Source organism: Streptomyces sp. NPDC028722, from assembly GCF_040637655.1.
Lineage (GTDB): Bacteria > Actinomycetota > Actinomycetes > Streptomycetales > Streptomycetaceae > Streptomyces.
The window spans coordinates 1-55,243 of the sequence record NZ_JBEZWU010000014.1 but is presented as its reverse complement, the minus strand read 5'-3'; the positions used below and the strand labels follow the sequence as shown (position 1 = coordinate 55,243).

Genomic DNA, 55,243 nt, shown 5'->3' with positions numbered 1-55,243 from the left:
CGGTGAGCGCCCGGACCAGCGCGGACTTGCCGTGGTCGACATGGCCGGCGGTGGCGAGGACCCGCATCACCGCCCTCCTTCCACGGCGGCCCGGGCCGCCCGTACGGCCTCCGCCAGGCGTGCGTCGTCCTGCGGGGGCACCGCCCGTAGGTCCAGCAGGCAGCGGCCGCCCTCCAGGCGCCCGACGACCGGGTCCCGGCCGGTGCGCAGTACGGCGGCGTACGGCGCGGGCAGGGACAGTGCCGCGCTGGGCAGGGTGACGCCGGGGGCGCCTCCGCCGCCGACCGTGGCGGCGCTGTCGACGGGTCGCGCGTCGATTCCGCCGGCGGACAGGTCCGCGGCGAGGCGGGCGGCGCGGGCCCCGAGGAGGGCCGGGTCGGCTGTGAGGGCGAGGGCGGTCGGGGTGGGCGGTCCGGTGAGGGTGGCCTCCAGGGCGGCCAGGGTCAGTTTGTCGACGCGGAGCGCGCGGGCCAGGGGATGCCGGGCCAGCGCGCCGACCAGGTCCTCCCGGCCCAGCAGGAGCCCGCACTGGGGGCCGCCTAGCAGTTTGTCGCCGCTGGCGGTGACGAGGGCGGCACCCGCGCGCAGCTGGGTGTCGGCGTCGGGTTCCGCGGGCAGGGCGGGGTGCGGCGCGAGCAGGCCGGAGCCGATGTCGACGACGACGGGAACCCCGAGCCCTGTCAGGTCGGTGACCTCGGCGGACCGGGTGAACCCGGTGATGCGGAAGTTGGACGGGTGCACCTTGAGCACGAAGCCCGTGTCGGGGCCCACGGCGGCGGCGTAGTCGGCGGGGGCCGTGCGGTTGGTCGTACCCACCTCGCGGAGCCGGGCCCCGGTCGAGACGAGCAGGTCGGGCAGGCGGAATCCGTCGCCGATCTCCACCATCTCGCCCCGGCTGACGATGATCTCCTTGCCGGCCGCGAGGGCGGTGGCGGCCAGCACGAGCGCGGCGGCTCCGTTGTTGACGACGTGCGCGGCTGCGGCGGCCGGCACGCCCGCCCGCAGCGCGGCGAGCGTGGAACGCCCCCGGCGGGCACGCACCCCGGTGGCCAGGTCGAGTTCGACGTCCGTGGGCCCGGCGGCCTCCGCGACCGCCTGCCGGGCCGCGGCCGACAGCGGGGCGCGCCCCAGGTTGGTGTGGAGCAGCACCCCGGTGGCGTTGATCACCGGCCGCAGACCGCCCGCGCTCCCCGGCAGCAGGCCCAGGGCCGTCTCCGGCACCAGCTCCACCGGCACGTTCCCCTCCCGGGCGCGCTGCTGCGCCTGCCGGACAGCGGCCTTCACCAGCCCGACACCGAGCCGCTCCACGGCCGCGGCCAGCCGGGGCTCCCGCAGCAGTACATCGGTACGGGGAACCCGGCGCCGCACGTCTTCGGCGCCGGGACGGGAGGCGGGAGCGGTACGCCTGGTGGGGGCGGGCGGTGGCGAGGGCCGGCTCGCGGGTGCGGGGGTCGGCGGGGGCGGGCCGGCCGGGGTGGGCGAGGGCCTCGTGCCGGCCTCGTCCGGCCTTTCCGTCACCGGCCGTTGTTCCATGCCGCCTCTGTTCCTCCCGGCCGGGCCCCGTGCCCGTGCCGGCTCTCTCCATCGTCTCCCAGTGCCCCCGGGCGGCCGGTCGACACGCCGGGGACGGACGTTGGCGGCGGCCGTCCCACGGGTACTCGGCGCCGTATGAGGAACGACGACCGTGACCGACAGGACGAGAAGGCGACGGCGGCCGAGCGGGCCGCGCGCCGGCAGCTCGAGGCGGACCGCGAGCGCGCCTCCGCCGAACCGTTCGACTACCCGTATCCGGAGCGCAGGGCGGGGGTAAGGGCGCGGCGCCACATCAGCGAGGCGGCGGCCGCCGCGGACACCCCGCCGGGGATCCCCGGGGGCTACGGCACGACCAGTGGCGGCCGGCCCGGCGCCACCGGCGCCGCGCACCCGCCGGTCCGCTCCCGCCAGGACCCCGGGGCGGCGGAGCCGGCCGTGGAGCCGGACAGTGGGGACGAAGGGCCGGTGCACCGCTCGGAGGACTGAGGCCGGCCGGCAGGCGCCGGACCGCGCTCACGGTGCCTCGGACCGGCGGTCCCGGTCGTCGACGGTACCGCTCGGCCCGTTCTGCGGCTTCGGTGGCGGGGCCTCGCCCGCGGTGAGGTGTTCCAGTACCTCGACCAGCTCCTGGCAGGCCCGCTCGACCGAGCGCCGCGTGTTGCGCTGCTCGATGATCAAGGCGGACAGCAGCAGCGCGGTGAGGGCCGTGGCACCGTTGAACGCCTGGAGCTTGACCAGGACCTCGATCCGGCTCAGCCCCGCGAACGCCCCCGCCTCGTCGGTCGCGGCGAGGGTGGCCACCACGGAGGTCAGCAGCGCGCACATGACGCTGCCCGCCAGCTGGAACCGCAGGGCGGCCCAGATGATGAGCGGGTAGACGAGGAAGAGCAGGCTGTTCGAGCTGTAGGCCGCCAGCGGTACGAGCGCGCAGGCGGCGAGGAGCAGCGCGGTCGCCTCCTTCCACCGGCCGAGCGGCAACCGCCGGCGGCCGCCGTGCAGCAGGAGCAGCAGGAGCGGGGTGACGATCAGGACACCCATCGCGTCGCCCACCCACCACGCGAGCCAGACGATCCAGAAGCTGTGACCGGCCAGGCTGCCCGCCAGCACGAGGAGGCCGACGCCGATGGTCGCGCTGATCAGCATGGCGGTCAGCGCGCCGAGGAACACCAGGGCGAGTCCGTCGCGCAAGCGGCTGAGGTCGGTGCGGAAGCCGGCCCGGCGCAGCAGGAGCGCCGCGCACACGGGTGCGGCGGTGTTGCCGAGGAGCACGCCGAGCACCGCGGGGCCGGGCGTGGTGAGGGACAGGACCGCGAAGAAGGCGCCGAGTGTGACGCCGGGCCAGCAGCCCGGTCCGAGGAGCAGCAGGGCCGCGACGGCGACGCCGGTCGGCGGCCAGATGGGGGTGACGACGGCTCCTTCGACCGTGAGATCGCGCAGCAGGCCCAGCTGTGCCGCCGCGTAGTAGCAGCCGGCGACGCCCAGAATCCGGACGGCCCGGCCGGCCGGCCAGCGCGGCTCCTCGATACCCACCACACCAGCCATCTCACACCGGCGGTCCCGGCTCGGCGAGGCGGGAGCGGGCCCGGTCCGCCTCTATGGCTGACAGAGGACCGGCTCAGTCGCCGCGCCCGTGAGCCGCCGGGCCGCGGCGCCCTCGCAGGCGACGGCATGCCGGGCCCGCCCCCTCACCACGTCACGGCATGCCCGGCCGGCCTCCGTCCCGGGGTGGTGCTCGGGGCCTCCAGGCCCACGACGAGGACGGCGGCGTCGTCCTCGTGGCCGACGCTCTCGGCGCCCTTGATCACGGCCGCGGCGAGCGCGCGGGCCTCCAGGCCGGCGACAGCGGCGATGCCCGCAAGGCGTACCACCTGGTGGAGACCGTCCTCCAGGTCCAGCGACGGCCCTTCCACGACCCCGTCGGTGACCAGGACGAACACTCCGCCGGTAGTGAGCCGGTGCCTGGTCACCGGGTACTCGACGCCCCGCTCGATGCCGAGCGGCGGGCCGCCCCGGTCGTCGACGACGCCGGACTTGCCGTCGGCCGTGGCCCAGACGAAGGGGATGTGCCCGGCCCGAGCGCTCTCCAGCACGCCGGTGGCCGGGTCGAGCCGCATGAAGGTGCAGGTGGCGAACAGGTCGCCGCCCAGGGAGAGCAGCAGGTCGTTGGTGCGGGCCAGGAGTTCGCCCGGCTCGCCGGTGACGGAGGCGAGGGCCCGCAGTCCGGCCCTGACCTGGCCCATGAAGGCGGCGGCCTCGATGTTGTGTCCCTGGACGTCGCCGATCGACAGGCCGATCCGGCCGTCGGGCAGGGTGAAGGCGTCGTACCAGTCGCCGCCCACGTGGAGGCCGATGTTGGCCGGCGCGTACCGCACCGCCAGGTGGAGACCGGGTGCGGTGGGCAGGTCCCGGGGCAGCATGCCGCGCTGGAGGGCGATGGCCAGCTCGACCTGGGTGCGCTGGAGCTCCGCGCGCCGACGCGCCTGGGCGGTGAGCGAACCGAGTCTGGCCAGCAGCTCGTCGCCTTCGTCCGTGGAGCGTTTGCGGGGCATCGATCACTTCCGCCGGGGCGGTGGCGCGCGGCCGACCGGCCGGCCGCCTGGATGTTCGACGAACCCCTAGATTTTACCCGTACGGGCTCATCGTGCCCCGGCGACGGCCCTCGGACCGGCACCGCGCTACCGCCCCCGCCCCCCGCCCCCACTCCCGGTCCTCGTCAGCGGACCTCGGAGTCGATACCGGTGATGATCGCCGGCCCGAGCGGCGCGTTCCCCTCGTCCAGGCCGGCGTCCCGGAGCGCGGAGTCCGCGAGCCGGCGCGCCTCCTCCTCGGCGTGCGGGCCGGTGTCCGCCTCGACGGTCAGGCGGAGGGTGAAGGTGTTGTCCTCGTTGAGGCTGAGCACGTCGAGGTCCTCGGCGTTGCCCATCCGTGTGCCGTGCGGGTCGGCGGGCCGCAGCGCCCGGGCCAGCCGGGTACGGGCATCGTCACCGATCCCGCTGGTGAAGGTGCCGGGCACGCTGATCACGTAGGTCGTCATGAGACGGTCCTTTCCTTCCTCGGGCGTCTCGCCTACCCCGATCCACGGCCTTCGCACAGCCGGTCCCCCGAAAGGAGGCCGGTCCGGCCGCGTTCACCCGGGCGTGGCCGGGCCAGCGGGCGTACCGCGGTGGGGGCGCGGATTCCGGTCCGCCGTCACCCGGACGGTGGACGTGCCCGTGTCGGCTGCTGCGCCGCGTGGGTACGAAGTGGCAGATTACGGGTGCGTCCCCGGTCCGCTCCCTCATCCCTCGTCGAAGGACACCACCATGCGCCTGTGCCGTCCGCTCGCCGCCGTGCTCGGCGGTCTCACCCTCGCCCTCACCGCCGCCGGTCCGGCGCTCGCCGTCGACGGCACGTTCACCTGGGTCGGTCCGCACGGCAAGGCGTACGCCATCAGCGACCCGCCGGGCCACCGGTGTTTCGACATGGCCCAGGAAGCGCGCGGCGCGCACAACGGGACGAAGAAGCCGCTGGTCGTCTACACCCGGAAGAAGTGCAAGGGGACGGCGCTGCGGCTCGCCCCCGGCCGGTCGGCGCGCGCCGGCGCACACTTCGCCAGCGTCGTCTTCGACCCGCGCTGACCCCGCCGCCCTGACCGCGCCGCGCCGGTGCCCTGACCCCTCTGCCGGCCCGGGGCGCGCCGCCGTCCCGGGGCGCGCCGCCGTCCCGAGCGGCGCCGCCTTCCTGGCCCGCGCCGCGACGGTTCTCCGGGGCTGTTCAGATCCAGCCGTCGAGCGCCCCCATGAAGCCCTCGAAGTCGTCCCGGTACAGCGTGTGGCCGGCGCCTTCGACGGTCCGGATCTCGAAGCCCCGCCGGACCAGCTCGGCGTCCAGGCCGGCGCGGTGGAGTTCGCCCGCGCCGGCCAGCAGCACCAGCGAGGGCACCACCGGGCGGGCCGGTGTCCGGCCGACCGCGTAGATGCCGGGCAGGACGGCCGCCGTGGCGGGGTCCCAGGCGGCCAGTGCGGCCAGCTCGACGTCCACGTCCACGTCGTCCCAGCGCGGATTGAGGTTCCGGATCATGGAACGGCCGGCGGTCTTGAACGCCGCGAAGTAGGCCGAGGCCGCGACCAGTTTCTCGCGCACCTCCCAGGCGGGGTCGCAGTAGACGGCCCGGGCGGGCGCCAGCCGTTCCACGGCGCCGGCCAGGACCATGGCCCCTAGCGAGTGGCCCATCGCCAGCTCCGCTCCCGCGGGGAGGGTCTCCACGAGGTCGTCGGCCCAGTGCTCGGGGCTGTACGTACCCCGGCCGCTCGCACCGTGGCCGCGCAGGTCCACGGCGATGACGCGGTACCCCTTGTCCGCCAGGACGGGTGCGACCCGGTGCCAGGTGCGGTGGTCGGACATGATCCCGTGCACCAGCACGGCGATCCGGTCGCCGGTCCCCCACTCGTGCGTGTGCAGCCTCATCGGCGGCCCCTTCCCCGTCGGACCTCATCGGACCCGGTCGGATCATGTCATCGCGGGCCGGGCCGTATCCACCCCCGCAGAGACCCCGAAAAGGGTGTGGTTATCATATGAGCGCTGCCTAGCTCGAAAGATGGATCTGTGACTGTCAACGACGACTCGTTCACCAACTGGAAGATCCGCGAGGAGATCGCGGAGTCGATGATCCCGCTCATCGGGAAGCTGCACCGCGAGCGGGACGTGACCGTCCTGCTGCACAGCCGCTCCCTGGTGAACAAGTCGGTGGTCAGCATCCTCAAGACTCACCGCTTCGCCCGCCAGATCGCCGGCGCGGAGCTGTCGGTCACCGAGACGATGCCGTTCCTCCAGGCACTGACCGCCCTCGACCTCGGGCCGTCACAGATCGACCTCGGCATGCTGGCCACCCTGTACCAGGCCGACGAGCGCGGCCTGAGCGTGGCGGAGTTCACCGCCGAGGCCGTCGCCGGTGCCACCGGCGCCGACCGGGTCGAGCGCCGCGAGCCGCGCGACGTCGTCCTGTACGGTTTCGGCCGCATCGGCCGGCTCGTCGCCCGTCTGCTGATCGAGAAGTCGGGCTCCGGCAACGGCCTGCGACTGCGCGCCATCGTCGTGCGCGGCGGCGGGCGGGGCACCGGGGACCTCGTCAAGCGCGCCTCGCTGCTGCGCCGGGACTCCATCCACGGCCAGTTCCAGGGCACGATCACGGTGGACGAGGACAGCAGCACGATCGTCGCCAACGGCAACGAGATCAAGGTGATCTACGCCGACGATCCGTCACACCTGGACTACACCGAGTACGGCATCCGCGACGCCATCCTCATCGACAACACCGGCAACTGGCGCGACCGCGAGGGCCTGTCCAAGCATCTGCGCCCCGGCATCGAGAAGGTCGTGCTGACCGCGCCGGGCAAGGGCGACGTCCCGAACATCGTGCACGGCGTCAACCACGACACGATCAAGCCCGACGAGCAGATCCTGTCCTGCGCCTCCTGCACCACCAACGCGATCGTGCCGCCGCTGAAGGCGATGGACGACGAGTACGGAGTGCTGCGCGGGCACGTGGAGACCGTCCACTCGTTCACCAACGACCAGAACCTGCTGGACAATTACCACAAGTCCGAGCGCCGTGGCCGCTCCGCGCCGCTCAACATGGTGATCACCGAGACGGGTGCCGCCTCCGCCGTCGCCAAGGCGCTGCCGGACCTGAAGGCGAAGATCAGCGGCAGCTCGATCCGGGTGCCGGTGCCGGACGTCTCCATCGCGATCCTCAACCTCCAGCTGGCCCGCGAGGCCACCCGTGAGGAGGTCCATGACTACCTGCGCGAGGTGTCGCTGACCTCGCCGCTGAAGCGGCAGATCGACTTCATCACGGCGCCCGACGCGGTCTCCAGCGACTTCATCGGCTCGCGCCACGCCTCGATCGTGGACGCCGGCGCCCTGAAGGTCGACGGCGACAACGCGATCCTCTACCTCTGGTACGACAACGAGTTCGGCTACTCCTGCCAGGTCGTCCGCGTCGTCCAGCACGTGTCGGGCGTGGAGTACCCGACGTACCCGGCCACGGCGGTCTGATCCCCCGCGCCCCGCGTACGCGTACCGCCCCCGGCCGGGATCCCCGGCCGGGGGCGGTCGTGTGCGTGCGGTCAGGCCACGGCCGGCCGCGCGCAGGCGCCCGCGGCGCACGCGGTGAGCCACTGGTCGAAGTCGGCGTCGTAGCGGGTGCCGATGCCGTCGTGGTAGACCGCGTAGCCGCCGGCGTAGTCACCGACGCGGAAGCGGGCGAGCATGCGCTGGACGTCGTCGGGGTGCCTCTCGAGCATGTAGCGCACGGCGAGGTAGCCCCACGGGTAGGTGCGGGTGACGTCGCTGTTGTTGTAGGTGCTGCCGAACAGGGTGCTCAGCCGGTACGTGTGCTTGCCGGCCTCCTGGACCGCCTGGTCGTCGGCCAGGCCCCGGTAGCTGTACGAGACGTACTCGGCGAGGCCCTCGATCCACCACACGTCCGGCACCGAGATCTGCCGGCCGAAGTCGCCCAGCATGTCGTCGCGGGCGTCCAGGAAGTGCGTGTACTCGTGGTTGAGGTTCCAGATCCGGGCCGCGAAGCCGTCGTCCTGGTCCTTCTGGTACATGATCGACATCGGCTGGTTCGCCGGGTCCGACGGGTCGCCGCCCAGCGTCATGCCGCCGTTGTCGGTGCTGATGCCGTACATGGGCCCGGCGTACGTCTGGTAGTCGGCGCGGCTGGCGAAGACGACGAGCTGGAGCGTGGAGGCGTACTGGCCGGGTATCGCGCCGTCGGCCCGGACGATGCCGCGGAAGTAGGCGTCCTGGTGCAGCACCGCGGCGCAGGCCGCGTCGAGGTCGGCGGCGGTGAGCGCCTGGGCGTGGACGGTGACGTTCGCGTCGCAGTGACGGGTGACGGGCAGGACGGCGCGGGCGAGCTTGTCCGGCAGGCCGCACACGTCGTAGTAGCCGCAGTCGGCGCCGTCGTAGGAGGCGGCCTGCGCGGCCACCGCCACCCACAGTCCGGCCGTCGGGCCGGTGATCGCGGTCCGGTCCAGCAGGTCCTTCACCAACGGCCGTACGGCATTCCGCAGTTCGGGGTGCTCGGTGTAACGGGCCAGGTTCATCCCGGCGTTGGAGTCCAGGAAGGCCAGGGGCGTGCCGAGCCGGTCGGTGTGGGCCAGCGCGAAGTCGTAAAGGGTGCCGGTGATCCGCGGGTCGGCCGCGACCGCCCGTACGTACTCCGGGTTCCAGTTGCCGCGCCACAGCGGCGTGTAGACGTCGTTGACGGCTCTGACCATGCTGTCGACCGGGTCGTACGTGCTGTCGTAGGCGGTCAGCAGCCGCCGGTAGACGGAGAGGTAGCGGCCCTGCTGGTCGGCGCTGTCGGTGAGGATGACGGTCTCGCCGAGGATGTCGCCGTTGGCCGCGGAGACGTCACGGGAGTGGGGGCGGGCGAAGAAGGTGTCCATGCCGGCGGTGACGGCGGTGGTGAGCCGCGGGGTGTACGGGCCCACGTCCCCGGGGTGGTTGAACTGCGCGTAGTAGCCGGCGCGCAGGAAGAGGACCAGCTGGAGCAGGCCGGCGGAGTTGTCGCCGCGGTAGCGCCCGGCGGTGCGCGTGAACGCGTTCGCGACGCTCAGCATCTGGGACTGGCGGAAGACGTCGTACGCGTCCTTGCCCGTCACCGGGAAGAGGGTGTTGACGCAGTCGGCGGTCGCGGCCTTGACGTAGGACACGAGCGCGGTGCCGGTGCGGCTGCCGAAGTCGGCCGGGGTGCAGGAGACGGCCTTCGCCGTGCTCGCGGCCGGCCGGGTGAACGCGGGCTGCTGGGGCCGGAGCCGGGCCGGGCTGAGGCGCCGGGCCTGGACCGCGGGACGCTCGGTGGGGAGGGTGGTCGCGGCGGCGGGTGACGGCACGGTGAGGTGCGCGCGGGCCGGGGGGGCCGTGCCGGGGCGGCCCGGGGGTGCCGCGAGCGCCGGGGTGGACAGCAGGCCGGCCAGGGTCACACAGACGGCGGCCGCGCCGGCCAGCCGCGTGGCCGGACGGCCGGCTCCGCGGCCGGGCAGCGCGAATCGATAGCGCATCGGGATTCCTCCACGAAGGGATGCGCCCCGGTGGGGTGTCGAGGCGTGTGACGCACTGTCTCAGCGCGCCTGTGCCCCAACAATGGCGTGTGACATAGCACATGGCACCGCTCGCTCATAACATCGCGCCGCGCCCCGCCCGTTCACGCCGGGGCCCGTACCGCGAACAGCCGCCCCGGCGTGCTCGCCGCTGTCCGCGAAGGACGACAAGAAGTACACGCGGCGCTCCAGCCTCTGCTGCGCGTGTGTGATGCCCCCTGCCCCCTACGGCGCGCGGTCCCCGTGCGTCTACGCTCCGACGCTCCAGGTGCGGGAGGCCCAGGTGCGCAGGTGCGGGGCCTGGGCGACGAGGTCGCGGTACGCGGCCGTGGCGGACCCCAGCAGCGTCTCCGCCACGGCGTCGCCGACGGTGTCCGGCCGCCACGCGAGGACGTAACGGCACCACAGCGGGGAGCCGGCCAGCGGTTTCACCAGGATGTGCGGGACGGGCCGCAGCGTCGGCTGGACGAGGGAGACGCCGAGTCCGTCGGCGATCATGCTCTGCAACTGGGTCTGGTCGCCGAGGAACTCGTGGACGGTGAGCGGCGTGAAGCCGGCCGCCGTACAGGCGTCGTAGAACACGCCGGGCCAGCCCGCGCCGTCGTCCGGGGTGACGAACCAGGCGTCCTCGGCCAGGTCGGCGAGCTGTACTTGCGCGCACTGCCGGAGCCGGTGCCGGGCGGGCAGGGCGACGAACGTCGGTTCGGTGACGATGCCGCGGTGCCGGACACCGGCCGAGTGCCGCAGTTCCATGCCGGGGTAGTCGGCGGCGATGGCGGCGTCCACCGCACCCTCCTCCAGTAGCTCCACGATCCGCGAGGAGGCGTAGACGCTGGTGACGGCGAGGGACAGTTCCGGCAGCCGGGCGCGGACGCGGGAGACCGTGCCGGACAGCATGGGTGAGTTGGTGGCGGCCACCCGCAGGGTCCGGCGCGGAGGGCCGGCGGCGGTGCGGTGTCCTATCGCGGCGGCCCGGGTGAGCACGTCCCGGGCCTGCTCGACGACCTCGGCGCCGTACCGTGTCGGCCGTACCCCGCTCGGTCCGCGCTCGAAGAGCGGCTCGCCGAGGTGGCGTTCGATGCGCCGCAGCTGGGTGCTCACGGCGGGCTGCGAGTACCCCAGCTGTGCGGCGGCGCGGCCCACGCTGCCCGCGTCCGCTATCGCGCACAGCACGCGCAGGTGCCGCAGCTCCAGCTCCATCGGTCCACTCCCCGTTCGTTCCCGCGGCCGGTCGCACGCCCCGGCCCGCGCCCCGTGCGCGCGGGCGGCGGACCGAAGCGTTCCATGGCGTCCTCCGCGACACAAGCCGCAGGTCCGCCAGGGTGCGCGGGGTCACGCCGGCCGGAGCCGCCCGCTGCGCGGGCGTGCGGGGCTCGGCGTCCTCGGACCGCCTGACCGCACGCCGCACGCCGCACGCCGCACGCCGCACGCCGCACGCCGCTCCGATGATCAGCGCCGTCTTCCTCCGGGAGGCCGGCTTGCCCGGCGGCCCGGCACCCGCGCGCCCCCTGTGACCGCGATCCGTGGTCGTGGGGCCGGAGTCCACCAGGCGGGCCATGGCCGCCCCGGCGCACGGGACGCCGGTGCCGGTGCCGGACGCCCCTCCGGCTCAGACCAGGTGGGCGAAGACGACCAGGTTCTCGGTGTAGTCCCGCACCGAGTGGTCGTACGCCCCGGAACAGGTGATCAGCCGGACCTCGGGGCGGCTGGCGTCCGCGTACACGCGTGAGCTGGGGAAGTCGTCCTTCGGGAAGGACTCGGCGTCGTCCACGACGAAGTCGGCGGTACTCCCGTCGGCCCGCTCCACGGAGAACCGGTCGCCGCGCGTCAGCCGGTCGAGGCCGGCGAAGACCGCCGCGGAGACCGCCGTGTCGACGTGCCCGGCGATGACCGCGGTGCCCTTCTCACCGGGCGAGGCTCCCTTGGCGTACCAGCCGACCAGATTGGTGTCCGCGGCGGGTGGCGGCTCGAGCTGGCCCGAGGCGGCGAGGGACAAGGTGGTGAAGGGGGCGTCGACGGAGATCTTCGGGATGAGCAGGCGGGTCGGCTCGGACCGGGGCAGCGCCTCGCCGACCCGGTGCGGGTCGGCCGGCGCGGCGACCGTCACGCTCGGGGGACGGGGCAGTGCCCCCGGCGTGGGGACCGGCCGCTGGTGACCGCCGAACATGCTGACGGCGAGGACGGCCACCGCCACACCCCACAGCGTCAGCCGCCCGCCGTGGCCGGAACCGTGTTCGTCCGGCGCGGAGGTCGGGGAGGACGAATCTGCTGCCATCGGACACCACCTCACTCGGGCACGGCGGCAAGGGACGCGGGGCTGGGAAGGCACGCGCCGCCGGGACGGCGCCCGGGACCGGGCACGGGCCGCCGGCACGAACGTGCGCCGGCGGCGTCCGCAGCCCCTGGGACGTGCCGTCCCTCAGGACGCCGGCTGGACGGCCTTCTTGCGGCGCAGCGCGTACGCGCCGGCGGCGCCTACGGCCAGGACGGCGATGCCGCCCGCGGTGGCGCCGGGAGCGGCGAGCGCACCGCCGCCGGTGTGCATGCCGCCGCGCGGCTTCTCGTGGTCGTCGCCCCATCCACCCTTGTCGTGACCGCCGCCGCCACCCTTCTCACCGCCGCCTTTCTCTCCCTTGTTTCCCTTGTCTTCCTTGTCGCCCTTGTCTTCCTTGTCGCGGTAGGTCTCGGGGTCGAACCGGCTGTCGTCGCGGTCCGAACCCCAGTCGTCGCCGCGCACCGCGGCGAGTGCTCCGCCACCCGTGTGCATTCCGCCGCGCGGCTCGTCGTGCTCCCGGCCGCCCCCGTGCTTGTTGCCGTAATCCTTGTCCTGATCCCTCCCGGAGTCCTTGTCGTGATCCCCGCCGGAGCCCTTGTCGTGGTCGCTGTCGGAGTCCTTGTCGTGGTCACGGCCGGAGTCGCTGTCGTGCTCCTTGCTGTACGAGGAGTCGTCGTGATCGCCGGCGGGGACGGCGAACGCGGCTCCTGGAGTGGCGAAGGAGAGGGCGGCGGTGGCAGCCGCGGTCGCCAGGAGCATGCGGGCAGAGCGCATAGTGATGTCCTTCCGCCATGGCCGGTCAGCGGATACCACATCAGCTGGGTGGACCCGGCCCTGACATGAACCACCGTCAGCGAGGCCGTCACCTTCCACCATCCGAGCCGTCCAGCCGGGTCACCACGCCACCCGTCTGCCCCAGTACGGCTGCCCCGGGGCCCCCGTACGGGCCAACCGGGGAGGCGGACGCCGCATGCCGTGCAGCACTCCGGGGGCGGGGAGGGTCCCGCGACGGCTGCCGGCCGTGTCGGCCGCCGCCCTGGTGGCCCTGGCCGGCGTCGCGGCCCCGCCCGGGCCGGGCCGCAGCAGGGGATCACCACCGGCCCGGACCGCGCGCTGTGGTTCGCGGAGCAGGGCGCCGGTCGGATCGGGCGGATGGCGGCCGACGGCACGGTCACCGACTTCCCGACCTCCGGCCCGGACGCCGGTCCGGCCGAGATCACCCCGGGGCCGGACGGCGCCATGTGGTTCACCGAGCTGGTTCGCGTGCCGGTCCGGTGACACCCCGCCTCTTGTTATGACAGCCGTCATAACGCAGGCTGGTGCCCGACAGCACGGCAGGCCGACGCGGTGGGAGGAAGCAGTGGCGGACGGAATGGCGCGGGCACTGTGGGAACGGTACGAACCGGTGCACGACCTCGTGTACTTCGCCCCGGAGGCGCACCGGGCGGCGGACGGGCTCGGTCTGCGTGGCTACTGGATGGGCTATTTCGCCCTGCGCGCCGCCCCCCTCGGTGCAGCGCCCCCGTCCGTGGTGACGAGCTGTTTCTACGTCTTCCATCCCGCCCGCGTGGCCCGGGCACTGCCGGACGCCTGGCGGTACGCGGCCCCGGCGGACGTGCTGGCGGCCCGGGAAGAGGCGATGAACGCGGTGATGACCCGCCTGTTCGGGGCGGACACCGTCGGCTCGGCCGACTTCGCCGAGGCCGCGGATCTGGCCTGGGAAGCCGCGACGGCGGCGGACACCACGGGCCGGGTGCTGGCCGCCGCCAACCAGGCGCTGGAGCGCCCGGAGCGGCCCGCCGCCCGCCTGTGGCAGGCTCTGACGACCCTCCGCGAGCACCGGGGCGACTCGCATGTCGCGGTGCTGGTGAGCCTGGGGCTCGGACCGGTCGAGGCCATGGTGCTCAAGGCGGCGGCCGGCGAGTCCGACGGGTCGTTCCTGCGTACGACACGCAAGTGGGAGGAGTCCGACTGGGACGCGGCCGTGGCCCGGCTGCGCGCGTCCGGCCGGCTCGCGGCGGACGGCTCGCTCACGCCCGCGGGGGCCGCGGTACGCGCGGAGACGGAGGCACGCACCGACGCGGCGGCCGAGGGGCCGTGGTCCGCGCTGGGAGCCGAGCGCGCAGGGCGCCTGGCCCGCCTGCTGGAACCGCTGACCGCCACCGTCCTCGGCTCGGGCCTGCTGCCCCCCGGCAATCCGGTGGGGCTGCCCCGCTCGTCGCACCCCGTCGCCGGCTGAGTCCGGCGCGGGCGCGCCCGGTGCCGCACGGGGGCCGGCCGACCGCCCGACACCGTACGGGGGCGGCGAACCGAGCGTCAGGCTCCGTACGGGGGTGGCAGGCCGAGTGTCCGGCGCCGTACAAGGGGCGGGTTGTCAGCCGCCGCTCGGAGCCCCGCCGCACGGAAGTGCGCCTCGGCGGGGCCGGCACCGCCGGGGTGACGTCCCCCGGGCGCGGAGCGGAACCCGCCAGGCCGGGACGTACGGTGGCACCGGTCGGCGGCGCCACCCTCGTCTCACGCTCCCGTCCGCCGGGCGGGAACAGGCGCCGGGCGACGACCGCCCGCGCCCCGGCGGAGCCGATGTCGCCGAGCCGGCGTCCCCCCGGGGCGCCGTCCCCGCCACCCTCGCCTCACGTTCCCCCCGGGTGCGGCCGGGCGGGGACGAGGCCGAAGTGACGCGCGCGTGCGCCCGATTGGGGCCGTACGCTGGGGCCGTGGTCAATCGGGACGAGGGTCCGGGGCAGGTGGCGGCCCGGCTCACCGGGCGCCCGGCCGGCCGGGTGCGCACGACGCCGGGGTCACCGGCCGAGGTGCTGCTGGACGGCGGGACACCGGTGATGGTCAAACGCGGCGACGGCCCGGGGGCCGTGCGCGCCGAGGTGGCGGGACTGCGCTGGCTGGCCGCGGCGGACGCGGTCCGGGTGCCGGCGGTGCTCGGGCACGACGAGGACTGGATGGTGACCGAGCGGGTGGCGACCGGCAGCCCCGGCCCCGAGGCGGCGCTCCGTCTCGGCCGGGCCCTCGCCGCCCTGCACGCGGCCGGCGCGCCCCACCTCGGGGCGCCTCCGCCCGGCGGCCCCGAGGACGCCTACATCGGGGCCGCGCCCCTGCGCAACGCGCCGGGCACCGACTGGCCCCGCTGGTACGCCGAACACCGCGTGCTGCCGTATGTGCGCGGCGCGGTCGACCGGGGCACGCTCCGCCCCGGTGAGGCGGCCCTGTTCGAGCGGGTCTGCGAGCGGCTGCCGGAACTGGCGGGTCCCCCGGAGCCGCCGGCCCGGCTGCACGGCGACCTGTGGAACGGCAACGTGCTGTGGGGCGCGGACGGCGAGGTCCGGCTCATCGACCCGGCCGCGCACGGCGGACACCGGGAGACCGACCTGGCGATGCTCCGGCTGTTCGGCTGCCCCCAGCTGGACCGCATCCTCGCCGGCTACCAGGAGGCGGCCCCACTGGCGGACGGCTGGCGCCAGCGGGTGGGTCTGCACCAGCTCTTCCCGCTCCTCGTGCATGTCGTGCTGTTCGGGCGGTCGTACGCGGAGCGAGCCCTGGAGGTCGCGAGGGAGGCACTCGCGCGCTGACCCGGGCCCCCGTCCGCCCGGTCACGGCCGGCCTCCCCTGCCCGGATGCCGGGTACCCGTACGCCGAGGGGTCACGGGCGTGGGCGAGCCACGGGGGCCGCGGCCACCCGGTCGCGTCGACGGAACAGCACGGTGCCGTCTCCTTGTTCGGGCACGGTCCCGGGCCGCTTCCGGCGCGTGATCACGGAGCGTAAGGAAACCAATCACCCGTTCGACTCGTATAAGGACGTGAAAGCCTAATCAGGGAGAGACGATGCAACCGTTCACGCTCAACTACGCGCGGCCCGCAGTGCAGTTGGACGTCACCACTCCGTACGCGTACGACTCCGGACTGCAATTGAACGTCTTTCCGGACGGGCGCGCGGCTGCCACCGATCACGCCACGTTGAGAGCACTCGGCACCACGACCTCGACCGCCGGTTCCAAGACGCACTTCGACGACTGAACCGCGGGCGTCGAGACGATGACCGTGCTGATCCTGACCAGTGAAGAGGACGTGACGGCGGACATGGTGGTCCTCCGGCTGGGCGAGGCGGGCGTGCCCGTCGTCCGGCTCGACCCCGCCGATCTGACCAACGGCGTGGCGCTGTCGGGCGAGTTCGTCCACGGCGCCTGCCGGGGACACCTGTCCGTCGGCGGGCGGCTGGTCGGCATCGGCGGTCTGCGCTCCGTGTGGGTGCGCAGACCGGGGATTCCCGCGGCCCGCGCCGCCCAGCCGTCGGCCTGGCTGACGGAGGAGTCGTCGCAGGCGCTGTACGGCATGCTGCGCGCCAGTGAGGCCCGCTGGATGAACCACCCGGACGCGGCCCGCCGGGCCCGCCACAAGCCCTGGCAGCTGCGCCTCGCCCAGGGCAGCGGCCTGCCGGTGCCGGCCACGCTGATCACGACGTTCCCGCAGGCGGCGCGGGCGTTCGCGGAGCGCTTCCCGGACCTGGTGGTCAAACCGGTCTCGGGCGCGCATCCGCAGGAGCCGCCGCGGGCGGTGCCGACCAGCCGGGTCGCACCGGACGCCGACTTCACCGCGGTCGCCTTCGGGCCGACGCTGCTGCAACGGCGGATCGCCAAGCGGGCCGACATCAGGCTCACCGCTGTCGGCGGCACGCTGCTGGCCGCGCGCAAGCCCACCGACCCGGACGCCGGGCCCGACGACGTGGACGTCCGCTTCGCCCCGTCGGTCTCCCCCTGGCTGCCCGCCGAGGTGCCGCCGCGCGTCGCCGAGGGCGTGCTGCGCTACCTGCGGGACGCGGAACTGGCCTACGGAGCCTTCGACTTCGCGGAGGACGCGGACGGGATCTGGTGGTTCCTGGAGTGCAACCAGTCCGGCCAGTTCGGGTTCGTGGAGCTGGACACCGGGCAGCCGATCGCCGCCACCATCGCCGCATGGCTCGCTCAGGAGACGGATCCGGGCCGCGGGTGTACGGAGGGCGAACGGAGTACGGCATCTTGAGTTCGCGGGGGACGGCTCGGAGAGAGGAACGCGACATGCGCATCGGACTGCTGGGAACGGGCCCGTGGGCACGGGCGGCCCACGCCCCCGCCCTGGCCGGGCACACCGGCCTGGAGTTCGCCGGGGTGTGGGGGCGCCGGCCGGAGGCGGCCACGGAGCTGGCGGAGCGGTACGACGTGCCCGCCTACGCCGACGTGGACGCCCTGCTGGCCGACGTGGACGCGGTGGCGGTGGCCCTGCCGCCGTCCGTGCAGGCCGGGTTCGCGGTGCGGGCGGCAGCGGCGGGCCGGCATCTGCTGCTCGACAAGCCGCTGGCGCTGTCGGTCGCCGAGGCACGGGCGGTCGCGGACGCGGTGGAGCGGGCCGGGGTGGCTTCGGTGGTGTTCTTCACCGCGCGCTTCCAGAAGGAGCCGGAGGCCTGGATCGAGGAACAGGCGTCGGTGGCGGGCTGGTTCACGGCGCGGGCGCAGTGGCTCGGGGCGGTGTTCACGTCCGACAGCCCGTTCGCGGCGTCGCCGTGGCGGCGGGAGAAGGGCGCCCTGTGGGACGTCGGCCCGCACGCCCTGTCGGTGCTGCTGCCGGTCCTCGGCGACGTACGGCAGGTCGTGGCGGCGGCACACGGTCCGGCGGACACCGTCCATCTGGTCCTCGACCACGCCACGGGCGCGTCGAGCACGCTCACCCTGAGCCTGACGGCCCCGCCCGCGGCGGCCGGGGCCGACGTGGAACTGCGGGGCGAGGCGGGGGTCACCGCTCTGCCGGGGAGTTCCGAGGGGGCGGTTCCCGCGCTGGCCCGGGCCGCCGACGCTCTGGTGCGGGCGGCCCGCACCGGCCGCCCGCACCCGTGCGACGCCGGTTTCGGCCTCCGCGTCACCGAGATCCTGGCGGCGGCGCAGACCCGCCTGTCGCAGGCCCACCCCTCGGAGGGCACCGACCCGGTGTATTGATCACGAGCGTCGTCCGGGTGGACACCTAGGCGGCACCCGGCCGGCCGGGACGGGGACCGGCCGGCGCCTGGGGCACCGTCTCGCGGACGGGCCCCGGCGCGGTCACCGGGCGGCCGGCGGGGTCACCCGGCGCCGGTGGCGTCGTCGGCCCAGTAGTTGACGCGTTCCCGTACGACGGGGTAGCCGGCCGCGGCGAAGTGCGCGGCCATCGGGAGGTTGCCCTGGTCGGTGGCGGCGGCGATGAAGGCGCCCCGTGCGGCGAGGAAGTGGGTGCACTCGGCGAGCAGGTCGTAGGCGTAGCCGTGGCCGCGGTGTTCGGGCACCACTCCGACGAAGCCGACGCACGGCCCGGAAGGGTTGGCCGCCGGGATGTGGATGCCGACCGGATCGCCGCCCGGGGTGCGGGCGACCTGCCACCAGGCGCGCGGGGACGGGAGCCGGCGCAGGCCGTCCAGTTCCTCCTGGGCCGCGTGGTCCACGCCGCCCTCCGCGACGGCCCGGAGGGCGTGCGCGTCGAGGGTCACGGAGTGGATGCGGCGCAGGAGGCCGTGGAAGACGGCGTCGTCGGGTTCGGGGGCGAACCGGAGCCGGCCGGGCCGCTCGGGCAGGCCCAGGTCCGGGGTCCAGCGGTAGAGGAAGCGGTCCACCAGGGGGGTGTAGCCGGCTCGGCGCGCGGCGGTGGCACGCGTGTCGGCAGCGGCCCGTAGGCGTGGGTCGTCGCGCCAGCCGACGGGCAGGTCGAGTTCCAGTTCGGGGGTCTGCCAGGGCGCGGTCCGCAGCAGTTCGGCGCCCGCCGCCTCCTCGCCCTCGGCGACGTCGAACCAGTTGATGACCAGCGGTTCGAGGTCCTCGGGGCGGCCCCACCAGGCGGCGCGGGCCACGGTGCGGCCGTCACGCAGCGCGACGCGCTGCCAGTCGGGGCGGTAGCGGGTGCTCCGGTGCTTCTCGGCCAGAGCGAGCGGGTCGGGCATGGTACGGAACAGGGCGGCACTGCTCGCGTCGAGCGTGCGGATGACCAGGTCGGTCAAGGATTCCTCCGGGATGCGTGCGGGTGCGGCGCTCCCGGTCGGATCAGGCGTGGCACGCCGGCGGCACGGGGAGGGGGGAGCGCTCGATGCTGGTGACCTGCATGATGCTCGCCTCCTTGGTCTGTCCGCCTCGGGCGTGGTGCCCCACAGGCTAGGCGGCCCGCGGGGCGGGCGTCCACGGGTTTTCGGCGCGGTCCGGTGTGCCCGGCGGCGGGCTGCGCCGGCGGGGGCGGCGTAGCGTGGGGATGTGGGAACGGTGCGCGGCTGGCCCTCGCACGGGGACCGGGAGAAGCGCGGCTGGCTGCGGGGCGCGCCACCGCCGTGGTGGGTACGGGTGCTGCCCGTGCTCCTGCTCTCGGCGGTCACCTTCGCCACGCTGGTGACGCCCACCGCGCGTGATGTCGGCTTCCTGCTGGGCGCCATCCCGCCGTTGGCCGTCCTGTCGTACGGCCCGGTGATGACCGGTGTGCTGGGCGTGGGCGTGATCGTCGTGCTGAACGTGCCGGCCACGCATCTGAACCGGCCCGGCAGCACCGACCTGCTCACCATCGTGTTCGTGGCCGCGCTGAGCGTGTTCGTGTCCTTCGTGCGCAGCCACCGGGACGCCCAGCTGGACACGGAGCGGGCCATCGGGGAGGCGGTGCAGCAGGCGGTGCTGCCGCCGCTGCCGGAGCGGGTCGGGCGCGTCGGCTGCGCGGCCTTCTACCGGGCCGCGGAGAACGGCACGCTGGTGGGCGGCGACTTCTTCGACGTCCGGGAGGGGCCGTGCGGTGTGCGCGCGGTGATGGGGGACGTACGGGGGCACGGGCTGGCGGCGGTCGCGACGGTGGTGTCGCTGCTGGGGGCGTTCCGGGAGGCGGCCCTGGACCAGCCGGACCTGGAGTCGGTGGCGGCCCGCATGGACCGCCGGCTGGCGGTGGACTCGGCGGACGTACGGCACGGGGAGCTGTTCGCGACGGCGCTGCTGCTGGAGTTCGCCGGGGGTACGGCCGCGGTGCGGCTGGTGGCGTGCGGTCATCCGGCGCCCGTCCTGCTGCGCGCGGGGCAGGCCCGGGAGGTGGCCGTCGCGCCCGGTCCGCCGCTGGGGATCGGGCTGGTGGGCGTCGGCCCGCCGAAGGAGGTCACGGTGGCGCTCGGTCCGGGTGACCGGCTGTTCCTGGCCTCGGACGGGGTGTGGGAGGCGCGCGACGCCACCGGCACCTTCTATCCGCTGCCCGAGCGGCTGGCCGCGCTGGCCGGTACCCCGTCGGCCGGGCTGCCGGAGGCGGTGTGGGCGGATCTGGCCCGGCGGCACTACGAGGTCCGCGACGACGTCACCATGCTGGTGCTGTCACCCGAGCCGCCGGCGGCGGCCTGACCCGCTCGCGGGCGTCCCGGACTCCCCCGGTGGTCAGCCCACGTCCCACAGGAAGCGGTGCGTGTGGATGCCGAAGTACGGGAAGGACCGGATCTCGCGGACGCCCTCGACGGGGCGCACCACGTCGTTGACGAAGTCCAGCAGTTCCTTGGGGCCGGGGGCGACCACCTCGGCGAAGAGGTCGAAGCCGCCCGAGGTGAGGACGGAGTAGACGACCTCGGGGCGTTCGGCCAGGGCGTCGGCGACGGTGCGGGGGTCGCCGTCGACACCGATGCCGAGCAGGGCCATGGCCTGTCCGCCCATGGCCATCGGGTCGGTGACGCCGACCACCTGGACGGCCCTGGAGTCCAGCAGGCGCTGCAGGCGCTGCCGGGCCGCCGAGGCGGACAGGCCGACCCTGGGACCGAGGTCGGCGTAGGCGATGCGGCCGTCGGTCTGGAGTTCCCGCAGGATGGCGCGGTCGATGTCGTCCATGTCCTTCATGCCCCTCATGCCCCCCATATCCCTCGTGTCCCGGCTCTCTCCCGGCCTCGCTCAGCCGGCCAGTTCGGCGAGCGCGGCGGCGAAGACCTCGGTGTGGATGTCGACGTCCTGCTCGGTGGTGTCGGGGCACATCAGGGCCATGTTGTGGAACGGGGTGAGCAGGATGCCCCGGTTGGCGAGGTAGAGGTGCAGGAAGTCCTCCAGCTCCGGGTCGGCGGCCGTCGCGGACTCGGTGCCGGTGCGCGGGGCCGGGGAGGTGAAGCGGTACTCGGTACGGGCTCCGAGGCGGCTGACCGACCAGGGCAGTCCGTGTGCCTGGACGGCGGCCCGGACACCCGCCTCGAAACGCTCGGCGAGGGTGGCCATCCGGGCGAACGCGTCGTCCGTGAGCACGTGTTCCAGAGTGGCCCTGGTAGCCGCGACCGACAGGGCGTTGCCGGCGAGGGTGCCGCCGACGCCGCCCATGTCGACGAGGTCCAGGTCGGCGCGGGCCAGCAGCCGGTCGGCCAGTTCGGCGGACAGGCCGTAGGCGCCGGCCGGGATGCCGCCGCCGATCGCCTTTCCGATGGTGAGCAGATCGGGCTCCAGGTCCCAGGCGGCCGTGCAGCCGCCGGGTCCGGCGGAGAACGTGTGCGTCTCGTCGTTGACGAGCAGGGTGCCGTAGCGCCGGGTCAGTTCGCGGACGCCGGCGAGGTAGCCGGGTTCGGGCAGCACGATGCCGATGTTGGTGAGGGCGGGCTCCATGAGGACGGCAGCGACGTCGCCGTGAGCCAGCTCCCGTTCCAGCCCGGCGAGGTCGTTGAATTCGGCAACTCTGCTGGTCAGCGTCACGTCACAGGGCGCGCCGACGTTTCCGGGGCGGGCGGTGCCGGTGCCGTCCGGGCCGGTGACGATCAGTGACTCGTCCACGCTGCCGTGGTAGCAGTAGCTGTTGACCAGGATCTTCGGGCGGCCGGTGACGGCACGGGCCAGCCGGATCGCCCAGCGGTTGGCGTCCGTCGCGGTGAGGGAGAAACTCCAGCGCGCCAGGCCGAACCGGCGGGTCAGTTCGGCTCCGGTCCACTCGGCGTCCTCGGTGGGCAGCATGGCGGTGGCTCCGCCGAGGTCGGCGTACCGCCGCTGGACCGCCTCGGTGACCGGAGCGGGTGAGTGGCCGGCCATCGCACCGGTGTCACCGAGGCAGAAGTCGACGTACTCGTGCCCGTCGATGTCGGTGACCCGCGCGCCGCGCGCCGCGGCGAGATAGCGCGGGAAGGCGCCCGCGGTCTTGTTCATCCACGTCATCGGCACCCGGCCGAAGAGGTGGTCGGCGCGCGCGTAGGCCGCTCGCGAGCGAGGGTTGCGGCGTTCGGCCTCGGCGCTCTCGCGCGACAGGAGGGCGGGCAGACGCGTGCGGTCCATGGAGTACCTCGCGAAGACGGCGACGGAATGCCGTGACCATACGATGGAAGAGGCGGCCGATTCAACAGGTCGCAATCGATTCGAGTGCGAGGACGAACGAAACGTGCGCCCGGCTGACGGTCGGTCGCCGTGCGGGTGACGCGTCCCCCCTCGTCCGGCTGACGAACCGGCAAGCGGAGTTCGAACGTCCCGGCTCAAACGCCACGGTTCGCCACCCCTTCCGCGCCGTAGAAGTATCTACAACCATGCATGTGCCGGGTGGGCGTACGGACATACGCGGGGCCCGGTCACGGTTGCTCCCTGCGCTCAGGCAGGCGGGCGAGGAGACCCGGAGCAGCGCATGACGAACATGATGTGGACGCGGGGCGTGGAGTGGCTGGCCGCGGCGGCGGCCGACCCGCGCGGCTGCAAATGGGAGTGGGATCACGGCGAGGGCATCGCCCTTCTGGAGGCGGGCCGCTTCTGGGACATGCTGAGCGTCCCCGACCGGCTGGGACTGCTCACCCTGGACCTGCTGTGGCGGCCCGCGCTGCCGGTGCCGGGGCCGACCCTGGTGGACACCGCGGCCGGGCGGGTCGGCTTCCTGCTGCCGCCGGACCCGAACGGGGGCTGGGTGGGCGCCGGACTGCGGTACGCGAGCAAGGGGACGTGGGTGGCCGTGCCGCCGCCGTACCGGCCCGCCCGCTACCTGGAGTGGCTCGTACCGCCCGACGGCACCGGCACCCTCCACGCGCCCGGTGCCCTGGAGGACGCGCTGCGGCAGGCCAACGGCGCCCTCGCCGTCCTTGCGCCGCTGTGCGGACGGTAACGGATCACCCCCGGCCGGACTCGCGCCGGGAGGGGACGGCGGGGCCGGAGAGGGCCGTCCACAGTCCCTCGGGCTCGGCGGGGACGGTCCGCCCCTGCGCCCGCCACTCCGCGACGAGCCCGGCGTAGACCGGCTCCCGGCCGTTGTCCACCCGGCCCAGCAGGCGCATCCGGTCCACGCGGTCCCTCCGGTCCATCCAGTCCAAGCGGTCCATGCCGGGGCAACGCCCCCGGCCCGCCGCCGGTGCGCTCCGCGCCGGCCGCTCACCGGGTCGGGTGAGGCCATCGCCCGAACGGCCCTGCCGCCCCCCGGACAAGCGTTCCCGCCCGTCCGGCCCGGTCCCGCCGGGTGCGTACGGGACGGGGGCCGGCCGACCGGCGGTCCCACCCGTCCGCTCCGGTCCCGCCGGGTGCGTACGGGAGGGGGCCCGGCCGTCGCGCGCGGTGGGCCGGGCGCTCCTATGCTGAGGAGATCCGGGCTCGGCGTCTCGCTCAGGTCGCCTCTCACGCGTCTGTCACGTGGTTGGAGTCAGCCCATGTCGCCTTCGTCCGCGCGCCTGCGCAGGGGGGCCACCGCCGCCGCGCTCGCGGGAACGCTGTTCGTACCGCTCGCCGCGGGGACGGCACCGGCCGCCGTACCGGCCGCACCCGCCTCGGACACGCCCGGTCCCTCGAGTTCGGATGTCCGCGCCCTGTCCCCCGGCGTGGCACGCCAGGTCGACGCGGCCGTACGGCGGGTGCGGCGCGAGACCGGCACCCCCGGCGTGAGCGTGGGCATCTGGACACCGGGACAGCCCGGTTACGTCCGCTCGTTCGGCGTCGCCGACAAGTCGACCGGTCGCCGGATGACCCCGGACATGTACACGCGCATCGGCAGCGAGACGAAGACGTTCACGGTGACCGCCCTGCTCCAGCTCGTGGACCGGGGCAAGCTCGGTCTGGACGACCCCATCGGCAAGTACGTCGACGGCGTACCCAACGGTGACAAGATCACGTTGCGTCAGCTGGCCGGCATGCGCAGCGGGCTGTTCAACTACTCGGAGGACGACGCCTTCTTCAAGGCGCTCACCTCCGACCCCCGGCGCCCCTTCACGCCCCAGCAGTTGCTCGCCTACTCCTTCAAGCACCCGGTGCTCTTCCAGCCGGGCGAGAAGTTCTACTACAGCAACACCAACCTGATCCTGCTCGGCCTGGTCGTGGAGCAGAAGAGCGGGCAGCGCCTCGGGGACTACATCCAGCGGCACATCCTCGATCCGGCCGGCATGAAGCACACGCTCTTCCCCGCGGGCAACGAGTTCCCCGCGCCGCACCCGCAGGGCTACACCGACCAGACGGCGGACGGGAAGACCGCGGACACCGCCGACTGGGACCCGTCCTGGGGCTGGGCGGCCGGGGCGATGATCTCGACCCTGGACGATCTGCGCATCTGGGCGCGCACCGTGGCCACCGGCCAACTGCCCGACGGCAAGCGGATGGTCAGCGCCGCCGCGCAGAGGCAGCGCCTCATCACCCCGGCGACGCCGATCCCGGGCGCCGGGTACGGGCTGGGGATCTTCGACGTGCAGGGCTGGATCGGCCACAACGGCTCCCTGCCCGGCTACGAGTCGCTGACCGTCTACCTCCCGTCGACGCGCACGACGCTGGTGATCGTCCTCAACACCGACATCGACCACGGCAAGAACGAACCCAGCACGCTGTTCGGTCAGGCGGTCACACAGATCGTCTCGCCCCGGCACGTGTTCGACCTGCCGGCCGAGCCGGCGGCCAGGTGAGACGCGCAGCCGCCGAGTGACCAGGGGCCGGGCGGCACACCGGACATGGCTCCGCCGGCGGCCTGGGGGGGGGGATCGGCCGCCGGCGGAGACGCCACGCCCGGGGCGGGGGGACGTCCCCGGGCGGCTCCTCCCTCGTTTGCCCCGGCTCCCGGAAAGTACGCCCATCAATTTCGGACGATCGGAACGGCGGGCGGAACGAGAAGGAACGGCCCGGTCCGTTCCGCACGGTCGCTCCATCAGCAGGGCGTCGGCGGCCCCCCGCACGGTGGCGCCCTGGTGCTCCGCGAGGTGACGCAGCAGGTTCAGCGGGCCCTCGGGCGGCTCGGGACGGGCGTAGTCGCGGGCGACCAGCCCGTCCAGGGCCCGGTGCAGCGCGGGCAGGGCGTCGGCGAGCGCCGAGGCGACACTGTCGACGTCCCGCTGGGGAGCGTTGGATCCGGGCACGCCGCCACGACAGGTGTGACGTCATACCTATGTCAGACGCGTCCGTGGCCCCCGGCGGGTGCCACGGGGCACCGCCCCTGCGCGCGGGGCGTCCACCGACGGAATAAGCTCGTCGAATGGCGAAGTACTTCGACGTGCACCCCGACAATCCGCAGGCACGCAGCATCGGCCAGGTCGCCGACGCGGTCCGCTCGGGGGCGCTCATCGCATATCCGACCGACTCCTGCTACGCGCTCGGCTGCCAACTCGGCAGCCGGGACGGCATGGACCGGATCCGCTCCATCCGCCGGCTGGACGACCGGCACCATTTCACGCTGATGTGCCGGGACTTCGCGCAGCTCGGCCAGTTCGTCCGGGTGGACAACGACGTGTTCCGGGCCGTGAAGGCGTCGACGCCCGGCAGCTACACGTTCATCCTGCCGGCCACCCGCGAGGTGCCGCGCAAGCTGCTGCACCCGAAGAAGAAGACCGTGGGTGTGCGCATCCCCGACCATGTGGTCACCCAGGCGCTGCTGGCGGAGCTGGGCGAGCCGCTGCTGTCCAGCACCCTGCTGCTGCCGGACGAGGAGGAGCCGCTGACCCAGGGCTGGGAGATCAAGGACCGGCTCGACCACGTGGTGGACGCGGTGGTCGACTCCGGAGAGTGCGGCACCGAGCCGACGACGGTGGTCGACTTCTCGGGCGGGGAGGCGGAGATCGTCCGCCGGGGAGCGGGCGACCCGAGCCGTTTCGAGTGAACGCGCGGGAGGCCGCGTACGCGGCCGTCGCCCCGCCTCCCACCGCCGAAGAGATCACGACCGCCGAGCCGCACGCGCCCCGGTAGCCGGTCCGCGTGGCCGCGGCCGGACGCCGCTGCCGCGGCACCGCTCGTGGATCTTGCGTGGCAGCATGGGGCCAGTCGTGGCGCCGGGCAGGGAACCGCCCGCGTCCGTCCCCGAGGGAAGGCCTTCTCACCATGACCGATGTCCGGGCGACCAGCGTCGACATCACCACCGAGGACGGTGTCGCCGATGCCTGCCTCGTCCAGCCGGCCGACGGGCGCCCCCGCCCGGCCGTACTCCTCTACCAGGACGCCTACGGGCTGCGCCCGCACTTGCGGTCGATGGCCGAACGGCTCGCCGCCGCCGGCTACACGGTGCTCGTGCCGAACGTGTTCTACCGTCTCGGCCGGGCCCCGGTGCTGGACCTGCCGGCGTTCATCGACCCGGCCGCCGACCCCACCATCTGGGAGCGGCTCGGACCGGTACTGGCCGGCCTGACGCCCGACCTGGTCAAGCGGGACGCGGACGCCTACCTGCGGTGGCTGGCCGACAGTCCGGCGGTGGCAGACGGCCCGGTCGCGCTGACCGGCTACTGCATGGGCGCACGGCTCGCCCTGTGGACCGCGGGTGCCCACCCGGACCGGGTCGCGGCGGTGGCCGGCTTCCACGGTGGCCGCCTGGCCACCGACGACCCCGGCAGCCCGCACCTGGAGGCGCCGGGCATCACCGCGGAGCTGTACTTCGGGCACGCCGACGACGACCCGTCGCTGCCCCCGGAGCAGGTGGCGCGCTTCGAGGAGGCCCTGACGGCCGCCGGGGTACGGCACACCTGCGAGGTCTACGCAGGCGCGCACCACGGCTTCACGCAGGCCGACACCCCCGCCTACGACCGGGAGGCCGACGAACGGCACTGGGCGGCCCTGCTCGGCCTGCTCGAGCGCACCTTCTGACGGCGGGTCCGGCGCCCGCGGACCGGCGGGCGCCGGACCGATTCGGTCCGGAACATTGACATGCACGTGTCCTGGCATGAATCTGAGAGCGCTCTCAGAACAGGTACGGACCAGACCGTACGACCCCGACCCCACACGGAGGTGGAGAGTGCCTCACAGGCTCACCCGTCCCGCCCTGCCCCTGGCCGCCGCCGCGGCGCTGATCGGCGGAGCCCTCACGCTCGGCGCACCGGTCCGCGCCGACGCCGCCGTCCCGGACACCATCCCGCTGAAGATCACCAACAACTCGGGCCGTTCCGACCAGGTCTACGTCTACGACCTCGGCACCCAGCTGTCCTCCGGGCGGCAGGGCTGGGCCGACGCGAACGGCACGTTCCACCCCTGGCCGGCGGGCGGCAATCCGCCGACCCCCGCACCGGACGCGGCCATACCCGGCCCGGCCGCCGGACAGTCCACGACGATCCGCGTCCCGAAGTTCTCCGGCCGGATCTACTTCTCGTACGGCCAGAAGCTCGACTTCCGGCTCACCACCGGCGGGTTGGTGCAGCCGGCCGTGCAGAATCCCTCCGACCCCAACCGGAACATCCTCTTCAACTGGTCGGAGTACACGCTCAACGACTCCGGTCTGTGGCTCAACAGCACCCAGGTGGACATGTTCTCGGCGCCGTACGCGGTCGGGGTGCAGCGGGCCGACGGCGGTGTGAGCACCACCGGGCACCTGAAGTCCGGTGGCTGGAACGGCTTCTTCAACGCGCTGCGCGGACAGCCTGGCGGCTGGGCCAACCTGATCCAGACACGGCCCGACGGCACCGTGCTGCGCGCGCTGTCCCCGCTGTACGGCGTGGAGACCGGCGCACTGCCGGCGAACGTGATGGACGACTACGTCAACCGGGTCTGGCAGAAGTACACGACGTCGACCCTGACGGTGACGCCGTTCGCCAACGACCCGAACACCAAGTACTACGGCCGGGTCTCGGGCGGCGTCATGAACTTCACCAACACCGCCGGCGCGGTGGTCACCAGCTTCCAGAAGCCGGACGCCTCCAGCATCTTCGGCTGCCACAAGCTGCTGGACGCACCGAACGACAACGTGCGCGGCCCCATCTCCCGTACGCTGTGCGCCGGTTTCAACCGGTCGACCCTGCTGGTGAACCCCAACCAGCCGGACACGACGACGGCGAACTTCTACCAGGACACGGTGACCAACCACTACGCGCGCAAGATCCACGCGCAGATGGCCGACGGCAAGGCCTACGCCTTCGCCTTCGACGACGTCGGCAACCAGGAGTCACTGGTGCACGACGGCAGCCCTCAGCAGGCGTATCTCACGCTGGACCCGCTGAGCTGACATGACGACGGTCCCGCACCCGGGGAACGGGTGCGGGACCGCGGTCAGGTGCGGGATCAGCCGGTCGTCAGGGCCGTGTCGTCCACGACGAAGCTGGTCTGGAGGGACGCGTCCTCCACGCCGTTGAACTTCAGCGTGACGGTCGAGCCCGCCAGCGAGGACAGGTCGAAGGACTTCTGACTGTAGCCGGAGGCCGCGTTGGCGTTCGAGTAGGTCGCGAGGGTCTTCGAACCGGCGGTCACCGTCAGCTTGTCGTAGGCGGTGGTGCCGGTCTCCGCGGTGTCGATGTGCAGGTAGAAGGTCAGGGTCGCCTTGCAGCCCGCGGGGATCGTCACCGACTGGGACAGCGAGTCGGTGTGCGTGGAGCCGTAGCCGTTCAGCCAGGCCTTGTAGGAGCCGCCGTGGGCCGCCTCACCGCTGTCGGTGGTGATGACACCGCTGGACGCGGTCCAGCCGGTGCTGCCGGACTCGAAACCGGGGTTGCTCAGCAGCTGGGCCGAGCCGCAGCCGCCGCCGGTCGAGCTGACCGTCCAGCCGAAGGTGGTGGTGCCGGTCGCGCCGGTGGAGTCGGTCACCGTGACGGTGGTGCTGTACGTCCCCGCCGTGGTGGGCGTGCCGGAGATCAGACCGGTCGAGCTGTTGACCGACAGGCCGGCCGGCAGGCCGGAGGCGCTGTAGGACAGCGCGCCGCTGTTGGTGCTGCTCGCCTGGATCTGGAGGCTGACGGCCGTGCCGACGGTGGTCGACTGGCTGCCCGGGTTGGTGACCGTCACCCCGCTGCTCGGCGGGTTGATGTGGCTGCCGACGTTGATGCCGGCGAAGGCGTTGCCCACTCCCGCGTACTGCGTGGAGTTGGTGCCGTACAGCGCGGCGGCGGCGTTCAGGGCGGCGGTGCGGGCGGCGGCGTAGTTGGTGCTGGACGTCATGTACGTCGTCAGCGCCTTGTACCAGATCTTCAGGGCGGCGTCGCGGCCGATGCCGGTGACGGCGACCCCGTCGGAGGTCGGGCTGTTGTAGGTCACGCCGTTGATGACCTTGGTGCCGCTGCCCTCGGACAGCAGGTAGAACATGTGGTTCGCCGGGCCCGAGGAGTAGTGCACGTCCAGGTTGCCGACGCCGGAGTACCAGCTGTCGGCCGAGCCGCCGTCCTTGCTGGGCTTGTCCATGTAACGCAGCGGCGAGCCGTCGCCGTTGATGTCGATCTTCTCGCCGATGAGGTAGTCACCGGGATCGGACGTGTTGTTCGCGTAGAACTCCACGCCGGTGCCGAAGATGTCCGAGGTGGCCTCGTTCAGGCCGCCCGACTCACCGCTGTACTCCAGACCGGCGGTGTTGGAGGTGACGCCGTGGCTCATCTCGTGGCCGGCCACGTCCAGCGAGGTCAGCGGGTCGTTGTTGCCCGTGCCGTCGCCGTAGGTCATGCAGAAGCAGCCGTCGTCCCAGAACGCGTTGACGTACGCGTTGCCGTAGTGGACGCGGGAGTACGCGCCGACGCCGTCGTTCTTGATGCCGCTGCGGCCGAAGGTGTTCTTGTAGAAGTCCCAGGTCTCCTGCGCCCCGTAGTGCGCGTCGGCGCCCGCGGTGGCGGCGTTGGAGTTGGTGCCGTCGCCCCAGGTGTCGCTGGTCTGCGAGAACAGCGTTCCGGTGCCCGAGGTGCCGTGGTTCAGGTTGTACGTCTTGTGACCCCCGCGGGTCCCGTCGGTCAACGTGTAGTTCGAGCCCGACTGGGTCGTCGTCAGCGTCACCTGGCCGCTGTACCGGGTCTTGCCGACGCCGGTGTCGACGGCCTGGAACCGGTGCAGCTCCTTGCCGGTGGTGGCGTCGGTGATGACGTGCAGCCGGCTGGGCGTGCCGTCGTCCTGGAAGCCGCCGATCACCGTCTCCCAGGCGAGCTTCGGGGTGCCGGTGCCCGCCCAGATCACCTTGCGGGCGCTGTCGGCGGCGGGCTTCTTGGCGTCCAGGGCCTTCGCGGCCTTCAGCGCCTTGGTCTCCGCGGCGGCCTTGGTGTAGGTCGCGGTGGTGGAGCGCACCCGTATCGTGCGCTTGTTGTTGAAGGTGGTGCTCACGGTTCCCGCGGCCTTCGAGGCGGGCGGGGTGTGCACGACGAGGTCGCCGCCGAGGACGGGGAGTCCGGCGTACGTGCGCTCGTACCGCGTGTGCACGGTGCCGTCGTTGTCCTTGACGACGTCCCGGACGACCAGCTTCTCCTGGGCGCCGAGCCCGAGGGTGCGGGCGATCGTGCCGGTGCTCTGCCGGGCGCTCTTGATCAGCGCCTGGTGCTGGGCCGGGCTGAGGCCGGCTGCCAGGCCGCCGCCGCGCAGGGGGCTGGGGTGGGGAGCGGCCGGTGCGGCGGTGGCCGGTACGGCCTGGAGACCGACGGCGAGGAAGGCCGCGGTGGAGACCAGGGCGGCTCCGACCGTGGCCCGCTTGTGGGGAAGGGCTCTGTGGGGTCTCACTCGTACTCCTACTGCTGCGGCCGCAGGTGTGCGGCCGATGACAGACCGGGCGGACGGGTCTGCCGCCCGGGCGAGCTGAGCTGTGCGGGACCGTGATCCGTGTACGGGTGGGGTGGATCAGCGTTCGCAGGGAGAATGACAGCCCTGACCGGACCATGTCATCCAACGGCGGGTCAATCGAGGGTTTTCCCCCTGTCCGCCCGCCACCGCTTCGCCGCCGGAGAACACAGACACCCCGCACCGGCCGGCGCCCCCTGCCCCGGCTGGGGGGAGGGGGCGCCGGCCGGTGCGTGCAGGGGAGTTATGGCTTGCGGGCCAGTCCGCCGTGTTCGGCGACGACCTCCGGCGTGGGCCCGCCGGGCTCCGGGCGCCACTGCGTGACCGGGACGACGCCGGGCTCGATCAGTTCCAGGCCGTCGAAGTACGCGGTGATCTCGTCGACGGTGCGCAGGTTGTACGGGACGGCACCGCTGTCGTTGTAGGCGTCCTGCGCCTCCTCGAAGACCGGGTCGATGCCGCGCGAGCCGTCGTTGACGGCGAGGTGACTCCCCGGCGGCAGGGCGTCCATGAGCCGGGTCACGATGGAGCGGGCCCGGTCGTGGTCGGCGACGTGTCCCAGGATGTTGCTGAGGATGAGCGCGGTGGGCCGGCCGAGGTCCAGCGTCCGGGCGGCGGCCTCCAGGATGCGGTCCGGGTCCGTCACGTCCGCGTCGATGTAGGCCGTCGCGCCCTCGCGGGAGGAGTACAGCAGCGCGCGGGCGTGGGCGAGGACCATCGGGTCGTTGTCGACGTAGACGATCCGCGCCTCGGGGGCGAGGCCCTGCGCGACCTCGTGGGTGTTCTGGGCGGTCGGCAGACCGGTGCCGACGTCCAGGAACTGCCGGATGCCCGCCTCGGACACCAGATACGTGATGGTACGGCGCAGGAAGGCACGGCTGCCGCGGGCGATGGTGACGATGCCCGGGAAGACGGCCGTGTACGCGTCGCCGGCCTCTTCGTCGACGGGATAGTTGTCCTTGCCGCCGAGCCAGTAGTTCCAGATGCGGGCCGAGTGCGGCACCGACGTGTCGATCTTCTGGCGCATCGATTCTTCGGGCGTCGTCACAGGGTCGGTCATGGGTCGGGTCCGTCTTTCAGCCGAGGCGTGGATCATTCACGGCACAACTTACGTGCTCCTGCCGGTTCCTGACCCGTCCGTCCGGGTTTCCGGGGACGCCGGTTGTTACCGTGCACCGCGTGTCTGACTCCTCACGCGATACCGCACAGGGCGCCGGCTGGGGCGCCGCCGAACGCGGCACGTACCAGCGGCTGATGCCGGCCCGCACCGAGAAACTGTCGTGGCTGGACCCCCGGACCCTGTGGGCCGCGCGCAACGGCGTGCTGGCGTCCTGGTTCGGTGACCCCACGGGCCGTACCCGCAGCCGCTGGGTGGCCCTGCGGGCGGCGGCCGGCGCGCCCGCCGACAAGCCGATCCGGCGGGACGTGCCGGACCGGTTCTCCTTCATGGTGATCGGGGACACCGGGGAGGGCGGCGACTCCCAGTACGCGGTGGTGCCGGGCTTCCTGAAGGTGGCGCGGGACACGGAGTTCGCCGTCATCGCCAGTGACGTCGTCTACCCCGTCGGCAGCGCCGACGACTACGGCCGCAAGTTCTTCCGGCCGTACCGGGACTATCCCGCGCCGATCTACGCGATACCGGGGAACCACGACTGGTACGAGGACCTCGGCGCCTTCATGCGCGTCTTCTGCGCCGACCCCCCGCCGCTCGCCCCGGAGCCCCGGCCCCGCCCCCTGACCCGTGCCTGGTGGCGTTCCCTGCTGTGGCACCGGGCACGCCCCGCCGACGAGCAACGGCTCGCCGAGGCGCGGCGGTTGCGGTCGGCGCCGGGGCAACAGGCCGTACAGCCGGGGCCGTACTGGGCGATCGACGCGGGACCGGTGCGGATCGTCGGCATCGACACCGGGCTGCTGGGCACCATCGACGCCGAACAGGGCGCCTGGCTGCGGGAGATGTCCCGGGGGACCCGGCCGAAGATCCTCGTCACCGGCTCGCCGCTGTACGTCGACGGCGAGCACCACCCGTGCCCCATCGAGGGCGGCGGCACGGTGGACGACATCGTCCGGGACCCGGAGCACCACTACGTGGCGGCGATCGGCGGTGACATCCACAACTACCAGCGGTACCCGGTCGAGGTGGACGGCCGCACCGTCCAGTACGTGGTCGCGGGCGGCGGCGGGGCGTTCATGCACGCCACGCACACCATCCCGCGGGTGTCGGTCGGCGGTGTCACCGAGCGCGACTTCCGCTGCTATCCGCTGCGCGGCGACTCGCTGGCCTTCTACAGCCGGCTGTACGGCCACCGGCTGCGGCTGCCCCGCTTCTTCGGGCTGACGGCGGCCGAGGCGACGGCCGTGATCGCCGAACGGCTGGGCATCGAGCCGGGCCGTACGCAGGAACCCGGCGCCCGGATCACCCGCCGCACCCGGCTGGTCGCGAGCCTGCTCGGCGCCGGCCGCCGGCCGGAGCGGACCGCCCGGTTCCGGCTGCCGGTGCGGAAGATCTACACCCAGCTGTTCTCACCGTCCTCCACCACCTACAGCCCCCCGTTCTTCAAGTGCTTCCTGCGGCTGGACGTCGGCCCGCGTGAGGTCCGGCTGCGCTGTTTCGCCGCGACCGGCAACCGCCTCCAGGAACTCGACCCGCCCGTCGAGGACGAGGTCGTGATCCCGCTCCCCGGCCCGCCGAACTGATCACACGGCTATCACATTCGCCTGCCAGAATCAGGTCCGTAGCGACGTACGACCGCTGGAGGAGCCCGTGCCGTCCACCCCTCGCCCCCTGCGCAGGCTGGGCTTCCTCACCATCGGCCTGTTCGACGCGGCGGACCCCGGCCGGGGCCACGAGTCCACCCTGGAGATCATCGAACTGGGCGAGCGGCTCGGCTTCGACAGCGCCTGGGTGCGCCACCGCCATCTCCAGTACGGCATCTCGTCCCCGGTCGCCGTCCTCGCCGCCGCTTCACAGCGCACCCGCCGCATCGAACTCGGCACGGCGGTGACACCGCTCGGCTGGGAGAACCCGCTGCGGCTCGCCGAGGACCTCGCGACCGTCGACGTGCTGTCCGGCGGCCGGCTCAACCCGGGGGTCAGCGTGGGTCCTCCCCAGCACTTCGACGAGGTCAGGGACGCCCTCTATCCGGACACCGCCGACGCGGAGGACTTCGGGCACGAGCGCGTACGCCGGCTGCTGGACCTGGTGCGCGGCGAGCCCGCCACCGGCTTCCGCGGGGAGGAGGGCTTCGAGGTGTTCTCCTCCGTGGTCCAGCCGCACTCCCCCGGCCTCGGTCGGCGGCTGTGGTACGGCGCCGGCAGCCTCGGCTCGGCCCGCTGGGCGGGCGAGCACGGCATGAACCTGCTGACCAGCAGCGTCGTCAAGGCCGAGGACGGCGCGGGCGGCGCACCGGACTTCGCCGGGACACAGCTGTCCCACATCCGGGAGTTCCGGGCCCATCACCCGGACGGGGACGCGGCCCGCGTCTCCCAGGGGCTGGTGGTGATCCCGACCGACTCCGCGAGCCCCGGGCAGCGTGCCCGGTACGCCGAGTACGCGGCCCGGCGGCTGCCCCGTACGGCCTCCCCGCAGGGCCCGGCGCGGCTGCTGTTCGCGCCGGACCTGGTCGGCACCTCGGCGGAGCTGGCCGAACGGCTGCACGCCCACGCCGCGTTCCGCGAGGTCGACGAGGTGGCGTTCGCACTGCCGTTCACCTTCGAGCACGAGGACTATGTGCAGATCCTGACGGACATGGCGACGAAGCTGGGTCCGGCGCTGGGGTGGCGGCCCGCCGGCCGACTCACCACTGCCCCGCCGCCGGTCCGGTGACCGGCTGCGACGGCGTGCCGTCCACGCCCACCGGCACGTCTCCGGCGAGCATCACCCGGTGCATGATCCGGGGGGCGCCGAGGTGGGCGTTGTCACTCGGGGCGAGGTGGATCGTGGCCCGGTTGTCCCAGAAGGCAACGCTGCCGGGCTCCCAGCGGAAGCGGACGGTGTACTCGGGGCGCACCGCCTGCTCCAGCAGCATCTCCAGCAGTGCGGCGCTCTCCGGCCGGGAGACGCCGGCGATCTGCTCCACGTAGTAGCCGTTGACGAACAGCACCCGCTCCCCCGTCTCCGGGTGCACCCGCACGAGCGGGTGCACGGAGGCCACCTGGTGGTCCAGGAGGTGCCGGACGTACGCGTCGTCGCCCGGCCGGGGCTGGTAGCCGACGCCGAGCCGGTGCTCGGCGCGCAGCCCGTCGACGAAGGCGCGGACCGGCGCGGACAGTCCGGAGTAGGCGGCGGCCAGACTGGCCCAGGTGGTGTCGCCGCCGTAGGGCGGGACGGTCTCGGCGCGCAGGACGGTCGCGGCCGGCGGGTCGATCCGGGCGCCGTGGTCGCAGTGCCAGCCGCGCAGCAGGGTGTGCCGGCGGCGCCGCAGCCACTCCTCGTGCTCCATGCCGAAGCGGCCGCCCAGTTCCAGCCGGTCGGCCGTGGTCTCCACCTCGGGGAAGCCGGCCGGTGAGGCACCGCCCCGCCGGGCGGGGACGACGGGTTCGCCGAAGCGGCGGGCGAAGGCGACATGGCCGGCGTGGTCCAGGTGCTGGTCCCGGAAGAACACCACCTTCCAGCGCAGCAGGGCCTGCCGGACCAGGGTCACCACGGCGTCGTCGAGCGGCCCGGTGAGGTCGACACCGGTGATCTCGGCACCGATGTGCCCGGCCACGGGCCGGACCTCCACCCCGGAGACCGTGAGGTCCCCGCCGGGGGCCGTCGCCCCGGCACGGGCATCCGCCGCCGTCCCGCGAGCGGGCGGCCGTCCCTGCACGTCCGTGTCCCGCTCCGGCTGCCCCGCTGTGACCCTGTGCGTCGTCATGCGCGCTCCGATGCTCGTCCGGTACCGGCTCCGCTCAGATCGTGACACCGAGGCCCCCGCACCGCGAACTCCCCCCGCGTCACGCTCCCGCCGGACGGCGCCGCCGGCTGAACCGGCCGTCTGGGGGGTACCCGGGCGCGTGAGGCGGACGCACGGAAGGAGCCGCAGGTGGCAGCGGAGGACCGGCTGCGGACGTACCGCGGCAGGCGTGACTTCGAGCGGACCCGCGAGCCGTCGGGCCGGGCGGCCCCCGCCGGTGACGCCGGGCCGCGGTTCGTGGTGCAGATCCACGACGCCCGCCGGATGCACTTCGACTTCCGGCTCCAGGTCGGCGACGTCCTGAAGTCCTGGTCCGTGCCCAAGGGCCCGTCGGACGACCCCGGGGACAAGCGGCTCGCGGTGCCCACGGAGGACCATCCGCCGGCGTACGAGGACTTCGAGGGCGTCATCCCGAAGGGCGAGTACGGCGGCGGGACCGTGATCGTGTGGGACCGGGGGACGTACGAGCCGCTGAGCCATGACCGCCGGGGCCGCCCGGTGGACTTCGCCGAGTCCCTGGAGCGGGGGCACGCCACCTTCCGGCTCCGCGGCGCCAAGCTGCACGGAGATTACGCCCTGACCCGCTTCCGCGACGGCACGGACGGGGAGGAGGCGTGGCTGCTGGTCCGCAAGGGCCCGGCCCGCCCGGACGCGCACGGCACGCCGGATCCCCGCCGGGCCCGCTCGGTGCGCACGGGACGGACGCTGGCCCAGGTCGCGGCGGCCGGCGGCGAGCGGTGACGGCCGGGTTCCCGGGAGGCCCGGTCACCCGGTGGCGGTGGGCCCGTCGTGCCCGGTCCGCCGGTCCACGCGGTGGATGTCGGGGACGCAGAGGTTGAGGACGGCCGCCGCGGCGATCATGCCGGCGCAGGCCAGGAGCACGCCCCTGCTGTCCCAGGCCTGCGCGGCGAGGGCGGTGACGAGGTAGCCCAGGGGGACGGCGAGGCGCTCACCGACTCCGTTGAGGGCGCTCATGCGTCCCTGCTCGGCCGGTGGCACGTGCCGCTGGAAGGCGGTGGTCCAGGCGACGATCGCGATGTCGAGCCCGATCCCGGCGAGCGCGGCGGCCGACAGGACGAGGGTCAGCGGTGCGCCCGCGCCCATGGCGGCGAGCGGGAGGGCGAGGGCGCCGCTCGCCGCGACCGCCACGGTGAGCAGCCGGGCCGGTGTCCAGCGCAGGCAGACCAGGGTGCCGGCCAGCAGCCCGCAGGCGAAGGCGGCCTGGACGAGACCCCAGTCGCGGGCTCCGCCGTAGTCCCGGGCGGCGACGAGGGGACCGAGGAGCTGGAAACCGGCGAGCCAGGCCGCGACGAGGACGGTGCCGGCGGCCGTGTAGGTCCACAGCCAGGTGCGCGAGCGGAAACCGGACCAGCCCGCGCGCAGGTCGGCCAGGACGCCGCCGCGGGGGGTCGCGGGAGCGCCCAGGCGCAGACCGAGGAGCAGGAAGGCCGCGACGGCGTAGGTGGCCGCGTCCCAGGCCAGCGCCCAGGCAGCGCCCGTGGCCGCCACGACGAGACCGCCGGCGACCGGGCCCAGCACCCTGACCGCGTTGCCCGGCAGCCGGAGCAGCGCGTTGGCGCGCTGGAGGTGTTCCGGGGCCACGATCTGGGCGACGGCGCCCTGGGCGGCGGGGACGGTGAAGGACGCCGCGGTGCCGGAGAGGAAGCCGCACGCGGCGATCGACGTCGTCGTCGCGTGTCCGGTGGCCACCGTGACGGCCAGTGCGCCCTGGGCGCCCGCCGCCAGCAGATTGCCGAGGAAGAGGATGCGGCTGCGGGACAGGCGGTCCGCGAAGAGGCCTCCCGCGAGGAGGAAGACGATGGTCGGGACGGTGTTCGTGGCGAGCACCAGCCCGAGGGAGCCCGCTCCGCCGCCCTGCTCGATGACGGAGTACGCCAGGGCGAGCGGGGCCATCGCGGTCCCGGTGGCGGAGACGAGCTGGGCCGACGCGAACCGCCGGAAGGGCGCGGTCCGCCACGGCGTGCCGGGGATCGTCGGTGCGTCGGCGGCGGTTTTCATGGTCTCCCTCGGGCGGAGCGGCGGCCGGGGCGGCGGACCGGTGCCGGATCGACGGCTGCGGCCCCAACTGGCTTACCGTAAGCCTATGTTCACGCCGCCAGCAGCTTCCCGCCCCCCGCCCCGGGAGGCTACCCGGCGTACCGCGCGGCGCGGTGGCCGACGGCACCGCTCACGCCATGTCCGCCGGCCGGGTGTCACCGCCCGGCTGATCAGCCCACCGGAGCGGCGCGGTACCGCCCGGCCCGGGGCCGGACGTCCCCGGAGGGGGCGCGGGGAACTGCGCGTCCGGCCCGGCGCACCCGCGCCCGGAAGGCGGCCGGTGGGCACCGCTCCTCCTCCGGCGCACCTCCGCGGGAGCCGGTTCAGCCCTTGCGGGCGTGCAGGGCCGCGAGGGCCCGGTCGGCGTGGGTGTTCATGCGCAGTTCGCTGCGGACGACGTCGAGGACGGTACGGTCCGCGTCGATGACGAAGGTGACGCGCTTGGTCGGGGCCAGGGAGAAGCCGCGCCGGACGCCGAACCGCTCACGGACCGTGCCGTCGGTGTCGGAGAGCAGCGGCATGCCGAGGCGGTGCCGGCCGGTGAAATCCCGCTGTCTGTCCACGTCGTCCCCGCTGATGCCGACGGGACGGGCGCCGACGGCGGCGAACTCGGCGGCGAGGTCGCGGAAGTGGCAGGCCTCGGCGGTGCAGCCGGGGGTGAGGGCGGCGGGATAGAAGAAGAGGACGACCGGTCCGCCGGCCAGCAGCTCGGTGAGCCGGCGGACGGTCCCGGTCTCGTCGGGCAGGGCGAAGTCCTCGGCCCTGTCCCCGGCCGCCAGGGGGCGCCGGGTCACCGCTGCCCCTCCCCGGTGCGTCCGTTCCCGTCCGCCGCGCCGCGGGCCACCTCGCGGGCCCACAGCACCAGAGGCACCTGGAGCGGTAGCCGGGCGAGGGCGGCGGTCCGCTGGGGGGTGGGCCGCTCGCGCGAGTCGACGGCCAGCTGGACGTTGGCCGGGAACACACCGACGAAGAAGGCCGCTGCCGCCCTGGCCGCCGCGGCGCGCGTCCTGGGTGCCGCGATGCCGGCCGCCAGGGCCAGCTCTACGGCTCCGCTGCCGTACGTCCACGTCCGGGGCGAGCCCGGCAGCCGGCGGGGAATCGTCGCGTCGAACCGCCGCGGGGCGGCGAAATGGGCGACCCCGGACACGGCCAGGAGGCCGGCGAGCAGCAGGGGCGAGCGTTCGGACCGGGACACGGATTCTCCTCTGGTGGCCTGCCGCCGGATATTACTGGACGGTAGGTACCACGTCGCGCACCGCGGCCGGGCCGTGCCGGCCCCGGTCCTGGCCTTGCCCGCACCAGGCCCGCGGCGCAACCTGGTGCTATGGGCGCTCAGGACGGCCCCACCCTCATCACGTCCGTGCAGCGTGCCCTCCGTCTGCTGGAGGCGGTGAGCGCGCACGAGAACGGCGCGCCGGCCAAACAGCTGGCACGCGAGACGAGGCTGCCCCTGGGCACCGCCTACCACCTGCTGCGCACCCTGGTCCACGACGGCTACGTACGGAAACTGGACGACGGCGGCTTCGTCCTGGGCGACCGGCTGGGCTCCCTGCACGCGGCCGGCAACGCGCAGACGCTGCTCAGCCGCGTACGCCCCGCGCTGGCCGCCCTGCGGGACGAGCTGCCCGGCGCCGTCTACCTCACGCTCTACGAGGAGGGCGAGATCAGGGTCGCCGATATCGTCGACGGTCCCCGTACGCCGCGGGTGGACCTGTGGGTGGGGTTCGAGGACGCCGGACACGCCACCGCGCTGGGCAAGTCCGTGTTGCGCGAGCTGGACGAGGAAGGGCGCCGGGAGTACCTGTCACGGCACCACCTCGCCGATCTCACGCCACGGACGATCACCAGTCTCCCGGAGCTGCTCCGCAGGATCGAGTCACCGCCCCTCGCGCCGGCCGTCACGGACCTGGAGGAGTACGCGCTCGGCACCGTGTGCGTCGCCGTGCCCGTCTACCGCGGGGACACCCTCGGCTCCCTCGGCGTCTCCCTGCCGGTGGAGCGGCGGACCGAGCTCCAGGAGATCCGGGCCCGCCTGGTTCCGCTGGCGGTCCGGGTGAGCCGGAGCCTGTCGCTCACCATCTGAAAAGCCGCCCCTTGCGGTGCCCCCCGCCCGGCCCGTTCCCTGGAGGAAACGGACACATCCGGGTGTGCGCACCCCTACCGGCGAGGACTGCGGACGCGACATGAGCCAGGCCCGACACCAAGGCGGCGGTCACGCGCTGACACGGCCGTCCGGCGACCGTACGACCGACGCCCGGAGGCAGGTCCGGCGGCGTGCTGCCGGACAGCTGGCCGCGGGGGCGCCCGCGCTGCCGGTACTGGTGGTCGCCGTCGTCGTGCTCGTCGACCTCGCCGGCGGGGCGGGCATGATCTGGCTTCCACTGCTGGCGGCCGGACCCGCGCTGGCGGCCACCACCAACGGGCCGCGCGGTGTGCTCTGCGCCGGTCTCCTCGCCGCGGCGACGGGCGCGGCGCTGGGCGTCGGACACGGGGCTCCGGCACGCGAGCTGGCGGCCGTGCCGTGCGCGCTGCTGGCCGTCACCGCGGCGAGCGTGCTGGCCAGCGCGTCGCGGGGCCGTCGGGAACGGGTCCTCGCGGCGGTCCGCTCGGTCGCGGAGGCCGCCCAGCAGGCACTGCTCCAGCCCGTCCCGGAGACCGTCGGCCCGTTCCAGGTGGCCGTCCGCTACAGCGCCGCGGCGGCGGAGGCGCGGATCGGCGGCGACCTCTACGCCCTGCTGCCCACTCCGTACGGCATCCGGCTGATCGTCGGTGACGTGCGCGGCAAGGGCCTGCCGGCCGTGGGAACCGCCGCGCTGGTGCTCGGAGTGTTCCGTGAGGCCGCTCAGGACGAGCCGGACCTGCTCGCCGTCGTCGGCCGGATCGAGCGGAGTCTGGCGCGCAACCTCGGCCCGGACGACTTCGTCACCGCGGTGGTCGCCGGATGTCCCCGGTCGGGGCACCTGGAGGTCGTCAACTGCGGCCACGCGCCCCCGCTGCTGATATCCGCGTCCGGCGAGGTCCGCGCGGTGGAGTCGGCCCCGCCCGCTCCACCCCTCGGGCTGCGCGCCCTCTCGGGCCAGGCGCCCGGTCTCCAGCGGCTGCCCCTGGCGGTGGGGGACCAATTGCTGCTCTACACCGACGGTGTCACCGAGGCCCGCGATCACACCCGCGCGTTCTATCCGCTGGCCGAAGGCGTGACCCGGCACGTGTCCGAGGAACCGGCACGCACGCTCACCGCGCTCCACGACGAACTGCTCGCGCATGTGGGCGGGCGGCTGCACGACGACGCGGCCCTGCTCCTGCTCCGCAAACGAACCGCGGACGAGCCGGTCTCCGTACGGCCGGGGTAGGGGCGGCATCTCGGGCCGCGACGTTCTGCGCACAGCCGGGAACGGCGGCGTCTCGGGCCGCGATCCTCTCCGTAGCACCCATGCAGCGGCGTCTCGGGCCGCGACCGTCTCCGTACCGTCTGTGCGGCGGCGGCATCCCAGACCGCGGCGCTCTCCGTACAGCCGGGACAGCGGCGGCGTCTCGGGCCGCGATCCTGTCCGTAGCACCCATGCAGCGGCGTCTCGGGCCGCGACCGTCTCCGTACCGTCTGTGCAGCGGCGGCATCTCAGGCCGCGACGAGTTCGGCCCAGCGGGTGATCCCGGCGGGGTGGACCCGTATGCCGTGCCGGGTGGCCAGAGCGTGGACGATGGCCTCGCCCCGGCCGTGCTCGTCCGGGTCGGTCCCGGGGAGGGAGCAGCCCGCCGGCAGCGCGGGCCCCGCGTCGGTGACCTCGACCCGCAGGGTGCGGCCGGCGTCGCCCCAGTGCCAGGACAGCCGCAGCTCGGCCGGGGGCCGGGCGTGGATGACCGCGTTGGTGACGAGCTCGGACACCACGAGCAGCGAGTCCTCGACGATGTCCGGGCAGACGCTCCACTCGGCGAGGACCGCCGCCGCCCGCCGGCGTACGGCCGAGACCGCGCCGGCGACGGGCGGCAGCGGACACACGTGTTCGCATGCCGCCCGAAGCAGCGTGTTGAGCTGTGCCGCCATATTTCCTCCGGTGATCTGCTGCCGGTCCCGCGCCGTCCGGCGCGTTCCGTGCTCCAAGGCACGTTATGGAGACAAATCGGGCGCGTCAATGAACGGCGGTCGGCATTACCGAACAGCCCTCCTGCCCGGCGTCCCGCCGCCCGCGCGGCGAAGCGCCCGTGGCGGTAATAGGCTCGCCTCATGGCCGGCCCAGTCCAGTCGATCGAACGGGCGGCGGCGATCCTGCGCCTGCTCGCCGGTGGGCCCCGCCGACTCGGGCTCGGCGAGGTGGCGGCCTCGCTCGGCCTGGCGAAGGGCACCGCGCACGGCATCCTGCGCACACTCCAGCACGTGGACTTCGTGGAGCAGGACGCCGCGACCGGGAAGTACCAGCTGGGAGCCGCCCTGCTGCACCTGGGCACCAGCTACCTGGACGTCAACGAGCTGCGCTCGCGCTCCCTCAACTGGGCCGACGCCCTGGCCGCCCGCAGCGGCGAGGCGGTGCGCCTGGGGACGCCCCTGGAGGGCAGGGTCCTCGTCGTCCACCACGTGTTCCGGCCGGACGACACCTTCCAGACGCTCGACGTGGGGTCGCTGCTGCCCCTGCACGCCTCCTCGCTCGGCAAGGTGCTGCTGGCCTACGGGGCCGCCGCCGTCGAACCGGGCCTGGAGGCCTACACCCGGCACACCCTCGTCGACCCCGAGCAGCTGGCCCGGGCGCTGGCCGCGGTCCGGGAGGCGGGCTGGGCCGCCGAGATCCAGGAGATGAGCATGGGCGACGCCGGGCTGGCCGCGCCGATCCGGGGGCACGGCGGGCTCGTCGTCGGCGCCGTCGGGCTCTCCGGACCGGTCGAGCGGATCTGCGACGGCCAGGGACACCCCCGACCGGGCCTGGTCACCCTGATCCGCGAAGCCGCGCGGGCGATCTCCAGGGACCTGGGAGCCGCCCGCTGGTGACCCAGGACAGCCGCCCCTCGATGACGTCGGAAGGCAGACCCGATCATGGCTGAACGGTACGTGATGTCCATCGATCAGGGCACGAACTCGACCCGGTGCATCCTGTTCGACCACCGTGGGCGCCTGGTCTCGGTCGCGCAGCGGGAGCACCAGCAGCATTTCCCCCGGCCGGGCTGGGTGGAGCACGACGCCGTGGAGATATGGCAGAACCTGCGCCGCGTCGTGCCCGAGGCCCTGTCCGACGCGGGTGTCGAGGCGGACCAGGTCGCCGCGCTGGGGGTGGCCAACCAGCGCGAGACGACGGTGCTCTGGGACCGGCGGACCGGCGCCCCGCTGGGCCGGGCGATCGTCTGGCAGGACACCCGCACGGGGCCGCTCGTCGAGGACCTCAGGAAGCATCCCGGAGAGGCGTTCTTCCTGGACCGCTGCGGCGTACCGCCCTCGACGTACTTCTCGGCGCTGCGGATCCGCTGGCTGTTCGACCACGTCAAGGGCGTCGAGCAGCGCGCCAGGGACGGCGAGGTGCTGTTCGGGACGATGGAGAGCTGGCTGATCTGGAACCTCACCGGAGGCGCCGGCAGCGGCCTGCACCTCACGGACGCGACCAACGCCAGCCGCACGATGCTGATGAACATCAGCACCCTCGCCTGGGACGAGGACCTGCTGGACTTCTTCGGGGTGCCCCGCCCGATGCTGCCCGAGATCAGGTCGTCGGTGGAGGCGTACGGCGAGGCCCGCTCGGTGCTGCCGGGCATCCGCATCACGGCCGCCCTCGGCGACCAGCAGGCCGCCCTGTTCGGGCAGACCTGCTTCTCGCCGGGCGAGGCCAAGTGCACCTACGGAACGGGCGGCTTCCTGCTGCTCAACACCGGCGGCGACCCCGTGCGCTCCCGGCACGGCCTGCTCACCACCGTCGCCTACCGGATCGGGGCCCAGCCGCCCGTGTACGCCCTGGAGGGGTCGATAGCCGTCACCGGCGCACTCGTGCAGTGGTTCCGTGACCGCCTGGGCCTGATCAGCAGCGCCGCGGAGATCGAGACCCTCGCGCGGACGGTCGAGGACAACGGCGGCTGCTACATCGTCCCCGCCTTCTCGGGCCTGTTCGCACCCCGCTGGCGCAGCGACGCGCGCGGGGTCGTCGTCGGGCTCACCTCGTACATCACCAAGGGGCATCTGGCGCGCGCCGTCCTGGAGGCCACCGGGTGGCAGACACGGGAGGTCGTCGACGCCATGAACGCCGACTCCGCTCTGCCCCTGCGGGAGCTGAAGGTGGACGGGGGCATGACCGCGGACAACCTGCTGATGCAGTTCGTCGCCGACGTGCTCGACGTGCCCGTGGTACGGCCCATGGTCGCCGAGACGGTCTCCCTCGGCGCCGCCTACGCGGCCGGGCTCGCCGCCGGCTACTGGTCCGACCTGGAGGTGCTGCGCCGCAACTGGCACCGCGCCGCCCAGTGGCTGCCCGGCATGGACCCCGGGCGCCGCGAGTCGGAGTACGACAACTGGCGGCGGGCCGTCGAACGGTCCCTGGACTGGGTCCGGTGATCCTGCCGTCCGCCCGGTGGAGCAGGGGCCCGGGGTGGCCGCGAGCCGCCCGAAGGGCTGGTGCCGGCGTGGGGCCCGAGTCTGCGCGACACCGGCCGCTCGGCACGGTGTACTGACTGCTGTGCGCATGCGTAGGAGAGCACCCGGTGAAGGCCGCCGCACGAGCCTGTGGTGGACCCGGCTCGACCACACGTGGCAGGCGGCGGGCAGGCGCCTGGACGCGAGTGCGCTGGGACGGTTATGGGGACGCCTCAGCGCGGCGGACTTCTTCGGCCATTCGTTCCAGCTGGCGTCGCTCGCGTTCCTTTGCTTCTTCCCGTTCCTGATCCTGGTCACCGGTGCGTTCGGCCAGGACGCGGCGAAGGTCATGGCGGGATGGCTCGGACTGGACGAGCAGGCGGCCCAGGCCGTGGCCGGCCTGTTCAAACCCAGTCCCGGTTCGGTCACCCTCACGTTGGTCAGCGCTCTGCTGATGGTCGCCGGGGCGGTCGCCGTGGCCGGCACCTTGCAGGGCTGGTATCAGTTCCTCTTCGGCGTTCCCCCCCGTTGGTGGCGGGACCTCGCGGCTCAGCTCGCGTGGCTGGCGGCGCTGGTCGCCTACAGCGCGGCCCGGGCCGGAATCGGCGCGGCGCTCGGCTCGCGGCTGAGCATCCTGTCCGGATTCGTCCTGGCACTGTTCTTCTGGTGGGGGACCATGCGGCTGCTGCTCACCGGAGCGGTCGCGTGGCGCTTCCTCCTGCCCGCGGCTTTGGCCACGGGTACCGCCTGGACCGGCCTCGGGTGGTTCTCCTCCCGCTACTTCTCGGCAACCATCGTGGCCAACAACCAGAAGTACGGCCCTGTGGGCGTCGCCATGGTCATCCTTTCCTGGCTGGTGGCTGTGGGCGTGGTCATCCACCTCGGTGCCGTCGTCGGACGTGAGCTCGCCGGGCGTCGCGCCACTCGCTCGCGGCACTGACGTCCGAGACGGAACCTGGCCGGCCGGCCCGGGGCCCCCGCCCCGGGCGGGTCCCCGCGGTGGGGCCCGTTCAGGGGAACCGGGGGTGAAAGGCGCGTGAGGGCGCCGGGGCCGGTCGAGACCTTCTGCCGTGACCGCCGTGACCCTGCCGCTCATCCCGCCGATGCTCGCCACTCCCGGCGGCCTGCCGTCCGCCGCCCAGGACGAGCGGTGGGCGTACGAGACCAAGCAGGACGGCCAGCGGGTGATGGTCTACCTGCCCGGCGACGGCAGCGTGCTGCTGCGCGCCCGCTCCGGGGAGGACATCACCGCGGCCTACCCCGAACTCCGGCCGCTCGGCGCCGCCCTGGGTGCCACGCCCGCCGTGCTGGACGGTGAGGTGCTGGCCCTGGACGAGCGGGGGCGGGCCGACTTCCAGCTGCTCCAGAGCCGGATGGGCCTCGCGCACGCACCCGCGCGGGCGGCGCGCCGGGCCGCCCAGGTACCGGTGCACCTGGTGCTGTTCGACCTGCCGTACCTGGCGGAGCCGCTGGTGCGGCTGCCGTACGTCCGGCGGCGGGCCCGGCTGGAGGGGCTGGGCCTGGCCGGGTCCCACTGGTCGACGCCGGGCGCGGTGACCGGGCACGGCGCCGAGGCACTGCGGGCCACCCAGGAGCACGGTCTGGAGGGGCTGGTGTGCAAGCGGCTCGACTCGGTGTACGAACCCGGGGTCCGCTCCCGTGCCTGGATCAAGATCCGGAACATGCGCGCCGAGGACGTGATCGTCGGCGGCTGGCTGCCGGGCAGGGGGCGGCTGGCCGGGCTGCCCGGAGCGGTGCTGGCCGGTCAGCGCGCGGGCGGCCGGCTGCGGTACGTCGGCGGGGTCGGCACCGGCTGGAGCGAGGCGGAGCGGGCGGAACTTGCGGAGCTGCTGCGGGCCGCGGCGAGCGAGCGGTCCCCCTTCGACCCCGTGCCGCGCATCCCCGACGCCCGCTGGGTGCTGCCCCGGCTGGTGGGCGAGGTCAGCTACAGCACACGGACCCGCAACGGGATGCTGCGTCAGCCGTCCTGGCTGCGGCTGCGCCCGGACCTCACCCCGCGCGAGTCGGCGGCGGACCTGCCGGACAGCTTCGGCCGGTGACGGACACCTGAGGGAACGTCATCTATGCGACCCAGGTGACCTCTTGGCAGCTCGGCGTGCGGACGGGATGCTGAACTCCCTTGTGTCTTCATGCCGTTGGAGGAAGTCCGTGTCCCCGATCACCTCGCGCGTCCGGCGCGGCAGATGGTTCGCCGTCCTGGCCGGCGCCGCCGCCCTGGTCGTCGCGTCCCCCGCCGCCGCCTTCGCCGCCCCGCCCCTGGCGCTGCCGCGGAACGCCGGGTCCGCCGAACTGACGTACCAGCCCGCCTTCGACTACGACACGGACGGCTGCTACCCGACACCCGCGATAGGCCCCGACGGCACTGTCAACCCGGGGCTGAAGCCGACCGGCGCCCTCAACGGCAGCTGCCACGACGCCTCCGACCTCGACAACACCAACAGTTACTCCCGCTCCACGTGCAACAACGGCTGGTGCGCCTACCTCTACGGCCTGTACTTCGAGAAGGACCAGGCGCTGCCCGGCAGCGGCATCGGCGGGCACCGCAACGACTGGGAGCACGTCGCGGTGTGGGTGCGGGACGGACAGGTCCAGTACGTGTCGACGTCCAACCACGGTTCGTTCACCGTGCACCCGGCCTCCGAGGTGCGCTTCGAGGGCACACACCCGAAGATCGTCTACCACAAGGACGGCATCGGCACCCACTGCTTCCGGCTCGCCAACACGAACGACGAGCCGCCGGAGAACCACCGGCACACCTGGCAGTACCCGCCCCTGGTCGGCTGGGACGGCTATCCGGCGGGCCTGCGCGACGAGTTGAGCGCCTACGACTTCGGCAGCGCCCACTTCGGCCTGAAGGACGGGGCCTTCGCCTCCCACCTCTCGTCGGCGAAGCCGTCCGGGATCCCGTTCGACCCGGGAGCCTGAACCGCACCGCCGTCCCGGCGGTCTATCGTGTCCCCATGTCTGTGCCGGAACTCATCCGTATCGTCTCCCGCGACTCCCCCATGGCCCTGGCCCAGGTGGAGCGGGTCCGCGCCGAGCTGGCCGCTCTGTACCCGGATGTGCGGACCGAGGTCGTACCGGTGCGCACGACCGGTGACAAGTGGCTGGGCGATCTGTCCGAGGTCGAGGGCAAGGGCGCGTTCACCAAGGAGGTGGACGCCGTCCTGCTGGCCGGGGAGGCGGATCTCGCGGTGCACTGCGTCAAGGATGTGCCCGCCGACCGGCCGCTGCCCGCGGGGACGGTGTTCGCCGCGTTCCTGAAGCGGGACGACATCCGGGACGCGCTGGTGCACCCCGGCGGGCTGACCCTGGAGGAGTTGCCGGCCGGCACCCGGATCGGCACCTCCTCGGTGCGCCGGGTCGCCCAGCTCGCCGCCACCCACCCGCGGCTGGAGTGCGTGCCGTTCCGCGGCAACGCCAACCGCCGGCTGGAGAAGCTGGCCGCGGGCGAGGCGGACGCGCTGCTGCTGGCGGTGTCCGGCCTGGAGCGCATCGGCCGGACGGACGTGATCAGCGAGGTGCTGTCGCCGGAGACGATGATGCCGCCGATCGGCGCGGGCATCCTCGCCCTCCAGTGCCGGCAGGACGACACCGAGCTGATCGACGCGGTCAGCGGGCTCGGCGACCCGGCCACCCACCGGGAGGCGACGGCCGAGCGGATGTTCCTGCATGTGCTCCAGGGCCACTGCAACAGCCCGATCGCCGGGTACGCGCGTATGGACCACGGCGGGGAACTCTCCCTGCGGGCCTGCGTGTTCACCCCGGACGGCAAGACCCGGCTGAACGCCCACGAGTGGGCCGGCCGGCTCGATCCCGCCACGCTCGGCACCTCGGTCGCGGTGGCGCTGCTCCGGCAGGGCGCGCGGGAGATCATCGACGGCATCCCGCACTGAGCCCGGCCGGGGCGGGCCTCCCGTCTCAGGCGGTACCCGGCTCCGCCTGGTCCTTCAGGAAGGCGCTGACCTGGTGGGCCAGACCGCACGGTCCGGCACCGGCGGGCGTGGCCGCCGTGGTCCCCTCCGTGACGCCGATGCCGCCCGCCCACAGCCGGCGGTCGCTCCACTCGTCCTCCACCCGCAGCTGCACCTGCACGTCCACGTGGGTGAGGGCGGCCTCGGGTGCGGCGGCGTAGACCACGGCGGTGGCCCGGCGCAGCGGGTAGACGTCGAAGCCCTCGATGAACTGCGAGTTGCGCCAGTCGATGAAGGCGCCCTCGCCGTCCGGGCCGACACGGACGTCGATCTGACCGTCCTCCAGGTGGATGCCGTAGTGCCGCGTGCCGCGGTTCTCGACGGTCACCCGGACGCTGAAGTACGTCAGCCCGGCGGCGGCGTCGTCGCGTCCGCGCGGCGGCTCGGACGGCCCCAGGCGGTGGACGCGGACCCGCAGACCGGCATGCTCCTCGTACTCCTGCCAGTCCCCGACCACGTTCGGCTCGTACACGGTGCCCCTCTCGACCCTCGAGAGCTGCTGTCTATCTGTGTGCTCAGCGCACTGTCAAATGGGCAGAATGCGCTGTGGCCAGGGGATTCACCGGCGTTGATCGGTGATCAAGCGCTGCGCAGGAACAATCGTCCGCGGCCCCTCGCCGTCGGGTACGCGCGCGTGCCGCACATCACGTCCGGCGGCAGGACCGGCGGCCCGCGCCGGGGCCCGGTGAGCCCCCGGCGGCGGTGCAGGATATTCTGGCGAATTAACCGGTATGTACGCATTTGTTTTGAGATGCGCCAGAACGGGAAAGCGGACATCAGTGCTTCGGACAGGAGGCACGTCCGTGGGAGCCGGCCCGGCCGCACGCCCCGGCGTCCCTCCCTGGTCCGAGCGCACCTCCCACGGTGTCTGTCCATCCAGCACCTGCCGAAAGAGGTGCGCGCCATGCGTGTCACTGGCAGCACGAAGCCCCACCCCCATGACGACGCCCCGGACACGGGCAGGTCCTTCGAGCGGCTGGCGGGGCTGTCCGACGGTCCCGAGCGTCAGGCGCTCAGGGACGAGCTGGTCCGCCTGTGGCTGCCGATGGCCGAGCGGATCGCCGTGCGCTTCCGCGGCCGCGGGGAGGCCCTGGAGGACCTCTACCAGGTGGCCGCACTGGGCCTGGTCAAGGCCGTCGACCACTACGACCCCTCGCGGGGCCGTGCCTTCGAGGCGTACGCCGTCCCCACCATCACCGGCGAGATCAAGCGTCACTTCCGTGACCACATGTGGACCCTGCACGTGCCGCGCCGGGTGCAGGACCTGCGCAACCGGGTGCGCTCGGCGATCAAGGAGCTGGCGCAGACCACGTCGGGCCGGGCGCCCACCGTCGCCGAGATCGCCGCGCACACGCGCCTGACCGAGGACGAGGTGCGCACGGGCATGGAGGCACTGGAGTGCTTCTCCGCGCTGTCCCTGGACGCCGAGGTGGCCGGCACCGACGGGTACGCCCTCGGGGACTCCCTGGGCGCGTCGGACCCGGGATACGACCTCGTCGTGGACCGCGCCGCGGTCAAGCCGTGCCTCGCGGCCCTGCCCGAGCGTGAGCGCACCATCCTCTACCTGCGGTTCTTCGGCGGGATGACGCAGAGCCGGATCGCCCAGCAGCTCGGTATCTCGCAGATGCACGTCTCGCGGCTGCTCAGCGGCTGCTTCGACCGGCTGCGCGAGGAACTCCTCGCGGAGACCCGCGCCCGCTGACCGCGCGCCGCCGGCTACGCCCCCTCCGACCCCGGGATCTGTGTGGGGCCGTACCGGTCCAGGGCGTCCTCCAGCTCGGCGCGGACGTGCGGGGGGAGATCACCGCGGCGGCCCCAGACGAGGATCATCTCCGCGATGTTGCGCAGCCTGATGTTGGTGTGCTGGGAGACGTCCTTGAGCACCTGCCAGCCCTGGTCCGGCGTGACCCGGCCGAGGGCGACCACCATGCCGATCGCCTGGTCGACGACGGCATGCGAGACCATCGCCTCCTTCAGCTGGTCGACCTCGGCCTGAAGCGCGGCGACGCGGTCCGGCTCGCTCTCCTCCATGTCTCCATCCTGCGCAGAGGCCTGTACCCCTGCCACCCGGGGTACTCGGCATGCACTCCACCCCCTTCCGGCCGGACACTGGTGCCAGACCGGTGGCCGCCCGGCCCCGAGAGCAGGACGCGACTGCCATGAACCACGGAACCCCCGCCGGCGTACCGCGCAGGAGAGACGTCGTCTCCACGGACTCCGTCTTCGGCGCCCCGTGCTGGGTCAGCCTGACCAGCCGCGATCTCCAGGCCACCCAGGACTTCTACACGGCCGTGCTGGGCTGGCGCTGGCGCGGCGCCGAACTCGGCGAGCACTTCCGGATCGCCCTGGCGAACGGGGTGCCGGTGGCCGGGATCGCCGCCGTGGCGTCCATGTGGCAGATGGCGGTCGCCTGGACGCCGTACTTCGCGGTGCCGGACGCGGACGTGGCCGTGTCCCGGGCCCGGGAGCGCGGCGGTACGGCGGCGGTCGGGCCGCTGTCCTTCCCGCCCGGCCGGGCGGCGCTGCTCGCCGACCGGGACGGGGCCACCTTCGGCATCTGGCAGGGCGCACTGGTCTCCAACTGGGAGGCGTGGCGGCAGGCCGCGCCGGCCTTCGTGCGGCTGCACACCCGGGACGCCTTCGACGCCGCGATCTTCTACGGCGAGATCCTGGGCTGGGCGTCCGGGCTGCCGGGCTGCTGCGAGGTCGAGTACGAGGGCGGTGAGGTGGTGCTGCGCAGCCGCGGTGACGTGGTCGCGCGCATCGACTCGGGCGCGGTGGGGGCCGCTCCGGACCCCTCGGTGCGGCCCCACTGGCAGGTCCACTTCGCGGTGACCGACGTGGCCGGCTGCGCCCGCGCGGCGGAGAAGCACGGTGGCAGTGTGCTGCGCGAGGACGAGACCGAGGCGATCCTGCGCGACCCGGACGGCGCGCAGTTCACGGTGACGTCGCGGCGCGGCCACTGAACGGTGCCGGGCCGCCACCGGTGCACAGCCGCCCAAGCGGCACGGCGAACCCCAGGGCCTCTCAGGCGCAGGCCCTGGGGTTCGCCGTGCCGTCGGCCGCGTCAGCCGCCGGCGCGCGACGGGCGGGACAGCAGGACCAGGCTGCGGGACTCCACGCGGAGCTTCGTGCCGGCCTTGCGTTCGCGTTCGTCCGGGACGCCTTCCGGGTCGGCGGTGTCGACCAGGGTGGTCCAGCGCTCGCCGTAGGAGGCGCCTGGCAGCCGGAAGTCGACCGGCTCCCAGTAGCCGTTGACGAGCAGCAGGAAGGAGTCGTCGGTCATGCGGCGCCCGTAGGCGTCGCGTTCGGCGATGGCGTCGCCGTTGAGGAACACGCCGACCGAGTGCGCGTCGTCGCGCTGCCAGTCCCGGTCGGTCATCTCGCGGGCGTCGGGCCGCAGCCACATCAGGTCGGGCAGCGGCTGCTCGGCGTTGGTCACGGTGTCGCCGCGGAAGAAGCGGCGGCGGCGCAGCACCGGGTGGCCGGCGCGCAGGGCGATCAGGTGCCGGGTGAAGTCGGCGAGGCCGCGCTGCTCGTCGGTGAGGTCCCAGTCCACCCAGGAGATCTCGTTGTCCTGGCAGTAGGCGTTGTTGTTGCCGCGCTGGGTGCGGCCGAGTTCGTCGCCGTGGCAGAGCATCGGGATGCCCTGCGAGAGCAGCAGGGTGGCCAGCAGGTTGCGCTGCTGGCGGGCGCGGAGTTCCAGGACGGCGGGGTCGTCGGTGTCGCCTTCCACCCCGCAGTTCCAGGACCGGTTGTGGCTCTCGCCGTCCCGGTTGTCCTCGCCGTTGTCCTCGTTGTGCTTGTCGTTGTACGACACGAGGTCGCGCAGGGTGAATCCGTCGTGCGCGGTGACGAAGTTGACGCTCGCGCGGGGCCGGCGCCGGCTGTGCTGGTAGAGGTCGGAGGAGCCGGTGAGCCGGGAGGCGAACTCGCCGAGCGCGCCGGGCTCGGCCCGCCAGAAGTCCCGTACGGCGTCGCGGTACTTGCCGTTCCACTCCGACCACAGCGGCGGGAAGTTGCCGACCTGGTAGCCGCCTTCGCCGACGTCCCACGGTTCGGCGATGAGCTTGACGCGGCTGATCACCGGATCCTGCTGGATCAGGTCGAAGAACGCCGACAGCCGGTCCACCTCGTGGAACTGCCGGGCCAGCGTGGCCGCGAGGTCGAAGCGGAAGCCGTCGACGTGCATCTCGGTGACCCAGTACCGCAGCGAGTCCATGATCAGCTGGAGCACGTAGGGGTGCCGCATCAGCAGGCTGTTGCCCGTGCCGGTGGTGTCGTAGTAGTGCGCCCAGTCACCGTCGACCAGGCGGTAGTAGGAGGCGTTGTCGATGCCCCGGAAGGACAGCGTGGGCCCCATCTCGTTGCCCTCGGCGGTGTGGTTGTAGACCACGTCGAGGATGACTTCGAGGCCGGCCGCGTGCAGTGCCTTCACCATGGCCTTGAACTCGTTGACCTGCTGGCCGCGGCTGCCATGGGCGGCGTAGGCGTTGTGCGGGGCGAAGAAGCCGATGGTGTTGTAGCCCCAGTAGTTGGCCAGGCCGCGGTCCTGGAGGACGCCGTCCTGCACGAACTGGTGCACCGGCATCAGCTCCACCGCGGTGACGCCGAGCGAGGTCAGGTGTTCGGTCACGGCCGGGTGCGCGAGACCGGCGTAGGTGCCGCGCAGCCGGTCGGGGACGTCGGGGTGGGTGCGGGTGAGGCCGCGGACGTGGGCCTCGTAGACGACCGAGTCCGCGTACGGCGTCCTGGGAGAGCGGTCGTCGCCCCAGTCGAAGAACGGGTCCGTGACCACGCCCAGCATGGAGTGGCCTGCGCTGTCGGCCGGGTCGGGGCCGTCCGGGGCACGCTCGTACAGGGAGGGGTGGTTGTCGATCTGGCCGTCGACGGCACGGGCGTACGGGTCGAGCAGCAGCTTCGCCGGGTTGCACCGGTTGCCGAACGCCGGCTGCCAGGGGCCGTGCACCCGGAAGCCGTAGCGCCGGCCCGGGGCGACGCCGGGCAGGTAGGCGTGCCAGACGAAGCCGTCGACCTCGTGCAACGGGACGGCGGTCGCACGGCCGGCGTCGTCGAGGAGGATCAGCTCGACACGCTCGGCGACCTCGCTGAACAGGGCGAAGTTGGTGCCCTGTCCGTCGAACGAGGCGCCCAGCGGGTAGGGGTGCCCGCTCCAGACGGGCACCCCTTCGCGGACCTTGCGGGCGGTCACCGGCTGCCCTCCAGAACGTGGTCACCGACGGACGCGGCGAGCGCGGCCACGCGCTGGGCGCGCGGCACGTCCAGTCCGGTGCGCAGGGTCGGCGCGGGGGCGGTGGGCACCAGCGGGACGCGCTGGCCGGCGCGGGCACGCTGCGAGAACCAGATGATCTTGGCTCCGGTGTCCGAGGCGCAGCAGCCCCAGCCGTCGCTCATGGCGGCGATGTCGGCCAGGCAGGCCCGCAGGTCCTGGTCGGGGCGCAGATCGGGGTCGTCGCCGCCGAAGGCCGTGATCAGATGCTGGCCGTTCCACCACATCTCGATGGAGGTGTGCTTGTCCGTGGCGTGCGCGTCGATCGCCCGCAGCAGCATTTCCGCGCCGCGGCAGACGGGGTCCACGATGTTGTCGAGGTCCCAGTGGCGGAGGTGGGCGGCCAGGATGCGGCTGACCTGTCCCACCCGTTCCGGGCTGACTTCCACGTCGAGGTGGTAGTAGCAGGGCACTGCGGTCTTCATCGTCGCTTGCTCCTCACCGGCGAAGCTCTCGCTCCCCTTACCCCGTCCGGGAGGGATCCCGGACACAAAGCGTGAGCGTTCATCGCTTCTGAGTCACTTCCACGGTGAGGCCGCTACGCCATTCGTGCAACACGAGCACCGGGCCGGCGAAATGGTTGAAGGACCAACAAGACGCTGGGTCGTGGTGCGTGCACCATGAGTGAAAGCCTCGATCGCCGTAACGGTGCCGTGCCTCTCCGTGTGCGGACACCACCCGACCGTCGGGAACGCGCCCAGTCGAGAGCGTGGAAGGTGAACAGGGCCATGCTGCTACCGGCCAAGGCCGAAGTGGCCCGGCTGTTGCGGCGGTACCGGGCGTGGGAGCGCGTGATGCTCGCCTCGCCGTACGACCGCACGGTCCGGGCCACCTTCGAGGACTCGGGGTACACGCTGTGCGTTCTGATGGGCAAACGCTGCGCCCGCGAGGCTGCGGACGCAGCCGAACGCTATCTGCGCACCAACCTGGTCACCTATTTGCGCGAGCAGGGCGGTCGGCCGCAGCCGCGCCGGGCAGCCAGAAGAGCGACGCCACCGGAGCGGCGTTCCACGGCGCCGAGGCCGTGACCTGGCACCGTACAAGGCGTTCCCCTCGGGACCGGCACGCGCCGGCCCGACTTCGGATCGCGGAGCCGGGCCGGGTGCCCGGCTTCGCGCACGGCGGAGGTGAGATACATGCGCAGGACCCCGGCCATCGGCCGTGTACCGGTACGTGACGTCCGGCCGGCCGTGGACTGCGGCAGGCGCCCGGCGAAAGCGGTGACCGGGGAGACCTTCCAGGTGACGGCCACCGTGTTCCGCGACGGCCACGACGCCGTCGGCGCCAACGTCGTCCTGCGCGATCCGAAGGGCCGCAAGGGCCCGTGGACACCGATGCGGGAACTCGCCCCGGGCAGCGACCGCTGGGGCGCCGACGTCACCCCGGACGCGACGGGACGCTGGACCTTCCGCGTGGAGGCCTGGAGCCATCCGCTGGCGACCTGGCGGCACATCGCCTCCGTCAAGGTGCCCGCCGGCATCGACACCGGTCTGGTGCTGGAGCAGGGCGCCGAGCTGTACGAGCGGGCGGCGGCCGGAGTGTCCAAGGGCCCCGAGCGGGACCTGGTGCGGGCCGCCGCGCGGGCTCTCGGCGACGACTCGCGTTCCGTCCACCACCGGCTGGAGCCGGCGTTGTCGCCGGAGGTGGAGGCGTTGCTGGGCCGGTATCCGCTGCGGGAGCTGGTCACGGCCTCGGAGGCGATGCCGTTGCTGGTGGAACGG

General features: G+C 73.5%; 54 protein-coding genes and 1 pseudogene (1 of these 55 cut by a window edge). 30 read left to right on the top strand and 25 right to left on the bottom strand.

Annotated elements, in window-relative coordinates; translation table 11 throughout:
• A pseudogene (locus tag AB0F03_RS21775) lies at positions 1-67 on the bottom strand (SelB C-terminal domain-containing protein) (its annotated part extends 1,670 nt beyond the left edge of the window); the annotation flags it as partial.
• The gene (gene selA / locus AB0F03_RS21770; protein WP_361994379.1) at positions 67-1,533 is read right to left on the bottom strand and encodes an L-seryl-tRNA(Sec) selenium transferase; all 1,467 of its coding nucleotides are present in this window, start codon (positions 1,531-1,533) and stop codon (positions 67-69) included. The pseudogene AB0F03_RS21775 and the gene selA, both read right to left, overlap by 1 nt.
• A 135-nt stretch (positions 1,534-1,668) precedes the next feature.
• Here selA and AB0F03_RS21765 point away from each other — a divergent pair, with 135 nt between their 5' ends.
• Positions 1,669-2,019, top strand: a complete 351-nt coding sequence (locus AB0F03_RS21765) for a hypothetical protein (protein WP_361994376.1) — start codon at positions 1,669-1,671, stop codon at positions 2,017-2,019.
• A 27-nt stretch (positions 2,020-2,046) separates the two neighbouring features.
• Here the strand turns inward: AB0F03_RS21765 and AB0F03_RS21760 are convergent, their stop codons facing one another.
• The 3 genes from AB0F03_RS21760 to AB0F03_RS21750 form a co-directional block, all read right to left on the bottom strand.
• Complete coding sequence (locus AB0F03_RS21760; protein ID WP_361994374.1) at positions 2,047-3,075, bottom strand: MASE1 domain-containing protein; 1,029 nt, start codon at positions 3,073-3,075, stop codon at positions 2,047-2,049.
• 143 nt (positions 3,076-3,218) lie between these two features.
• Positions 3,219-4,082, bottom strand: coding sequence for a PP2C family protein-serine/threonine phosphatase (locus tag AB0F03_RS21755; protein ID WP_361994371.1), 864 nt, complete (start codon positions 4,080-4,082; stop codon positions 3,219-3,221).
• 164 nt (positions 4,083-4,246) lie between these two features.
• The gene (locus tag AB0F03_RS21750) at positions 4,247-4,567 is read right to left on the bottom strand and encodes a hypothetical protein (protein WP_361994369.1); all 321 of its coding nucleotides are present in this window, start codon (positions 4,565-4,567) and stop codon (positions 4,247-4,249) included.
• A gap of 268 nt (positions 4,568-4,835) precedes the next feature.
• Here AB0F03_RS21750 and AB0F03_RS21745 point away from each other — a divergent pair, with 268 nt between their 5' ends.
• Entirely contained in the window at positions 4,836-5,150 is a 315-nt protein-coding gene (locus AB0F03_RS21745; protein ID WP_361994366.1) for a hypothetical protein, read from the top strand.
• A gap of 136 nt (positions 5,151-5,286) precedes the next feature.
• On the opposite strand, the gene AB0F03_RS21740 is transcribed toward AB0F03_RS21745, so the two are convergent.
• Positions 5,287-5,979: an alpha/beta hydrolase gene (locus AB0F03_RS21740; RefSeq protein WP_361994363.1), complete on the bottom strand. Its 693-nt coding sequence runs from the start codon at positions 5,977-5,979 to the stop codon at positions 5,287-5,289.
• 138 nt (positions 5,980-6,117) lie between these two features.
• Between AB0F03_RS21740 and AB0F03_RS21735 the strand changes: the two genes are divergently transcribed.
• Entirely contained in the window at positions 6,118-7,569 is a 1,452-nt protein-coding gene (locus tag AB0F03_RS21735; protein WP_361994360.1) for a glyceraldehyde-3-phosphate dehydrogenase, read from the top strand.
• A 71-nt stretch (positions 7,570-7,640) separates the two neighbouring features.
• Here the strand turns inward: AB0F03_RS21735 and AB0F03_RS21730 are convergent, their stop codons facing one another.
• The 4 genes from AB0F03_RS21730 to AB0F03_RS21715 all read right to left on the bottom strand — a co-directional run bounded on the left by AB0F03_RS21730 (position 7,641) and on the right by AB0F03_RS21715 (position 12,675).
• Positions 7,641-9,587: a collagenase gene (locus AB0F03_RS21730; protein WP_361994357.1), complete on the bottom strand. Its 1,947-nt coding sequence runs from the start codon at positions 9,585-9,587 to the stop codon at positions 7,641-7,643.
• 288 nt (positions 9,588-9,875) lie between these two features.
• Positions 9,876-10,826, bottom strand: coding sequence for a LysR family transcriptional regulator (locus AB0F03_RS21725; protein WP_361994354.1), 951 nt, complete (start codon positions 10,824-10,826; stop codon positions 9,876-9,878).
• A gap of 409 nt (positions 10,827-11,235) precedes the next feature.
• Positions 11,236-11,901, bottom strand: a complete 666-nt coding sequence (locus AB0F03_RS21720) for a class F sortase (protein WP_361994351.1) — start codon at positions 11,899-11,901, stop codon at positions 11,236-11,238.
• A 144-nt stretch (positions 11,902-12,045) separates the two neighbouring features.
• Complete coding sequence (locus AB0F03_RS21715) at positions 12,046-12,675, bottom strand: hypothetical protein (RefSeq protein ID WP_361994348.1); 630 nt, start codon at positions 12,673-12,675, stop codon at positions 12,046-12,048.
• Positions 12,676-12,876: 201 nt separating this feature from the next.
• Here AB0F03_RS21715 and AB0F03_RS21710 point away from each other — a divergent pair, with 201 nt between their 5' ends.
• The 6 genes from AB0F03_RS21710 to AB0F03_RS21685 all read left to right on the top strand — a co-directional run bounded on the left by AB0F03_RS21710 (position 12,877) and on the right by AB0F03_RS21685 (position 17,876).
• Positions 12,877-13,179, top strand: a complete 303-nt coding sequence (locus AB0F03_RS21710) for a hypothetical protein (RefSeq protein ID WP_361994346.1) — start codon at positions 12,877-12,879, stop codon at positions 13,177-13,179.
• Positions 13,180-13,261: 82 nt separating this feature from the next.
• Positions 13,262-14,140, top strand: a complete 879-nt coding sequence (locus AB0F03_RS21705; protein ID WP_361994343.1) for a hypothetical protein — start codon at positions 13,262-13,264, stop codon at positions 14,138-14,140.
• A 505-nt stretch (positions 14,141-14,645) separates the two neighbouring features.
• Positions 14,646-15,482 (top strand): fructosamine kinase family protein, encoded by an 837-nt coding sequence (locus AB0F03_RS21700; RefSeq protein WP_361994723.1) that lies wholly within the window; start codon positions 14,646-14,648, stop codon positions 15,480-15,482.
• A gap of 253 nt (positions 15,483-15,735) precedes the next feature.
• On the top strand, positions 15,736-15,927 hold the full coding sequence (tgmA, locus tag AB0F03_RS21695; RefSeq protein ID WP_361994340.1) for a putative ATP-grasp-modified RiPP: 192 nt from the start codon (positions 15,736-15,738) through the stop codon (positions 15,925-15,927).
• An 18-nt stretch (positions 15,928-15,945) separates the two neighbouring features.
• Positions 15,946-16,929 (top strand): ATP-grasp ribosomal peptide maturase, encoded by a 984-nt coding sequence (gene tgmB, locus AB0F03_RS21690; RefSeq protein ID WP_361994338.1) that lies wholly within the window; start codon positions 15,946-15,948, stop codon positions 16,927-16,929.
• Between the two features lie 35 nt (positions 16,930-16,964).
• The gene (locus AB0F03_RS21685; protein WP_361994335.1) at positions 16,965-17,876 is read left to right on the top strand and encodes a Gfo/Idh/MocA family oxidoreductase; all 912 of its coding nucleotides are present in this window, start codon (positions 16,965-16,967) and stop codon (positions 17,874-17,876) included.
• Between the two features lie 122 nt (positions 17,877-17,998).
• On the opposite strand, the gene AB0F03_RS21680 is transcribed toward AB0F03_RS21685, so the two are convergent.
• Complete coding sequence (locus tag AB0F03_RS21680; RefSeq protein ID WP_361994332.1) at positions 17,999-18,904, bottom strand: GNAT family N-acetyltransferase; 906 nt, start codon at positions 18,902-18,904, stop codon at positions 17,999-18,001.
• 247 nt (positions 18,905-19,151) lie between these two features.
• Between AB0F03_RS21680 and AB0F03_RS21675 the strand changes: the two genes are divergently transcribed.
• The gene (locus AB0F03_RS21675) at positions 19,152-20,261 is read left to right on the top strand and encodes a PP2C family protein-serine/threonine phosphatase (RefSeq protein WP_361994330.1); all 1,110 of its coding nucleotides are present in this window, start codon (positions 19,152-19,154) and stop codon (positions 20,259-20,261) included.
• A 33-nt stretch (positions 20,262-20,294) separates the two neighbouring features.
• On the opposite strand, the gene AB0F03_RS21670 is transcribed toward AB0F03_RS21675, so the two are convergent.
• Positions 20,295-20,735, bottom strand: coding sequence for an Lrp/AsnC family transcriptional regulator (locus AB0F03_RS21670; RefSeq protein WP_356826175.1), 441 nt, complete (start codon positions 20,733-20,735; stop codon positions 20,295-20,297).
• A 60-nt stretch (positions 20,736-20,795) separates the two neighbouring features.
• On the bottom strand, positions 20,796-22,145 hold the full coding sequence (locus AB0F03_RS21665) for a transaminase (RefSeq protein ID WP_361994327.1): 1,350 nt from the start codon (positions 22,143-22,145) through the stop codon (positions 20,796-20,798).
• Between the two features lie 340 nt (positions 22,146-22,485).
• Between AB0F03_RS21665 and AB0F03_RS21660 the strand changes: the two genes are divergently transcribed.
• A complete protein-coding gene (locus tag AB0F03_RS21660; RefSeq protein ID WP_361994323.1) occupies positions 22,486-22,953 on the top strand; it encodes a hypothetical protein in 468 nt (155 codons plus the stop codon).
• Between the two features lie 4 nt (positions 22,954-22,957).
• On the opposite strand, the gene AB0F03_RS21655 is transcribed toward AB0F03_RS21660, so the two are convergent.
• Positions 22,958-23,167 (bottom strand): hypothetical protein, encoded by a 210-nt coding sequence (locus tag AB0F03_RS21655; protein ID WP_361994320.1) that lies wholly within the window; start codon positions 23,165-23,167, stop codon positions 22,958-22,960.
• Positions 23,168-23,488: 321 nt separating this feature from the next.
• Here AB0F03_RS21655 and AB0F03_RS21650 point away from each other — a divergent pair, with 321 nt between their 5' ends.
• The 4 genes from AB0F03_RS21650 to AB0F03_RS21635 all read left to right on the top strand — a co-directional run bounded on the left by AB0F03_RS21650 (position 23,489) and on the right by AB0F03_RS21635 (position 28,230).
• Positions 23,489-24,724: a serine hydrolase domain-containing protein gene (locus AB0F03_RS21650; RefSeq protein WP_361994317.1), complete on the top strand. Its 1,236-nt coding sequence runs from the start codon at positions 23,489-23,491 to the stop codon at positions 24,722-24,724.
• A 563-nt stretch (positions 24,725-25,287) separates the two neighbouring features.
• Positions 25,288-25,908: an L-threonylcarbamoyladenylate synthase gene (locus AB0F03_RS21645; RefSeq protein WP_361994314.1), complete on the top strand. Its 621-nt coding sequence runs from the start codon at positions 25,288-25,290 to the stop codon at positions 25,906-25,908.
• Between the two features lie 218 nt (positions 25,909-26,126).
• Positions 26,127-26,882, top strand: a complete 756-nt coding sequence (locus AB0F03_RS21640) for a dienelactone hydrolase family protein (RefSeq protein WP_361994311.1) — start codon at positions 26,127-26,129, stop codon at positions 26,880-26,882.
• 199 nt (positions 26,883-27,081) lie between these two features.
• Positions 27,082-28,230: a glycoside hydrolase family 64 protein gene (locus tag AB0F03_RS21635; protein WP_361994720.1), complete on the top strand. Its 1,149-nt coding sequence runs from the start codon at positions 27,082-27,084 to the stop codon at positions 28,228-28,230.
• A 56-nt stretch (positions 28,231-28,286) separates the two neighbouring features.
• Here the strand turns inward: AB0F03_RS21635 and AB0F03_RS21630 are convergent, their stop codons facing one another.
• Positions 28,287-30,686, bottom strand: a complete 2,400-nt coding sequence (locus tag AB0F03_RS21630) for a M4 family metallopeptidase (RefSeq protein WP_361994308.1) — start codon at positions 30,684-30,686, stop codon at positions 28,287-28,289.
• Between the two features lie 301 nt (positions 30,687-30,987).
• The gene (locus AB0F03_RS21625) at positions 30,988-31,803 is read right to left on the bottom strand and encodes an SAM-dependent methyltransferase (protein WP_361994306.1); all 816 of its coding nucleotides are present in this window, start codon (positions 31,801-31,803) and stop codon (positions 30,988-30,990) included.
• Between the two features lie 119 nt (positions 31,804-31,922).
• On the opposite strand from AB0F03_RS21625, the gene AB0F03_RS21620 reads away from it, so the two are divergent.
• Positions 31,923-33,437 (top strand): metallophosphoesterase, encoded by a 1,515-nt coding sequence (locus AB0F03_RS21620; protein ID WP_361994303.1) that lies wholly within the window; start codon positions 31,923-31,925, stop codon positions 33,435-33,437.
• A 67-nt stretch (positions 33,438-33,504) separates the two neighbouring features.
• Positions 33,505-34,566, top strand: coding sequence for an LLM class flavin-dependent oxidoreductase (locus tag AB0F03_RS21615; protein ID WP_361994300.1), 1,062 nt, complete (start codon positions 33,505-33,507; stop codon positions 34,564-34,566).
• Here AB0F03_RS21615 and AB0F03_RS21610 read toward each other — a convergent pair.
• Positions 34,538-35,599: a TauD/TfdA family dioxygenase gene (locus tag AB0F03_RS21610; protein ID WP_361994297.1), complete on the bottom strand. Its 1,062-nt coding sequence runs from the start codon at positions 35,597-35,599 to the stop codon at positions 34,538-34,540. The two genes, AB0F03_RS21615 and AB0F03_RS21610, sit on opposite strands and share 29 nt — an antisense overlap.
• 168 nt (positions 35,600-35,767) lie before the next feature.
• On the opposite strand from AB0F03_RS21610, the gene AB0F03_RS21605 reads away from it, so the two are divergent.
• A complete protein-coding gene (locus AB0F03_RS21605; protein ID WP_361994294.1) occupies positions 35,768-36,379 on the top strand; it encodes a DNA polymerase ligase N-terminal domain-containing protein in 612 nt (203 codons plus the stop codon).
• Between the two features lie 24 nt (positions 36,380-36,403).
• On the opposite strand, the gene AB0F03_RS21600 is transcribed toward AB0F03_RS21605, so the two are convergent.
• The 3 genes from AB0F03_RS21600 to AB0F03_RS21590 all read right to left on the bottom strand — a co-directional run bounded on the left by AB0F03_RS21600 (position 36,404) and on the right by AB0F03_RS21590 (position 38,891).
• Positions 36,404-37,657 carry an MFS transporter gene (locus tag AB0F03_RS21600; RefSeq protein WP_361994291.1) on the bottom strand — a complete coding sequence of 418 codons (1,254 nt, stop codon included), beginning with the start codon at positions 37,655-37,657 and terminating at the stop codon, positions 36,404-36,406.
• 362 nt (positions 37,658-38,019) lie between these two features.
• Positions 38,020-38,490: a peroxiredoxin gene (locus tag AB0F03_RS21595; RefSeq protein WP_361994288.1), complete on the bottom strand. Its 471-nt coding sequence runs from the start codon at positions 38,488-38,490 to the stop codon at positions 38,020-38,022.
• A complete protein-coding gene (locus tag AB0F03_RS21590; protein ID WP_361994285.1) occupies positions 38,487-38,891 on the bottom strand; it encodes a hypothetical protein in 405 nt (134 codons plus the stop codon). The genes AB0F03_RS21595 and AB0F03_RS21590 overlap by 4 nt, the downstream gene beginning before the upstream one ends.
• A gap of 129 nt (positions 38,892-39,020) precedes the next feature.
• Here AB0F03_RS21590 and AB0F03_RS21585 point away from each other — a divergent pair, with 129 nt between their 5' ends.
• Complete coding sequence (locus AB0F03_RS21585; protein ID WP_361994281.1) at positions 39,021-39,779, top strand: IclR family transcriptional regulator C-terminal domain-containing protein; 759 nt, start codon at positions 39,021-39,023, stop codon at positions 39,777-39,779.
• A 100-nt stretch (positions 39,780-39,879) separates the two neighbouring features.
• Positions 39,880-41,046 carry a PP2C family protein-serine/threonine phosphatase gene (locus AB0F03_RS21580; RefSeq protein ID WP_361994278.1) on the top strand — a complete coding sequence of 389 codons (1,167 nt, stop codon included), beginning with the start codon at positions 39,880-39,882 and terminating at the stop codon, positions 41,044-41,046.
• Between the two features lie 266 nt (positions 41,047-41,312).
• Here AB0F03_RS21580 and AB0F03_RS21575 read toward each other — a convergent pair whose 3' ends face one another.
• Positions 41,313-41,738, bottom strand: coding sequence for an ATP-binding protein (locus AB0F03_RS21575; RefSeq protein WP_361994275.1), 426 nt, complete (start codon positions 41,736-41,738; stop codon positions 41,313-41,315).
• 180 nt (positions 41,739-41,918) lie between these two features.
• On the opposite strand from AB0F03_RS21575, the gene AB0F03_RS21570 reads away from it, so the two are divergent.
• The 6 genes from AB0F03_RS21570 to hemC all read left to right on the top strand — a co-directional run bounded on the left by AB0F03_RS21570 (position 41,919) and on the right by hemC (position 48,154).
• The gene (locus AB0F03_RS21570) at positions 41,919-42,674 is read left to right on the top strand and encodes an IclR family transcriptional regulator (RefSeq protein ID WP_361994273.1); all 756 of its coding nucleotides are present in this window, start codon (positions 41,919-41,921) and stop codon (positions 42,672-42,674) included.
• A 45-nt stretch (positions 42,675-42,719) separates the two neighbouring features.
• Entirely contained in the window at positions 42,720-44,219 is a 1,500-nt protein-coding gene (gene glpK, locus AB0F03_RS21565) for a glycerol kinase GlpK (protein ID WP_361994270.1), read from the top strand.
• A 127-nt stretch (positions 44,220-44,346) separates the two neighbouring features.
• Positions 44,347-45,177, top strand: coding sequence for a YhjD/YihY/BrkB family envelope integrity protein (locus AB0F03_RS21560; RefSeq protein WP_361994267.1), 831 nt, complete (start codon positions 44,347-44,349; stop codon positions 45,175-45,177).
• Positions 45,178-45,316: 139 nt separating this feature from the next.
• Complete coding sequence (locus AB0F03_RS21555) at positions 45,317-46,297, top strand: ATP-dependent DNA ligase (RefSeq protein WP_361994717.1); 981 nt, start codon at positions 45,317-45,319, stop codon at positions 46,295-46,297.
• A gap of 109 nt (positions 46,298-46,406) precedes the next feature.
• A complete protein-coding gene (locus tag AB0F03_RS21550) occupies positions 46,407-47,183 on the top strand; it encodes an NPP1 family protein (RefSeq protein WP_361994264.1) in 777 nt (258 codons plus the stop codon).
• 35 nt (positions 47,184-47,218) lie between these two features.
• Positions 47,219-48,154 carry a hydroxymethylbilane synthase gene (gene hemC, locus AB0F03_RS21545; protein WP_361994261.1) on the top strand — a complete coding sequence of 312 codons (936 nt, stop codon included), beginning with the start codon at positions 47,219-47,221 and terminating at the stop codon, positions 48,152-48,154.
• Positions 48,155-48,179: 25 nt separating this feature from the next.
• Here the strand turns inward: hemC and AB0F03_RS21540 are convergent, their stop codons facing one another.
• Positions 48,180-48,704 (bottom strand): hypothetical protein, encoded by a 525-nt coding sequence (locus tag AB0F03_RS21540; protein ID WP_361994258.1) that lies wholly within the window; start codon positions 48,702-48,704, stop codon positions 48,180-48,182.
• A gap of 432 nt (positions 48,705-49,136) precedes the next feature.
• On the opposite strand from AB0F03_RS21540, the gene AB0F03_RS21535 reads away from it, so the two are divergent.
• Positions 49,137-49,934 carry an RNA polymerase sigma factor SigF gene (locus AB0F03_RS21535; protein WP_361994255.1) on the top strand — a complete coding sequence of 266 codons (798 nt, stop codon included), beginning with the start codon at positions 49,137-49,139 and terminating at the stop codon, positions 49,932-49,934.
• 14 nt (positions 49,935-49,948) lie between these two features.
• On the opposite strand, the gene AB0F03_RS21530 is transcribed toward AB0F03_RS21535, so the two are convergent.
• A complete protein-coding gene (locus AB0F03_RS21530) occupies positions 49,949-50,263 on the bottom strand; it encodes an ANTAR domain-containing protein (RefSeq protein WP_361994253.1) in 315 nt (104 codons plus the stop codon).
• Positions 50,264-50,391: 128 nt separating this feature from the next.
• Here AB0F03_RS21530 and AB0F03_RS21525 point away from each other — a divergent pair, with 128 nt between their 5' ends.
• Positions 50,392-51,198 carry a VOC family protein gene (locus tag AB0F03_RS21525; protein WP_361994250.1) on the top strand — a complete coding sequence of 269 codons (807 nt, stop codon included), beginning with the start codon at positions 50,392-50,394 and terminating at the stop codon, positions 51,196-51,198.
• Positions 51,199-51,299: 101 nt separating this feature from the next.
• Here AB0F03_RS21525 and glgX read toward each other — a convergent pair whose 3' ends face one another.
• Positions 51,300-53,444 (bottom strand): glycogen debranching protein GlgX, encoded by a 2,145-nt coding sequence (glgX, locus tag AB0F03_RS21520; RefSeq protein ID WP_361994247.1) that lies wholly within the window; start codon positions 53,442-53,444, stop codon positions 51,300-51,302.
• Entirely contained in the window at positions 53,441-53,947 is a 507-nt protein-coding gene (locus AB0F03_RS21515) for a pep a2 (protein ID WP_361994244.1), read from the bottom strand. Before AB0F03_RS21515 ends, glgX begins: the two co-directional genes overlap by 4 nt.
• A 303-nt stretch (positions 53,948-54,250) precedes the next feature.
• On the opposite strand from AB0F03_RS21515, the gene AB0F03_RS21510 reads away from it, so the two are divergent.
• Both AB0F03_RS21510 and AB0F03_RS21505 read left to right on the top strand, forming a co-directional pair.
• Complete coding sequence (locus AB0F03_RS21510; protein WP_361994241.1) at positions 54,251-54,550, top strand: DUF5133 domain-containing protein; 300 nt, start codon at positions 54,251-54,253, stop codon at positions 54,548-54,550.
• Between the two features lie 108 nt (positions 54,551-54,658).
• On the top strand, positions 54,659-55,243 hold a 585-nt coding region (locus tag AB0F03_RS21505; protein WP_361994239.1), incomplete at its 3' end, for a maltotransferase domain-containing protein.

Excerpts from the sequence above, each read along its gene's own strand:
- hemC (WP_361994261.1), top strand. The coding sequence starts at position 47,219 with ATGTCTGTGCCGGAACTCATCCGTATCGTCTCCCGCGACTCCCCCATG.
- AB0F03_RS21510 (WP_361994241.1), top strand. The coding sequence starts at position 54,251 with ATGCTGCTACCGGCCAAGGCCGAAGTGGCCCGGCTGTTGCGGCGGTAC.
- AB0F03_RS21740 (WP_361994363.1), bottom strand. The coding sequence starts at position 5,979 with ATGAGGCTGCACACGCACGAGTGGGGGACCGGCGACCGGATCGCCGTG.
- AB0F03_RS21760 (WP_361994374.1), bottom strand. The coding sequence starts at position 3,075 with ATGGCTGGTGTGGTGGGTATCGAGGAGCCGCGCTGGCCGGCCGGCCGG.
- AB0F03_RS21755 (WP_361994371.1), bottom strand. The coding sequence starts at position 4,082 with ATGCCCCGCAAACGCTCCACGGACGAAGGCGACGAGCTGCTGGCCAGA.
- AB0F03_RS21640 (WP_361994311.1), top strand. The coding sequence starts at position 26,127 with ATGACCGATGTCCGGGCGACCAGCGTCGACATCACCACCGAGGACGGT.
- AB0F03_RS21560 (WP_361994267.1), top strand. The coding sequence starts at position 44,347 with ATGCGTAGGAGAGCACCCGGTGAAGGCCGCCGCACGAGCCTGTGGTGG.
- AB0F03_RS21580 (WP_361994278.1), top strand. The coding sequence starts at position 39,880 with ATGAGCCAGGCCCGACACCAAGGCGGCGGTCACGCGCTGACACGGCCG.
- AB0F03_RS21530 (WP_361994253.1), bottom strand. The coding sequence starts at position 50,263 with ATGGAGGAGAGCGAGCCGGACCGCGTCGCCGCGCTTCAGGCCGAGGTC.
- AB0F03_RS21730 (WP_361994357.1), bottom strand. The coding sequence starts at position 9,587 with ATGCGCTATCGATTCGCGCTGCCCGGCCGCGGAGCCGGCCGTCCGGCC.
- AB0F03_RS21610 (WP_361994297.1), bottom strand. The coding sequence starts at position 35,599 with ATGACGACGCACAGGGTCACAGCGGGGCAGCCGGAGCGGGACACGGAC.
- AB0F03_RS21645 (WP_361994314.1), top strand. The coding sequence starts at position 25,288 with ATGGCGAAGTACTTCGACGTGCACCCCGACAATCCGCAGGCACGCAGC.
- AB0F03_RS21655 (WP_361994320.1), bottom strand. The coding sequence starts at position 23,167 with ATGGACCGCTTGGACTGGATGGACCGGAGGGACCGCGTGGACCGGATG.
- tgmB (WP_361994338.1), top strand. The coding sequence starts at position 15,946 with ATGACCGTGCTGATCCTGACCAGTGAAGAGGACGTGACGGCGGACATG.
- AB0F03_RS21670 (WP_356826175.1), bottom strand. The coding sequence starts at position 20,735 with ATGGACGACATCGACCGCGCCATCCTGCGGGAACTCCAGACCGACGGC.
- AB0F03_RS21660 (WP_361994323.1), top strand. The coding sequence starts at position 22,486 with ATGACGAACATGATGTGGACGCGGGGCGTGGAGTGGCTGGCCGCGGCG.
- AB0F03_RS21535 (WP_361994255.1), top strand. The coding sequence starts at position 49,137 with ATGCGTGTCACTGGCAGCACGAAGCCCCACCCCCATGACGACGCCCCG.
- glpK (WP_361994270.1), top strand. The coding sequence starts at position 42,720 with ATGGCTGAACGGTACGTGATGTCCATCGATCAGGGCACGAACTCGACC.
- AB0F03_RS21525 (WP_361994250.1), top strand. The coding sequence starts at position 50,392 with ATGAACCACGGAACCCCCGCCGGCGTACCGCGCAGGAGAGACGTCGTC.
- selA (WP_361994379.1), bottom strand. The coding sequence starts at position 1,533 with ATGGAACAACGGCCGGTGACGGAAAGGCCGGACGAGGCCGGCACGAGG.
- AB0F03_RS21745 (WP_361994366.1), top strand. The coding sequence starts at position 4,836 with ATGCGCCTGTGCCGTCCGCTCGCCGCCGTGCTCGGCGGTCTCACCCTC.
- AB0F03_RS21625 (WP_361994306.1), bottom strand. The coding sequence starts at position 31,803 with ATGACCGACCCTGTGACGACGCCCGAAGAATCGATGCGCCAGAAGATC.
- AB0F03_RS21685 (WP_361994335.1), top strand. The coding sequence starts at position 16,965 with ATGCGCATCGGACTGCTGGGAACGGGCCCGTGGGCACGGGCGGCCCAC.
- AB0F03_RS21575 (WP_361994275.1), bottom strand. The coding sequence starts at position 41,738 with ATGGCGGCACAGCTCAACACGCTGCTTCGGGCGGCATGCGAACACGTG.
- AB0F03_RS21650 (WP_361994317.1), top strand. The coding sequence starts at position 23,489 with ATGTCGCCTTCGTCCGCGCGCCTGCGCAGGGGGGCCACCGCCGCCGCG.
- AB0F03_RS21750 (WP_361994369.1), bottom strand. The coding sequence starts at position 4,567 with ATGACGACCTACGTGATCAGCGTGCCCGGCACCTTCACCAGCGGGATC.
- AB0F03_RS21515 (WP_361994244.1), bottom strand. The coding sequence starts at position 53,947 with ATGAAGACCGCAGTGCCCTGCTACTACCACCTCGACGTGGAAGTCAGC.
- AB0F03_RS21765 (WP_361994376.1), top strand. The coding sequence starts at position 1,669 with ATGAGGAACGACGACCGTGACCGACAGGACGAGAAGGCGACGGCGGCC.
- AB0F03_RS21570 (WP_361994273.1), top strand. The coding sequence starts at position 41,919 with ATGGCCGGCCCAGTCCAGTCGATCGAACGGGCGGCGGCGATCCTGCGC.
- tgmA (WP_361994340.1), top strand. The coding sequence starts at position 15,736 with ATGCAACCGTTCACGCTCAACTACGCGCGGCCCGCAGTGCAGTTGGAC.
- AB0F03_RS21720 (WP_361994351.1), bottom strand. The coding sequence starts at position 11,901 with ATGGCAGCAGATTCGTCCTCCCCGACCTCCGCGCCGGACGAACACGGT.
- AB0F03_RS21725 (WP_361994354.1), bottom strand. The coding sequence starts at position 10,826 with ATGGAGCTGGAGCTGCGGCACCTGCGCGTGCTGTGCGCGATAGCGGAC.
- AB0F03_RS21600 (WP_361994291.1), bottom strand. The coding sequence starts at position 37,657 with ATGAAAACCGCCGCCGACGCACCGACGATCCCCGGCACGCCGTGGCGG.
- AB0F03_RS21665 (WP_361994327.1), bottom strand. The coding sequence starts at position 22,145 with ATGGACCGCACGCGTCTGCCCGCCCTCCTGTCGCGCGAGAGCGCCGAG.
- AB0F03_RS21585 (WP_361994281.1), top strand. The coding sequence starts at position 39,021 with ATGGGCGCTCAGGACGGCCCCACCCTCATCACGTCCGTGCAGCGTGCC.
- AB0F03_RS21715 (WP_361994348.1), bottom strand. The coding sequence starts at position 12,675 with ATGCGCTCTGCCCGCATGCTCCTGGCGACCGCGGCTGCCACCGCCGCC.